Source organism: Streptomyces sp. ATexAB-D23, from assembly GCF_000373645.1.
In the GTDB taxonomy this organism is placed as follows: Bacteria; Actinomycetota; Actinomycetes; order Streptomycetales; family Streptomycetaceae; genus Streptomyces; species Streptomyces castrisilvae.
Genome location: NZ_KB892030.1, coordinates 1 through 41,960 on the forward strand (window position 1 = coordinate 1; position 41,960 = coordinate 41,960).

Genomic DNA, 41,960 nt, shown 5'->3' on the forward strand with positions numbered 1-41,960 from the left:
GGTTGATAGGCCAGATGTGGAAGCCCGGTAACGGGTGGAGCTGACTGGTACTAATAGGCCGAGGGCTTGTCCTCAGTTGCTCGCGTCCACTGTGTTGGTTCTGAAATAACGAACTGCCGTGTTTTTGCCCGGTTATTGTTTATTTCATAGTGTTTCGGTGGTCATTGCGTTAGGGAAACGCCCGGTTACATTCCGAACCCGGAAGCTAAGCCTTTCAGCGCCGATGGTACTGCAGGGGGGACCCTGTGGGAGAGTAGGACGCCGCCGAACAATCATTGTGGGAAAGCCCCGTGCCTCTGGCACGGGGCTTTTCTGCGTTTACGGGGGAATGCAGGAGGGGACTCACCCCGGGGTGACCAGGCGTGTGTCGTACGCCAGGATCACCGCCTGGACGCGGTCCCTGGCGCCCGTCTTCGCGAGAATACGGGAGACATGTGTCTTCACCGTCGACTGGGCGAGATGGAGACGCTCGGAGATCTCCGCATTCGTCCAGCCCTGGCCGATGACCGTAAGGATCTCCCGCTCGCGTCCGGTGAGGCCGGCGATACGCGGATCGTGTGGAGCGGGTTCACCGGGGGCGGGCGGCAAGTGCTCTACGTACGCGTCCAGGAGACGGCGGGTCAGGCTCGGGGCGACCACCGCGTCGCCGGCGGCCACGGCGCGGATGCCGGCGAGCAGCTCCTCGGGGAGCGCGTCCTTGATCAGGAAACCGCTGGCGCCTGCCCGCAGCCCGTCGTACGCGTACCGGTCGAGGTCGAACGTCGTGACGATCAGGACGCGTGTGCGTGAGCCGGCCCTGATGACGCGGCGGGTTGTCTCGATGCCGTCCAGGATCGGCATGCGGATGTCCATCAGGGCTACGTCCGGCTGGTGCCGGGCGATGAGCTGGAGCGCTTCGTGGCCGTTGGCGGCCTCGCCGACGACCGTCATGTCGTCCTGGCTCTCCAGCAGCATGCGGAAACCGAAGCGCTGCATCGGCTGGTCGTCCGCGATGAGCACGGTCGTCACGAGGGGGAGTCCTCCAGGGGGAGTCGGAGCCGTACCCGCCAACCGGTCGTGGTGGTCGGGCCGGCTTCGAGTGTGCCGTCGTAGAGGGAGGCGCGGGCGCGCATCCCGGTGATGCCCTGACCGGTGCCGGCGGTGGCCCGGTCGGAAGGGCGCGGGGAGCCATTGTCCGTGATCACGGCCTCCAGCTCACGCGGGTGGTAAGTCAGGGAGACGTCAGCCGTGAGGGCGGAGGAACGGGCCGTGTGCTTCAGGGTGTTGGTCAGGGACTCCTGTACCACCCGGTAGACCGTCAGCTGGCGCCCCGCGGTGGGCGGGACCGCCGGTGGCGTACCGGCCACCCGTAGACGTACGGCGAGGCCGGCCCGGCGTACGCCCTCCAGCAGCGCGTCCATGTCGTCCAGTGTGGGCTGCGGAGTGCGCTCGGCGTCCTCCGGCCGGTCGCGCAACACACCGAGCAGGCGACGGAGTTCCGCGAGGGCCTGGCGGCTGGTGGTGCCGATGGCGTCCAGGGCCTGGGCCGCGCGTTCCGGGTTCCTGGCCGCCGCGTACGAGCCGCCGTCCGACAGGCCCGTGATGACGGAGAGGTTGTGACCGATGATGTCGTGCATCTCCCTGGCGATCCGAGCCCGTTCGGCGGCGGCCGCGAGGCGGGCCTGCTGGTCGCGCTCGCGCTCCAGCCTATCGGCCCGGTCGACGAGGGCCTCCGTGTACTCCTTGCGCGTACGCACCACGATGCCGGCCAGGGCCGCGAACGCGAACGCCCACACGTGCGGGAGGAACAGCCGGTCCCAGCCGTCCGGGAAGCGGAAGGAGGCGAACACCAGCGGGCCGGCCACCAGCGCGCCCGACCGGGCCAGGGCGCGCATCGGCAGGCGTACCGCGATGTTGAAGACCACGATCTCCTGAAGGAACGAGGCCTGGATCATCGCCCCCGTCCAGACGTTGACCAGCGAGAACGGTGCCATGAACGCCAGCACCGCCTGTGGGCGGGCCCGGCGCCACAGCAGTGGGGCGGAGAACGCCACACTCATCGCGAGCACCAGCGGCGCGGGCACGTGCGGGTCGACGGCGACCGTGCGCCAGCCGCCGGAGGAGATGTCGAGCGCGGCGAACAGAACCCAGAATGTGGCGAGGACGCCGTCCCAGACGGCCGGACGGCGGCGGTCGAACGCGCGGACGTGCTGAAGGGCGCGCTATATGTGCCCGGTGAGCGCGGTGGGATCCGGCTCGGGCCCCGGTGAACGGGGCGGTGCCGGGGCCCGGTCGGTGTCCTCGTGCGTCACCCGTACATCCTCGCGTCCGGCGCCGTCCGGCTCATGCGTCGCGACGGCGCAGGAGCACCGCTGCCGCGACCAGTGTGGCCGAGGCCCACAAGGTGAGGGCGAGCAGGGCGGCGCCCGGGGACGCGGCGTCGGGGAGCGGGGTCGCGGAGCCCAGGACGCCCGAGGCCTGGGTGGGGAAGTAGCGGACTGCCGTCTCCACCGCGTCGTACGGGAGCATGGTGAGCACCTCGGGGAGGATCATCACGCCTCCGATGAACGCGCCGATCGCTCCCGGGACCGAGCGCAGGAGGGCGCCGAGACCCAGGGCGATGAGGCTGAGCAGGGTGGTTCCGGCGGCGTTCCCCGCCACGGCACGCAGTACACCCGGGTCGTTGAGGGACGCGGCCTGGTCCGTGTCGCCGAGGAAGACCTGGGCGACGAGGAACGTGATGAGTGTGGTGGCGAGCATGGCGGTGAAGACGGTGGCGGTGAAGACGGCGGCCTTCGCCCACAGGACCGGGAGCCGGCGCGGGACGGCGGTCAGGGAGGCGCGGATCATCCCCGATGAGTACTCGCCCGCGGTGACGAGGATGCCCAGGACGACCGTGCAGAGCGTGCCGAGGACGGAGCCGTAGAGGACGAGGACGACGGTGTCGACGTCCGAGTCACCGCCGTCGGACGTGTACGTCGTGCCCATGACGATGCCGATGCCGAGGACCAGTGCGGCGGCCGTGCCCAGGGTGATCCAGCTGGAGCGCAGTGACCGCAGCTTGTGCCACTCGGAGCGCAGTACCCGGGCGGGAGTAACGCGGTAGGGGCGGGGAAGGGCCGTGGTGGTCATGCGGGGGCTCCGGTCGGTTCGGGGGCGGTGATCCGGTAGTCGACGGATTCCTGGGTGAGGTCCATGAAGGCCTGTTCCAGGGACGCGGTGTGCGGGGTGAGTTCGTACAGGGGGATGGCGTGGGCGGCGGCGGTGCGGCCGATGTGTTCGGCGTCCGTGCCGCGGACCTCCAGCCGGTCGGAGCCGGGCGTGGCGGTGATCTCGATGCCGGGGCCGCGCAGGAGGTCGCGGAGGGCGGTCGCCCGCGGGGTGAGGACGGTGACCGATCCGCCGCCGGCCGCGGCCGTGAACGCGCTGACCGTGGTGTCGGCGAGCAGACGGCCGCGTCCGATGACGACCAGGTGGTCGGCGGTGAGGGCCATCTCGCTCATCAGGTGCGAGGAGACCAGCACCGTGCGGCCTTCGGCGGCGAGGGACCTGAGGAGGTTGCGGATCCAGAGCACGCCCTCCGGGTCGAGGCCGTTGACCGGTTCGTCCAGGATCAGGGCCGCCGGGTCGCCGAGGAGGGCGGCGGCGATGCCGAGGCGCTGGCCCATGCCGAGCGAGAACCCCTTGACCCGTTTCCCGGCGACGGAGGTCAGCCCGGCGAGGCCCAGGACGTGTTCGACGCGGCTGCGCGGGATGCCGTGGGTGTGTGCGAGCGTCATCAGGTGGTGGAAGGCGGTGCGGCCCGGGTGGATGGACCGGGCCTCCAGGAGGGCGCCGACCTCGGTGAGGGGCGCGCTGTGGGTGGCGTAGGCGCGGCCGCCGACCGTGGAGCGGCCCCGGGTGGGGGTGTCCAGGCCGAGCAGCATGCGCATGGTCGTGGACTTCCCGGCGCCGTTCGGCCCGAGGAAGCCGGTGACCGTGCCGGGGCGGACGGTGAAGTCGAGGTCCTGGACGACGGTGGCGTCCCCGTAGCGTTTGGTGAGTGCGTAGGCCCTGATCATGCGGGTGACGCTACGGAGACGGGAGGGTGTTGGGCGTCGGACCGGGGACGGGATGTGCGGGCCCGCGTAGTACCGGGGTACGACGCGGCGGCCGGGGGCGAATGCGTTTGCGCGGTCACCGGAGCGCGGGTCAGGATCACTGCATGGACTACGTGATACGGCCGGTGCGTGCCGACGAGTGGCAGTCGGTGAGGGAACTCCGGCTGGCCGCCTTGCAGGACCCGGTCGCCCCGGTGGCGTTCCTGGAGACGTACGAGCAGGGTTTGAAGCGGTCCGACGACGCCTGGCGGGAGCGGACGGTCGATGCGTCCGAGGACGGTGCGGGTGCGGTGCGGCAGTTCATCGCCGAGGGCCCGGACGGCCGCTGGGCGGGCACGGTGAGCGTGCTCGTCGAACGCCCCGACGACGAGGCGCGGTTCGGTGACGCGGCCCCGGTCGACCAGGGCCACGCGGTCGGTGTGTTCGTACGGCCCGAGGCGCGGGGCACGGGTGTGGCCGAAGCGCTGTTCCGGGCCGCTCTGGAGTGGTCGTGGTCGCTGGACGAGCCGCGCCTGGAGCGCGTACGGCTGTACGTCCACGAGGACAATCCGCGCGCCGCGGCCTTCTACCGCCGGATCGGCTTCGCGCCGACCGGGGAGACGGTGCCCATGCCGGGCGACCCGACGGCCCGTGAGCTGGAGTACGCGGTGGCGCGGCCGTAGGGGTGTACGGCCAGTCGGAGGGCCTGTCCTTCAGGGCCTGTCCTTCACAGGGGCGTGGGTGTCGTGAGCTGCTGCGACCACTGGGAGCGGGCCTGTTCGGGGGAGCGGAGCAGCGCGATGGTCGACAGGCCCTGGGTCTGGCCGGTCGCCAGCAGCTCCGGCAGCCGGGGCAGGGGCGCGACGGCCGCGACGTCATCGAGGACGAGCGTCATTGGTGGGTCGAGCCGGCCGTCGGATGACCGTGCGGCCATGCGGCGGCCGTGCTCGACCACGTCTGAGGCGAGCGCGGTGAGCAGGGGCATGGCCCCCGGGCCGGATCGCGGGGTCTCGATGGGTTCGCCCACCACATAGAGGCTGCCCCCTTCGTTCGCAAAAGAATCCAGTGCGAGCGCATCTGCTCGATTTGGTGTGCAGGCGTCCCGGACGTGGACGGAGGAGAGGGCGCCGAAGGCCCGTACGTTCAGTTCCTGTGCCATCTCGCGGCGTTCGGGGTGGCCGGTGAGCGCGGACTCCAGCAGTCCGGCGAGTCCGGGCGCTGCCTTGGGGTGGGTGCGGAGCAGGCGGACCGGCTCGTGGGCGCTGCCGCCGAGGGCCCAGCGGTGGACCTGGCGGAAGGGGCGGCCGTCGATGGCGGCGGCGTGCAGCCAGCAGCGCAGCAGGGTCTCCGCGGTGTCGGCCGTCGCCGCGTCGATACGGGCCTGCGGCCGTACGGGGGCGAGCAGCGCGGTGGCGCGGGCGGCTGCCCGGTCGGGCTGTTCGCATCCGGCGGTGGGCGCCCAGTGCAGCCGGGCGGGGGTGTCGCAGAAGTGGCCGGGGTCGTAGACGAGGACCGGGCCCAGCTTGGCGCGCGCGTCCTTCGTCTCGGCCCAGACGCTGGGGTCGGAGGTCACGACGAGCACGGGTCCGTCGGCTTCGCGGATGGCCTGGACGGCGGCCGACCGGCGGGTGGCGGCGGGGCCGTAGACGACGAGCGGGGTGCGCGGGGAGGGGACGGCGACCGGCGTGGGGGCGGCGGTCGGCACGTGGGCGGCGAGGCTGTCGGGCCGCGGATATGGAGCAGCTGATTCCGTTTCTGTCTCTGTCTCTGTCTCCGTCTCCGTGTCCGCCTCCGTCTCTGCTGCGGGGGCGTACTCCGTCGGGGAGGGTGGCACGGTGGGGCCGGGGACTGTGGGCGCGGGCTTCCGGGAGGTGGCGGGCGCGGGCTCCTGGGCCGGTCCCGGCTCGGGGAGGGCCGCCTCGTGCGCGTACTCCTCCCGCCGGCCCCGCCGGACGCGCGCCGTCCCCTTCGGCTGCCGTTCCCGGCGCTGGGACCGCTCCGCCCGGCGCAGCTGCTCCTGCTGTTCCAGCCGTTCGTCCCGCTGGCGGGCGCGTACGGCGCGCCAGCGGGTGACCACTCCCAGCACGAACACCACCAGGACCACCAGCACCATCAGTTCGCCGATGAGCAGGCCCCAGAACAGCCCGTACCCGGAGAGCTCGCTCGGTGGTGTGTTCGGCCAGGCGGCGGGCAGATCGTGCGGGGCGGCCATGAGCCGGCGCAGCGCCAGCGGGGTCTCGGTCAGCGTGACGCCGTCGGGCCATGCCCCGTGTGCGAGGAGTCCGGCGAGTCCGGCGGCCGCCCAGACCAGCAGGGTGAACCCGAGGAGGAAGGCGAGCAGCCCGAGGAGCAGGCCGTCTGGGATGCCGCCCCCTCGGCTGCTACCGGACCGTGCCCTGCCGTCGCTCCCCGCCATGTCATGCCACCGTTGACTCGGACGACTCGTTCAGTCGTTGCTGGTTCTCGATTCTGGCCGCGCGCTGTTCCGCTTCGAGGTCGGCGGCCCGTACGTCGTCCGGGAGCAGGTCGACCGCGGACGACTCGGTCATGGCGCGGTCGGTGAAGACGAGCGGGCGTTCGGCCTCGGTGATCAGGTGTTTGACGACCTGTACGTTGCCGTTGACGTCCCAGACCGCGATGCCGGGGGTGAGCGTGGGGATGATCTCGACCGCCCAGCGGGGCAGCCCGAGCACCCGGCCGGTGGCTCTCGCCTCGTCGGCCTTCTGGGCGTAGATCGTGCGCGTCGACGCCATCTTCAGGATGGCTGCCGCTTCTCGTGCCGCGGCGCCGTCGACCACGTCGCTGAGGTGGTGGACGACGGCGACGAACGAGAGGCCGAGCCGGCGTCCGAACTTCAGCAGGCGCTGGAAGAGCTGGGCGACGAAGGGCGAGTTGATGATGTGCCAGGCCTCTTCGACCAGGAAGATGCGCTTCTTGCGGTCGGGCCTGATCCAGGTGTGTTCCAGCCAGACGCCGACGATCGCCATCAGGATCGGCATGGCGATCGAGTTGCGGTCGATGTGCGAGAGGTCGAAGACGATCAGCGGGGCGTCCAGATCGATGCCGAAGGACGTCGGGCCGTCGAACATGCCGCGCAGGTCGCCGTCGACGAGCCGGTCCAGGACGAGCGCGACGTCCAGGCCCCAGGCGCGTACGTCGTCTATGTCGACGTTCATCGCTCGGGCGGATTCCGGTTCGGGGTGGCGGAGCTGATCGACGATGTCCATCAGCACGGGCTGGCGGTCGGTCGTCGTCTCGTTCACATAGGCGTGTGCGACCTTGAGCGCGAAGCCGGAGCGCTCGTCGAGGCCGTGGCCCATGGCGACTTCGATGATGGTGCGCAGCAGAGCGAGCTGGCCGGTCGTGGTGATCGCCGGGTCGAGCGGGTTGAGCCGGATGCCGCCGTTGAGGGCGGAGGTGGGGTCGAGGCGGATGGGGGTGAGGCCCAGCTCCTGCGCGATGAGGTTCCATTCACCGACGCCGTCCTCGCCCTGGGCGTCCAGGACGACGACCTGGCGGTCGCGGAAGCGGAGCTGGCGCAGCACGTACGTCTTCTCCAGCGCGGACTTGCCGTTCCCGGACTCGCCGAGGACCAGCCAGTGCGGGGCGGGGAGCTGCTGGCCGTAGAGCTGGAAGGGGTCGTAGATGTAGCCCTTGCCGGAGTACACCTCGCGGCCGATGATCACGCCGGAGTCGCCGAGGCCGGGAGCGGCGGTGGGCAGGTAGACGGCCTGGGCCTGCCCGGTCGAGGTGCGTACGGGCAGCCGGGTCGTCTCCACCTTCCCGAAGAGGAAGGCGGTAAAGGCGTCCGACAACGCGGACAGCGGATCTCGCATGGCGTGACCGACCTCCCTTTCGTCTCTCGGTGCTCGGTGCTCGGTGCTCGGTGCTCGATGCTTGGTGCTCGGCGTTTGGTGTGCTGGTGCGGGGTTGCGGGGTTGCGGGGTTGCGGGCTCGTGGGGCTAGCGGCGGATGCCGGTGGCGAACGGCAGGGTGTTCACGAAGGCGCGGTGGTGCTCGCGGTCGCACCACTCCAGCTTCAGATACGACTTTCCGGCGGAGGCCCGGATCGTCCGCTTGTCGCGGGCGAGGGCTTCGGGGGAACGTGACGACACGGTGATGTACCCCACCAGGTTGATCCCGGCGGCGCCGCTGGCGAGATCTTCACCCCGCTGGTCGAGTCGGCCGTGGGCGGCGATGTCGCGGGGGTCGACGGTCCGGTTCATCTTGGCCTGGCGGCTGGCCTCGGCGTCGTCGTTGGTCTTCTCGGTGAGCATCCGCTCGATGGCGATCTCGGTGGGTTCGAGGTCCATGCAGACGGCGACCGTGCGGATGACGTCGGGGGTGTGGACGAGGAGCGGGGCGAGGAAGTTGACGCCGACGGGCGTCATCGGCCACTCCTTCACCCAGGCCGTGGAGTGGCACCAGGGGGCACGGGTCGACGACTCGCGGGTCTTGGCCTGGAGGAACGTCGGCTCGACCGCGTCCAGCTCGGCCGGCCAGGCGTTGCGCTTGGTCATGGCCTGGATGTGGTCGATGGGGTGGTCGGGGTCGTACATGGAGTGCACGAGGGAGGCCAGCCGGCTCTGGCCGAGGGGCTGGCGGACCCGGATGTCGGCCTCGGCGAGGCGGGCGCAGATGTCGGTGAGCTCGCGTGCCATGACGACGGCGAGGCCGGCGTCCCGGTCGAGCTTGCGGCCTCCGTGCGGGCGGGCGGCGCGGGCCATGGCGTTGGCCTCGGCGGCGAGCTCGCGGTTGAAGTGCATGCAGGCGACGAGGTACGCGCGGTGCTGCTCGCTGGAGGTGGAGACCATGGACTGGAGCTGGTCGTAGGAGTCCTGGAGCCAGCGGGGTGAGGCGTGGTCGCCGCGCTGGGCGACGTCCTTGGCGTGGGCGTCGGGGTCGGCGGGGAGCGTACGGGCCAGCATCTGGAGGCGCGTGACGAAGCCGTCCCCGTTGGCGACGTGCTTGAGCAGGGTGCCGAACCGGTCGACGAGCGCTTCCTGGTCCTCGCTGTCGCGCAGGCCGACGCCGGGGCCCTCGATCTCGATGGCCGCGGTGACGGTGCGCCGGTCGGCGTGCAGCAGGACCGCGATCTCGTCCGGGCCGAAGGGGGCGGCCATCCAGTTGATCCGCCCGATGCCGGGGGGAGGGCCGATCTCGACCTCTAGCCCGTCGGCGCTGGTGCCCGCCTCCATGGCGACGGAGCGGTAGGTGGTGCCGCGGCGCAGGGAGCGCTTGTAGCTGCGGTTGATCTCGAACCACTTGTAGAACGTCCGGTGCTTGTACGGGACGTAGACCATGGCCAGGGCGAGCAGGGGGAAGCCGGTGAGCAGCACGATGCGCAGGGAGAGGACCGGGACGAGCAGGCCGCTCATCATGCCGAGGAACGCGCCGGCGATGATCAGGGCGATCTCGCCCGTCTCGCGGTTCTTGCCGACGATCGCGTTCGGCCTGGCGCGGCCGATGAGATACGTACGGCGGGGCGTGATCGGATGGGACTGAGTGCTCAACGCCCGCCACCTCCTGTGCGGTTGTTACCTGTGCTGCCTGAACTGCCCGGTCCGCCGCGTGAGCCGCGGCTGCTGTGCGGGGTGCCGGAGGTGGGGCCCGAACCGCTGCGGGGCGGAGGTGCGGCGGAGGGGACAGATCCGCCGCCGACTCCGCTCCCGGAGTTGCGGGAGCTGTGGGCGGCGACTCCGCCGCTGACCGGGTTGGCGGGCCGGCCGCCGCCGCTGCTGGTGTCGCCGCCGTTCTGGCCGCCGCGGCTGCTGTGGGTCTTGATGCCCTGGGAGACGAGGGCGGCGGGGGAGCTGATCATCGCGGCGGCCTGGGAGCCGTCGGTGGCCTGCTTGCGGTTGGTACGGGCGCCCTGGATCTCGTCGCCGAAGCCGGGGACGAAGCGGTAGATCATCCCGGAGGCGAAGATGGCCAGGAGGATGATGGCGAGGCCGGACACGACGGCGGAGAAGGCGTCGGGGCCGTCGTCGGAGGACAGCGCGCCGGCCAGGCCGAGGACGACGACGATGACGGGCTTGACCATGATCACCGCGACCATGATGCCCGCCCAGCGGCGTACGTGGCCCCACATGTTCTTGTCGACGAGCCCGGCGTACACGGCGGTTCCCAGGAGGGCGCCGACGTAGAGGAGGGCGGCGCGGATGACGAGCTCCAGCCAGAGGATGCCGGCGGCGAGGATCGACACGAGTGAGACGACGATCAGCATGATCGGGCCGCCGCCGATGTCGGCGTCCTTCTTGAGTGCCTCGGCGAAGGAGCCGAAGAAAACATCGGTCTGCCCGCCGGACGACGAGGCGATGACGTCGGTGACGCCGTCCGTCGCGGAGACGATCGTGTAGAGGATCAGGGGGGTGAACGCGGAGGCGAGGACGGTGAGCCAGAGGAAGCCGATGGCCTCGGAGATCGCGGTGGTGAGCGGCACGCCGCGGATCGCGCGCTTGGCGACGGCGAGGAGCCACAGGACGAGCGTCAGGACGGTGGAGGCGGCGAAGACGATGGCGTACTGCTGGAGGAAGCGGGTGTTCGTGAAGTCGACGTTGGCGGTGCTTTTGACTGCATCGCTGAGCTTGCCCACGATCCAGGCCGCGGCATCGGCGCAGCCCCGGCCGAGCGAGGTGAGCGGATCGAGAGCGGGGTCGGTGCTGGCGGGCGGGGTGGACTTGGGGGAACTGGAGCTGCCGCCTTCGCAGTAGTCCTTGGCGGGGCCGCGAATGAGATCGCAGGCGTTGCTACTCTCGCTGGGCGTGGGTGTCGGTGATGGCGCGGCAAAGGCGTGACTGGCTGTCAGTACCAGAAAGATCTGGACGGTGCTCGTGAGCGCTGTCAGCGAGAGGGCACGTGTACGGCGACTACCGGGCATATGTGAACCCTCCGTACTGCTCGACGGCGTCGGCCATCTCATCGGCAGAGGAGGCAGCCTGGTCCCGGCCTACGGGGGCTGGTCCGTCCTTCTGGGTGAAGTCGGTGACCTTCCAGTCTCCGTCGGTCCACTTGAGGTCGAAGGTGTTGGTGAACCAGCTTTCGGAGACCGGGTTCTTCGAGCCGTCGCCGGCCAGACCGAACAGGGCCGAGTACCAGACTGCGATGCTGGCTGTGTCACCGCTGAACTTCACGATCTTGGTGCCGACAGGATTGGACCGTGAGATGAACGTCTGCCCGGCTGGTGCGGTTCCATCAGGGGTCAGGCCAATGTTCGCGAGGAAGTCGGGGTCGGAGTAGACCTTGTCCAGAGCATCTTGACGGGCAGTGGCGACTGCTGGGGCGTAGACCGCAGTTGCGATGGCGCGCCGCTGGACTCTGTCGAACATCCCGGCGGACCCCAGCGCCACCGAATAGTTCGCCGCCGCGCTCTCCGCCCCCTGTTCGTCATGGGCGAAGCCCGAAGGGATGGTGCCGTTCTTTCCCGTTACCGGCTTCGTTCCCGTGGCCGCGGTCGGGGCGGCGCCGGTCCTGTTGTTGCCGTTGTCCTTGGACGTGCCGCCGTTGCCGTTGTCGCCTCCGCCCATGTTGGCGAAGGCGATGGCGCCCAGCAGCAGGACCACGACGCCGATGACCGTGATGAGGGAGCGGGAGCTGCGGGGTGGGCGGCGGGGGCCGTAGGCGTCGCCGGCCGGGCCGTCGGGGAGGCGGGTGCGGGTCTGGCGCGTGCCGCCGATGGTGCTGTAGGCGTCGGCGCGTCCCGCGTCGTTGCCGTAGCCGTCCTCGTCGCCGGGACTCATGCCGGGTACGCCCCCTCAACCGTTGCTCGAACCGCGTCGTAGTACGACGGTAGCCGTGCTGCTCTCCGCGCGGACGCGGTGTGGTGACTCGACATCAGGGAGACGCAACCTCTGCCGTTGGGCACGACGGACGGATGGGAGGGGTGGGGCGGGACGGCCCCGGGGCAGGGGATGACAGCCGGTCAGACGGCCATCCCGTAGACAATGGTGAACAGGGTCCCCAGTGATCCGATGATGAACACACCGGTCAGGCCTGCCACGATCAGCCCCTTGCCCTGTTCCGCGCTGAACGTGTCGCGCAGAGCCGTCGCGCCGATCCGCTGCTTGGCCGCTCCCCAGACCGCGATGCCGAGACACAGCAGGATGGCGATCGCCATCACCACCTCGATCATTACGCGGGCCTCGTTGCCCAGGGTCCCGAACGGGCCCCAGTTTGGGGCGATTCCGCCGATGATGGTGGTGATGTCGCCCTTTTCAGCTGCCAGGATCATGTAAGTCACCGCCCCTGTTGGGTAGTTCGGCGCCCGGACCGCATGGCACGGGTCACTCTCTATCTTCGCTGATGAAACTGCTTTCGCACGACGGCTTGACGGCTCTCTTTACCCGGATCTCGCACATTTGACCGGTCTGGCCGCCCTGACCTGCGGATCGAATCGGTGTGTGGGCGAAATACGTATGGTTACTCTGTGTATCACGGAGAGTGACGTCGAGCAATGATCGTCATCACGCCATCCTGGCCGGGATGGTTGGTGGGGGCCGGGTCGTGCTGTTCCGGGCTCAGGGCGCCGGGTGCGAGGTCGGCTCGTCCAGCGGGCGCAGGAGTGGGTGGCGGGGATGCGGCGGTCGGGACGGGGTCTTCCACCACGAAGGTGGCCGGAAGTCGCACCAGGAGCCGTCGAAGGGAAAGGTTCCGGCCTCGGCGAGCTGTGCGACCGTTGCTCCTTCGGACCGGATTGCGACGGCTTCCTCGGCGGTCCAGTACGCGGGGTGGCCGGTCTTCTCCGCGAAGGACTGCTCGTCCTTCCATCTCCAGGACCGGTCCGGCGCCACGTTGATGTCCAGTTCGTGGTCCGTGATGTCGATGTCGGCGCCGTGGTGCACCCGGCGTTCGAGGTTCACGTACCAGCCGCGGAACTTGTGTCTGCGGCCGAAGAGCCACAGCACCGAGTGTGCGGCCCCCGTCGGCTGGTAGAAGAGGGCGTCGCCCATCGGCCAGCGGCCCGCGACGACGGGGAAGCCCCCGGCCGGGCGCTCGTGCGGGTCGATGTCCCGCAAGTGGGTGACGCCGCGTGGAAGAGCGGCGTGCCACATAGGGGTGCCCGACTCCATCCATACCAACTGGCCGGCGTCCGTGCGTTCGACGAGACGTACGGGAACGGAGGCGCTCAGGTGGCCGCCTATGAAGAAGTTCCAGTGCAGGATCTGGCCCTGACTGTCGTTTACGCTGCCCCTCTTGTCCTTTTTCATGCAATTGATCATGCCCGCCGGTCGGTCTCCGGACACGTCTGCGGACACGTCTGCGGCCACTTATGCGGCAGCGTCTGCGGCAACGTCCACGGAATCGGCGCCGAGCGGTACGGGCGCTCCCGACGGTCCGGGCGTACCTGCGAAGGCGGAGCCCCCGGGCGGACCGTGGTGGTCCGTCCGAGGGCTCCATCGTGGCCCGGTTGCGGTTCAGGGCTTGGTGTTCGCCTGCTTCATGGAGCTCACCGCGTCCGCGATCGAGCTCTCGTACAGGCCAAGCTTCGGGTCGTGGACCTTGACGTTCGGGCCGAGCGCGAAGTTGAGCTGGTCGGCGTTGGGCATGTGGTCGCCGTCGGCCAGGACGTTCAGCTCGTTGATCCAGGTCAGGGCGTTGCCGCTGCCGCTCGGGTTCAGGTCGATCACCGCGATCGCGGCGGTCTTCGGCTTGACCGGGTACGCCGGGGCCCCACCCAGACCGCCCGGGACCAGCGGCCTGATGTCGCCGCTGTGGTCCGAGGCGTTCGCGGCGCCGAGGCTGACGCGTGGGAAGTAGCTCAGGCCGCAGGAGTTCGCGCCGACGTTGTTGACCTCGATGACGTGCTGGGTGGACGAACCCTCACGGGCGTACACGCGCACCGACAGATCGCCGCTCTCGCAGGGGTGCTTGTAGGCGTAGCTGTCGCTGGTGTCGCCGCCCGAGGTGGAGCCCGTGGAGCCGCCGGTCTTCGCGGCGCCGGTCTTGGAGGTGTTGGTGCCGGCCGTGTCCGTGGAGCCGCCGGCCGTTGTCGCGCCGTCGGTCGTCGCGGCGTCCTTGTCCTTGCCCTTGGCGTTGTCGGCGTTCGTGGTGGCGTCGGCCGACGCGGAGGTGTCCGCCGGGCCGGCCGACTTCGTACCCTCGTCGTCGCCGCCGCATGCGGTCAGGGCGAGAGCGAGCACGGCGGTGAGGGCGGCACCGAGGGCGGCGGTGTGCTTGCGGTTGCGGTTCGTGCGCATGTGGTTCCCCGAAGTCTGTGGCGGTGCGGTGGTCGGTTCGCTGCAGACGGGCCCGGAACTCGCGGCGAACCGCTCCCCCTCCGACCGTCTGGCACCGGAAGCCTCCCGCCCCGCGCTCATGTCCTGCTAACGCCTCCCTGACGTCCCGCTCACGCCCTCGGAACGTGGGCTAGGTCACGCGTGACTTCGGCGGTCTGATCACCGTTAGATGTGATGTGCCCAAGCCTGCCGTTTCCACAGTTCCCGCCGGCGCCGCCGAGGCCGTCGCCGCTCCGCCCGCGCCGCTGCCCTTCCTGCTGACGCACAGCCAGGGTGTAGCCGCCCGTACCCTCTTGTCGTATGTGGTCTCCCTGCCGCTGACCTCGGCCGACGCCCAGCTCCTCGCCGTCGTCGTGGCGATCCGGGCCGCGCGTACCGGGGCCGGCAACCTGACCGGGACCGATCTGCGGTCGTTGCGCCTGGACGACCCCGAGGGCGCCGTGGCCGACCTGATCGCCGCCGGCTGGGAGGTGCCGGGTCCGCTGATCGGCGGTGAGCCGGACAAGCCGGTCGGCATCCTCGTCCCTGCCATGGCCCCAGGACCCGGCCATGTGCTGCCCCTCGGCAAGGACGCGCGGTCGCGGGTCTCGGGCTGGTCCATGCGTACGCGGCTGGCCAAGCCCGTGCGGAAGGGCTCGTCGGCTGTCCGGCTCGCCGCCCTGTTCCTGGCGGCCCACTGCTCCTCCGAGCTGGTCGGGCATGCGCCCGCCGAGCTGCCCGTCGCCTGTTACGGGGCGGTGCCCACGCTCCTGGAGAAGGGGTTCCTCGCCGAGGTGTCCGGGCAGACCTACCGGCTCGGCGAGGTGGTGGGGCACCTCGCCGGCAGGTTCCGTACGCCGGAGGAGCTGGCCGCTATCGAGCAGGAGGAGGCGGAGCGGCGCGCGGCACGGGAGGCGGCTGAGGCCCTCCAGCCGGAAGAGGCGACTCCGGAACGCTGGGCGGAGTGGAAGTCGGGGACCAGCCCGGCGCTGCTGCGGCACGTGGAGGCGGTGGAGCAGTGCGCGCTGTGCCGCTTCCCCTTCGACCGGGTCGCAAACGCGTTCCTGTCCGCGCCCTCCTCCGTGCCCGCCCCCCGTACCGTCCTCGACGCCTACGGAACCTGGCGGGACGCGCACCCCGACTGCGGGCGCGAGGCCGCCCTGTTCACGGTGGCGTTCCGTACGGAGCACGGCCACGGCCCTTCGTACAGCCAGCTCTGCAAGGGCCTGGGCTGGAAGAAGCTCTCGCGGGCGCTGCGCGGGATCGTGGTCGGCAGCCTCCTCGCCGAGGGCTGGCTGACGGACACCTCCCCGGTGCCGTGGACCCTGCGGCCGGGGAAGACCGCCCACGCGCAGGGGATCGTCCTGCCCGGCCAGGCGGCGCGCGGCAGGCGCTGACGGATGGGGGCCTTGTGGTGCGGGGCTGCGGCGTACCCGCCCTGCCCCCCCACTACGAGCACGTGAAGCCACGCCACCGCCCCGGTTCAGCTCGCGGGCTCGCCGGAGCCATCGGACTCGCCGGACTCGCCGGACTCGCGTGCGGCGGCGCCGCGGGCGGTCAGGAGGAGGGTGGTGGCGATGAGGAGGGCTGTGATGATGCCCGTCGTCAGGATCGGTGACGGGGTGAACGTGGCCGCCAGGACGGCGAGGACCGCGGCCGGGTGGAGGACGTTCGCGGCGCGGCCCAGAGACGCGGAGCGGTGGTGCAGGAGCCGGACGAGGGTGATGAACACGGCGACCGGGACGGTGTAGGCCGCGGCCGCCGTACCGTCGGAGATGTGGCCGTGCCCGGCGGTGTGGGCGACGTTGAGCGCGAGCCCGGCGCCGACGGCGGCCGCCGAGGCGAAGACGAAGTAGTGCCCGTAGCCCCACAACAGCGCCGTGCGCAGGCTCGTGAGCAGTTGGGGCGCGTGCTGCGCGAAGTAGAGCCACCACAGGGCGAACACCGTCAGGATGCCTCCCACGACCAGGGCGGCGAGGTCACCGAGTTCCGCGTGGGTGTCCAGGGCGGTGCGTACGGCTCCGGTGGCGGCCGTGATCGATTCGCCCAGCACGATCAGCGTGAACAGTCCGTACCGCTCGGCGATGTGGTGCGGATGCCAGGTGGTGGTGGTTTTGCGTTCCGCTACGGCGGGAACGGCGATTTCGGCGAGTACGAGGACCGCGAACGTGACGAGCCCGAGGCTCCCGGGCAGGGCCAGCCGTACGACCCAGCCGATCTGCACCAGGAAGATTCCGGCGGCGTAGTTCAGGCAGGTACGGCGCCTCCCCGGGTCGGAGCGGGCGGCGCGCAGCCATTGTGTGACCATGGCGAGCCGCATGATCACGTAACCCCAGGTGATGACGGAGAAGTCCTCGTGTTCCAGCGCGTCCGCCGCCCCCGCCGCGAGGACGAGCGCGCCGGTGATCTGTACGAGCGTCAGCAGCCGGTACGGCACGTCGTCGGTGTCGTACGCCGAGGCGAACCACGTGAAGTTCATCCACGCCCACCAGATCGCGAAGAACACCATCGCGTACCCGAGAACACCGTGGCCGATGCGGCCCGCGGCGAGTTCGTGCTCGAACGCGGACGCGGCCTGGGCCACGGCTGCGACGAAGCACAGGTCGAAGAACAGCTCCAGCATCGTCGAGGCGCGGTGCTGTTCGTCGGCGTGGCGGGCCACCATGGGCCGGTGCCAGAAGCTGGGGACGGGGGATGAGGAACTCATGAGGGCGCATTCTTCCCGCTGAGCGGGGTAAGGCGAGGAGGCCGCGCCCGGCCGGGAAAACCGCTGGCACACGGGGATGAGGCCCTGCCACACTCCGGCCATGACCTATGGAATCGAGAACCACCCCGCCCGTTGAGCGCCCCGGAAGAGCGCGGAGCGCTCCCTCCCAGGCACTCGTCTTCGCCCTCGTCTTCCTCCTCGCCCTCGTTTTCGCCTTCGCCCTCGTCCTTGTACGACTGCGCGCTTCGCGTCCAGCACGCCGAGCCCGAGGGGTGGTGGTCGCGGGAGCACGCATCCCCTCCCGAACGCTGGCCCCGCCGGAGCGACAGGGCGAGCAGGAGCTGGGCGGAGACCAAGGACGAACTGACCCTTCTGCTCGGCCCGCTGCTGATCGCTCCGGATGCCGCCGAGGCGGCGGCGGAGGCCGGCCGGCGGCTGGACGCCATGGACCCGCCGGTCCGGCACCGGTACGTCCACGTGTTCGTACAGGTGCTGCCGTTGGACAACGAGGCACGGGCGCGCGCCCTCGCGCGGTGCTTGGTGCGTACGGGCGTCAGCTGTCTGTCCGTCAGCGTCGGCATCGCACTGCTGGCCCGGCTCGGTGAACCCCGGGACACCCCGGACCTCAAGACGCTCAGCCTGCTCCGGGCCCTCGTACGCCCTGTCATCCGCGCCCTCGACGTCCTCGACAGACCGGCCGGGGCCCTCCTCGCGCTCCGTAACCAGGAGGTGTCGCCCGAACTCGCCCCGCTGATCACGGCGCTGACGGCCCATGACGAGGCCGCTGTACGGGACCGGCTGATCGCGTTGCCGGGGGATGTGTCGCCCGATGTGGCGCGAAGGGTGGCCGAGGCCGCCCGTATGACGGAGCTGCTGTCGGCCGCGGTGCCGGAGCGTGGGACGCCTGCGCTGCGGGCCGTGCCGGAGGGCGGGGCTGCGGGGCTGCGGGCCGTGCCGGAAGGTGGTGCTCCTCCCGGCCCGCGGGCCGCCGAGCTGCTCGCCCAGGCGGCACGCTTGCTGTTCCGCATGACCAGCGTGCGGGACTACGTCGCCGAAATCCTCTCCTACCCGGACGCCGCGCCCGCGTACGAGGCGCTCGCGCGGGGTGCCGGTCTCCTCGCGCCCACGCTCGACCACTACGGCCTCCTGCTCTCGGCCGTCCAGGAACTCCGTACGGGCTCCGGGGCCCTGCACGGCTGGGGCCCCGGCCGCCGGGAGGCGGCGCTGGCGCAGCTGACGGCCGTTCTGAACAGGCCCGAGTGGCGGGCGGTGCCGGACGACCGGGACTCGGAAGACCCGGGCGCGCGGTGGCGGGCCGGGTGGGCACGGCGTGCGCGGGCGCAGGCGTTGCGCGACCCGCGCGTCCCCACCGAGCGGTTGCGGGTGGAGGTGTTCGAGCGCGACCCCGTCGACCGGGGCACGATCGAGACCCGCATCCTGGTCGACGGCCGTCCGCTGGTGCCGGAGCTCTTCGGGTGGGGCCCCGCGGACGCACCGGAAGACCTGCTGGACCGTGGCCTCCTGCGGGCCGGGTCCGAGCCCCGCGAAGTGCGGCTCGCGGAGGCGTACTGCACCGAGGGGTGCTGCGGTGCGCTGTACGTCACCATCCGGCGGGACGGCGACGAGGTGGTCTGGGCGGACTGGCGGTGTCCGCCACCGCCGGGGCTGCCATTCGATCCGCCGGTCGTACGGGAACTCCCCGAACTCCGGTTCGATGCTGGTGCGTACGACGCTGAGATCGCTCGGGCGGAGGGCGACACCGGCTGGGCCTGGCCGGCCCGCCGGGCGGCCCGGCTGATCGCCGCCGGGGTGCGCGCCCGTCCGGACCTCCTCACCCGCTGGGGCCTGCGCCTCGGCTGGTCCGGTACGGACTTCCGGAACCCCGACGAGACGCTGCTGAGCCTCATGTACGACACCGAGGACGGCTCTCCCGGGCAGTTCCTGTGGCGCATGCCGGATGACGGCACCCCACCGGAGGACCGGGCGGCGGCCGCGCTGCACCGGCTGGCCACGGTTGATCCGAGGACCGTCTGGCCGATCCCGGCACCGGTCCACCGTTCGGGTGATCCGTGGGCGGGGGCGAGGCATTGGGAACGCCGGGGAACGGGGTAACGCCCGCTCCCCGGCGCCTTGGCGTGCGGCGTGTCGCGGTTGCCGCTTTTGGCACAGTGCCGCTCCACGATCAAGGAACGGGGTGAGCGGTGTGAGCGGCGTGCGCGGTACGCGGCTGAGGCTGAGCGATTCGGCCGGCGACGGGGCTGCCGACGTGGCCGGTGGCGGGGCCGGTGGCGGATTCTCCGCGGGGGACCAGTTGCGCCACAGCGACGGGGCGTGGCTGCGGGCCGCCGGGGGCGCGGAGGGTATGGGCGCGCACCTCGGCCCGGTGCGTACGGAACTGGCGACGGCGCACGAGGGCGTCCTCGCCGGCACCGTCGGCCTGAGCGCGCTGGCCGAGCTGGGAGCGGTACGGGAGTCCTGGGTACGCCGTATCGAGTGCGCGCGCTACGAGTGCGGGGCACTGGCGGGGAACCTGCGGGCCGTGGCGCGGGCGCAGGGCGAGACGAACGAGTCCGTGCGGTCGTCCTTCGCCCCCGTGGCCCGGGTGACACATGGGGTCGAGCGATGACGGCGCCGTCCTCCACGCTGACGTGGGCGCAGCTGCGTGACCTGAAGTGCGCCGAGCTGGAGGAGGCGGCAGACGGCTGGGGCAAGGCGAGCAATCGCGCCGACGCCGGGCGGGACCGCATCGAGAAGCAGCTCCTGACGGGCCTGCGCGAGACCCAGCAGGGTGCGGCGGCGGATGCGGCGGTGAGCAGGCTGCGGCAGATGGGGCGGAACCTGCAGTACGTCTATACGGAGTGCGGCCTCGTCCGTACCGCGCTGAACAGCCTCGCGCACGAGATGCGGGCCCAGCAGAAGGTTCTGCGGAACGCGCTGGACGACGCGGAGTCGCTGAAGTTCACCGTCCACGCGGATGGCTCGGTGACGTACCCGGAGGGGGGCGAGGGCCTGATCGACGGCAAGCCGTTGCCGGGCGGGACGGCGCGGGTGAACACCATGCCCGGCCTGCTCCCTCCGTCGGGGCTGGTCGCCCCGAACCCGAACGCCGCGAAGGCGCAGGACATCGCGGACCGGGTGACGAAGGCGGTGCGCACGGCCGCCGAGATCGACTGGCGGTTCACCCGCGTTCTGCGGCGCCTGAAGGCGGAGGAGGGCCTGAAGGTCCCCGACCGCACGTGGACCGACGCGGCGGGCGACGCGGCAGCGGTACGGGATGCGGCGCGCGGCTACCTGAAGTCCCGCATCCCCCACGACGCGCCGCCCGCGGCCCGCGGCGAGTGGTGGGCCCACCTGACGGACGAACAGCGCGAGGAGTACCTCGCGGTGTACCCGGACCAGATCGGCAATCTGGACGGCATCCCGGCGACCGTCCGCGACACGGCGAACCGCGACAACCTCCAACTCCTGATCGGCAAGCTGGAGGGCCGGGACGACGAGACGTCACACGCGCGGCTGGCGGGACTGCGGGAGATCGACCGCCAGCTGACGAGCGACGGCCGGCCGCCGATGTACCTGCTCGGCATCGGCGATGAGGGGAACGGGCGAGCGATCGTGTCGTTCGGGAACCCGGATACGGCGCGGAATGTTGCGGCTTATGTGCCGGGGTTGAATACGGCGCTGGATGAGGAGTTTGCTACGGGGGATCTCAAGCGGGCGCGAGATACCGCCATCGGTGCGAAAGAGATGGATCCCGACGCGACTGTCGCTTCAATCGTCTGGCTCGGCTACGATGCGCCGCAAGCGTCACTTGATGACCTGGCAGGTGATTTGGAGGTAGCTGGAGAATCGAGTGCAAGGAAGGGAGCTGCGGCCTACAGCGAATTCATGGCCGGCATTTCTGCTACGAATGAGAATGCCGATCCGCATGTAACCGCGATCGGTCATTCGTACGGTTCGTTGACGGTTGGGATCGCTGCTCGGCAGGAAGGCGGAATCCCAGGGGCTGACGACGTGGTTCTGGTGGGCAGCCCCGGGGTGGGGGCTCACTCGGCAGAGGAGCTTGGGGTTGGAAGGGATCACGTCTTTGTGGGAGCTGCCGAGAATGACCCCGTGACCAAGTTGCCCAACAGCCGTGAAGCGAGTGGCTTGGGTACGGGAATCGTGGGCGGTGCGTCGGTGGGGTTTTCGCTGGGGATGGCTGGAGGGCCTGTTGGGGCCGTGCTTGGCGGTGCGGTGGGTGGTATTGCAGGTGGCTCGATGGGGTACGCGGCTCAAGATGCTCAAACCGAGGAGAGCGACGTTTGGTTTGGTACCGACCCGGCGCACCGGGACTTCGGTGCGAATCGATTTGCTGTAGATGATGGGCCTCGACTGTTGGAGCGAGGGCACCGACCCGCTGAGGCGCACTCAAATTATTTTGACCCGGCGAAAGATCAAGTGTCCGCAGATAATATCGCGAGAATTGTCGCTGACAGATCGGGGGAAATCGAAAGAGAGCGGCCCAGGTGAAGATCAAGTTGACCGCTGTATCTGTCGTCCCTCTGCTGATTTCGGGATGTACTTCGATGGGTGTCGTGGCAGGTTCGGCCAATGAGGACGAGGGAGTCGGAATGAATATGCAAGAGGCTGCCGACCGTGCGGACGGGATCCTTGATGAAACATTTTCCGGGATTGATCCGTCGGTGGAGTGGGTGCATGGCGAATCGACGGAGGGGGGCTGCGATGTCTCGCGTAGGAGGGCGGTCGTCACTGTGATCTCTGATAAGCGCAGAGGGAGTTTTCTGGGTGTTGTTGAACGCGGTTGGCAAAAGGCTGGGTATCGCCAGATCGGAGTGAATGCCAGCGAGGAAAGCCCGGCAACCTACTTCGAGACGCCGGATGGATTTCGGGTGAGACTGCTCATCGGGGGCCGCGGGCAGGCCTTCTTTGAGGTGGCTACTCCCTGTGTGGAAAGGTCCTCGGTCTCGAAGCCCGCCCCACCCCCGGGCGGGGCGCAGCACGTGGGGGAGCCAGTGCCTGCTCCCAACATCCACTCCGACTTCTGGTCCGCCGGCGCCTCCTGAGCGCCGGTTCGTGCGCCCCCGTGACTCGTACACACCGTCGAAAACGCCCGCGAACCCGCCCCCGATGGGGGATGGTTGAAGGGTGCGTAAATTCTGGTTGGCGGCAGGGATCGGCGTCGGTGCCGCCATGTGCTTCGTGGCGTTGCTCGTCGTCGGTACCTACTCCGCCGCCGCCGGTCTCGGGGGTGGCGGCGGGGGTGCCGTTGCGCTGGCCAAGGGGGCGGTGCCCGCCAAGTATCAGGGGCTCGTGCAGAAGTGGGGTGATCTCTGCCCGGCCATCAACCCCGCCCTCCTCGCCGCCCAGCTCTACCAGGAGAGCGGCTGGAACCCGCGCGCCGAGAGTCCCGCCGCCGCGCAGGGCATCGCGCAGTTCATCCCCGGGACCTGGGCCGGGCACGGTATCGACGGGGACGGGGACGGGGACCGGGACGTGTGGGACCCCGCCGACGCCATCCCCTCCGCCGCCTCCTACGACTGTGAGCTCGCCGGGTACGTGAAGAAGGTCCCGGGCGACGCCACCGACAACATGCTCGCCGCCTACAACGCCGGCGCCTACCGCGTGATCAAGGCAGGCGGCGTACCGGACATCTCCGAGACGCGGAACTACGTCAAGATCATCCGCTCCCTGGAGAAGAGCTTCGCCAAGCCCGTCGGCCGCGTCCAGCCCTCCCAGCAGGCGGCCGGTGCCATCTACTTCGCGCAGAAGAAACTCGGCACGAAGTACCTGTGGGGCGGCAACGGCACGCCCGAGCAGGGCGGGCGATTCGACTGTTCCGGGCTGACCCAGGCCGCGTACCGCACCGTGGACATCGAGCTGCCCCGCGTGGCGAACGACCAGTACAACGCCGGGCCGCACCCGGCCCGTGACGAACTGCTCCCCGGCGACCTCGTGTTCTTCTCCGACGATCTGACCAATTCGCGCGCCATTCACCATGTCGGCCTGTACGTCGGGGGCGGATACATGATCAACGCTCCGTACACTGGGGCGGTCATCCGGTTCGACAAGATCGACACACCCGACTACTTCGGCGCCACCCGCGTGACCAAGGACGGCGCCGCGGCCCTGCCGAGCACGGAGCCCGCGGCCTGACCACCGCGGGCCGGTGGCCGGAACTCTCCGTGAAGCCCAGCCCCTGAGCAGCGACGATGTGTCACTCTTCGATAACGTCATGGTGATCATTCGGTGGAGAGTGGAACGTACGCGCGGAACGCGTCGTTCTCTGGCTGGGCGTGTGATCGACCGATGTGGACGAACCGAATACGGGGGTTCGTAAGCGCGGCGCACAGGGACGTGCGCAGCAGCAGCAGACAAGGCAAGGGGCCGCGGCAGATGGCTGGACTCGCACTGGATGGGTCGAACCCCGACGTCAGCCTGCTCTACGACATCAACGGGCTCGCCAAGGCCGCTCCCACCTGGTTCGACCGGGTCATGGAGTTCGTCGGTGAGTACGGGATCATGCTCGGCATGGTCCTCGTGGTCCTGTGGTGCTGGTGGAGCGTCCGCCGGCGCGGCACGGCCGAGGAATCGGTGTCCGCGGTGGCCGGGCTCGTCTGGGCGCCGCTCGCCGCCGGGATCGCGTTGCTCATCAACATCCCGATCCGTGGATTCGTCGAACGCCCCCGGCCCTTCAAGGACCATCAGGGGCTCGACGTCCTGGTCGACGGCAAGAACGACTTCTCCTTCGTCAGCGACCACGCCACCATGGCGATGGCCCTCGGCGTCGGCCTCTTCGTCGCGCACCGCAAGTTCGGCATCGCCGCCATCGGGCTCGCCCTGCTGGAAGGCTTCTGCCGGATCTACATGGGCGTCCACTACCCCACCGACGTCATCGGCGGATTCGCCCTCGGTACGGCCGTCGCGCTGCTCCTCGCGCCCCTCGCCATGATGCTGTTGACGCCCCTGGTGGCTGCCGTCTCCCGGTCCGCCCGCCTCGGCCCGCTCGTCCGGTCGCGCCGGCCCCGGGCGGCGGAGTCCGACGGCCGGGACGACGAGTCGCTCGGGATCCCCGAGCCCCGGCCCGGATCGGGCGGCGGCTCCGAGGGAGAGAAGGGCCTCGCCGCCTGAAGCGGGGTGGGGCGGGGTGAGACGGGGCGGGGATCAGTGGAACCCGCCACCGCCACCCCCGGAACCCCGTCGTCGGACTCCCTCAGACCCTCTGCGGGTACGAGATCGGACCCCCTGCGGGTACGAGATCAGATCCCCTGCGGGTACGAGAACAGCCCCTCCGGGTCGTACTGCTTCTTCACCTCTGCCAGACGCTTCGTCGCCGTCCCGTAGTACGCCTGTCGCCAGTCCGTCAGGGCCGGGTCCGAGTAGTTCTGGTACGCCGCGCCCGAGGCGTACGGGCGCATCGCCGTGTGGGTGTCTTTCAGCCAGTTCTGCTGGGCGGTGCCCGCCGTGCCGGGGCGCCAGGCGCCGATGTACTGGGCGAGCATCCGGGAGCGGCGGTGGACGAACGCCGTGGCCTGGGGGTCGACGCGGTTCACCGCTCCGCCCAGCGCGGTCAGCGCGACCGAACCGCCGCCGCCCTGGCCCGCGTCGAGCCGGGTGAACGCCTCGACCGCGGTGAGCAGGGCCGATACGCCCGCCGGGGACAGCGAGCTGTCGTAGAAGTCGGAGGCCGCGGCGTACGTCTCGCGCTGGAGGGTGCCCTGCGTGGTGCGGCCGGGTGTGGTGCCCGGCAGGTGGCACTGCGCGTCCGTGATGCCCGAGCAGCCCGCGTACACGAGCATCGCTTCCTGGTAGCTGCGGCGGCGCAGCGATACGGAGGTGGCGGAGGCGCCGATGCGGTCGGCGAGGCGGTCGACGGCGTTCTGCAGGTCCCCGTACGTACCGAGGCTGAAGGCCGAGACCGTGACCGTCGGGTTGATGCCGCCGGGGCCGGCCGCGAGGTGGGCGGCGGACCAGATCTCGTCCGGCTGGTCGGGGCCCCACTCCTGCCAGGCCGTGACGACGGCGCGGGCGCGTGACCAGGGCCAGGACATGTACGCGGTGACGGTCTGCGGGGCCGGCCGGGTGCGGAAGCGGAGTTCGGTGACGACGCCGAAGTTGCCGTTGCCCGCGCCGCGCAGCGCCCAGAAGAGGTCCGGGTTGCGTTTGGCGTCGGCGGTGACCGTGGTGCCGTCGGCGGTGACGAGTGTCGCGGCGGTGAGGTTGTCGCAGGTCAGGCCGTAGGCGCGGGCGGCGACGCCGTGGCCGCCGCCGAGGGTCAGGCCGGAGATGCCGACCGTGGGGCAGGACCCGCCGGGGATCGTCAGGCCGTGCGCGGCGAGGCCCTGGTAGACGTCGAGGAGTTTGGCGCCCGCGCCGATCGTGCCGTCCCGGCCGACGCGGGAGAGTGACGAGACGTCAACGACGAGTCGCCCGTTGCCGCTCGACCAGCCCGCGTACGAGTGGCCGCCGCTGCGGATCGCGACGGGCACGGAGGTATGGCGGGCGAAGGCCAGGCACTCGCGGATGTCGTCCTCGTGGGAGACGTACGCGACGGCCGCCGGTTTCTGGTCGTCGAAGCGGGTGTTGTAGAGCTGACGGGCGGTCGGGTACGCCGTGTCACCGGGCCGGATCAGCGCTCCCTCCAGGCTCTTGGCCAGCGCGGACCAGTCCGCCGGTACGGAGGAGGGGGAGGCGGACTTCGTGGGGGAGGGGGCGCCCGACGAGGCCGGGGTGGGGCCGGCGGCGGGGGCGGCGGGCTCCGTGCCCTCGCACGCGGTGGCGGTGGCGCCGGTGAGGACGGCGGCGGCGCCCGCGGCGAGGACGGTGCGCCGGTTCGGCTGGGTCATCGGACCTCCGGAGTGGGGGGAGAGGTGGGGAGGGCCGGTACTCAGGCCGTGGTGCGGTGTTCCTCGGCGTCCGTGCGGGCCCGGTCGCGGGACCGGCGGGCCGGCCCCGACCAGCCGCAGGCGCAGCGGGCGGTGCAGAAGGAGCCGCGTTCGACGGTGGTGGGCTCATGGACGGGCCGGTCCCGGGGGACCTCGGCGGCGTGTTGGTCGTACACGCGACCACGGTACTGGGCGGGGTGGCCCGGTCGGGAGGGGTGTGCCGGCGGGGGTACGGGCCGCCAGGCCCACCATGTGGCGCCAATCGGGGCCGAAGACGTTACATGCGACAGGGGCTGTCGTTATGCGAGGCGGGCAGAGCCTCGGGCAAGCGGTATGTCGTTGAGGGTTGGCGGGCGATGGTGGTGCAGCGGCACAGGTCCGGAGGCGGGGTGCGCGGTGTGCGTGCCCTTGCCGTGGCGGTCGTGATGGCGGCGGCCGCCGGGTGCGCCGGTGACGGCGGCGGGGACCGGGCCACGGCCGCCGATGCCCGGGACGGGGCGGTCGAGGTGGTGCGGCGGGCGGCCGTGGTCCTCGCCGGGGAAGGCGTCGCGAGCGCCGAGGTGAGTACGTCGATGGAGACGGCCTCCGGCGGTACCCGGGTCACGATCAGGGGCAAGGGGGCGTACGACTTCCGCGCCGGGTCCGGCCGGCTCACGGTCGTGCTGCCGCCGGACGCCGCGGGCGAGGAGGAGCACCGCCCCATCACGGAGCTGCTGGCCCCGGGCGCCCTCTACATGATGAACCGGGGCGCCGGGGTGCCCGCGGACAAATGGGTGCGGATCGACACGACGGCGCTGGAGGACGGCAACCTGGTCACCGGCGGGGTCACCGACCCGATGGCCGCCGCCGAACTGCTGCGCGGCGCGGGGGCCGTGACGTACGTCGGCGAGACGGACCTGGCCGGGGTGACCGTACGGCACTACCGCGGGACCGCCGACATCGGCCGGGCCGCACGGCTGGCGGCGGCCCCGTCGAGGGCGTCGCTGGTGGCGGCGGCGAAAGGGTTCCGCACGGTCGAGGTTCCGTTCGACGCGTATCTCGACGGACAGGGGCGGCTGCGCAAGGTGCGCCACCGCTTCAGCCTGACCGGCGGGGGCCCGGCGGCGGAGGTCGTGTCGACCACGCTGCTGTACGGGTTCGGCGTGCCGGTCACCGTGACGCTGCCGGACGAGCGGGACATCTACACCGGCGAGATCGAGCCGGGGCGGGCGCGGCCTGATCCGGACGAGAGCCCCTAGCCATGCGGTCGCATCGAAATGGTCCGTCCGTGCCATGCGCGGCGCGTATCGGGCTCTCTACCCTAGGAAGCCGGTGACGGCAGTGAGAGGTGAGTGACGTGGTGACGCTCAGCGCCCCGACCGTATCCGACCATGTGGCGCTCGCCGAGATCGAGCTGTGCGGGGAACTGATGATCGCGGCCTCGGCGGCGATCGGGGAGCGGCTCAGCGCGGACCGTATCGATGAGGTGCTCGACGTGAAGGTGAGCACCGACCGCACCACCGTCCCCCGGCAGGGCGAGCACCGGGGCTGACGGGGCTGACGAGGCTGACGGGGCTCTCGCGGAGCGGGTGGCGGCCCCGGGATCAGGCGCGGCAGCCCCGGAAATCAGGCGACGCAGCCCCGGAAATCAGGAGCGGCGGCCCCAGGAACTGGCGCGGTGGCCCCGGGGATGACGAGCGGCGGCCCCCGGGATCAGGCGCGGCCCCCCCCGGGATCAGGTGCGCAGCAGGCGGGCGATGGCCTTGGTGGCCTCCTCGACCTTCGCGTCGATCTCCTCGCCGCCCTTGACCGCCGCGTCGGCGACGCAGTGGCGCAGGTGCTCTTCGAGCAGCTGGAGCGCGAAGGACTGGAGCGCCTTGGTGGACGCCGAGACCTGGGTGAGTATGTCGATGCAGTAGACGTCCTCGTCGACCATGCGCTGGAGGCCGCGGATCTGGCCCTCGATGCGGCGCAGGCGTTTGAGGTGTTCGGTCTTCTGGTGGTGGTAGCCGTGTATCCCGCGGTCGTGGTCGGTCACGATCGCTTCCACGGGGGCCGTGGTGTCCGCCGGGTCGGTGCCGGACGCCGCGTCCTGTGAGGGGTGTGTCCCCGTGGCCTCGGTGGTCGTCATTGCTGCCTCCCGTTTCCCTTTACCCTGCCGTTTATATACCCCTGGTGGGTATATCTTAACGAATTCAGCTGAAACGTGACCGGGGCCCCGTGCTGATCACTGTGCCCGATGCGCGACACTGAAGAATGCCGGTTAGCCGTGGCCGGATGATGCGCCTAGCATCAGCCTGACCGAATCCAAAGCACCCCGAGGACCCCACGTGCGCTTTCGTCTGACCCCCAGGGAGACGAGCTTCTACGACATGTTCTCCGCATCCGCGGACAACATCGTCACGGGCTCGAAACTCCTGATGGAACTGCTCGGGGCGGATTCAGCCTCCCGAGTCGAGATCGCGGAGCGTATGCGGGCAGCGGAGCACGCGGGGGACGACGCGACCCACGCGATCTTCCACCAGCTGAACTCCTCCTTCATTACGCCCTTCGACCGTGAGGACATTTACAACCTCGCGTCGTCGCTCGACGACATCATGGACTTCATGGAGGAGGCCGTCGATCTGGTTGTGCTCTACCAGATCGATGAGCTTCCCAAGGGTGTGGAGCAGCAGATCGAGGTGCTGGCGCGGGCGGCCGAACTGACCGCCGAGGCCATGCCGGGTCTGCGCACGATGGACAACCTCACCGAGTACTGGATCGAGGTCAACCGTCTGGAGAACCAGGCCGACCAGATCCACCGCAAGCTGCTCGCCCACCTCTTCAACGGCAAGTACGACGCCATAGAGGTGCTGAAGCTGAAGCAGATCGTGGATGTGCTGGAAGAGGCTGCCGACGCGTTCGAGCACGTCGCGAACACGGTGGAGACCATCGCGGTCAAGGAGTCCTGAACCACGTGGACACCTTTGTACTGATCGTGACCATCGGCGTCGCGCTCGGCTTCACGTACACCAACGGCTTCCACGACTCCGCGAACGCCATCGCGACCTCGGTCTCCACCCGGGCCCTGACCCCGCGTGCGGCCCTGGCGATGGCGGCCGTGATGAACCTCGCGGGCGCGTTCCTGGGCAGCGGGGTCGCCAAGACCGTCAGTGAGGGCCTGATCGCGACGCCCGAGGGCCACAAGGGGATGGGCATCCTCTTCGCCGCGCTCGTCGGCGCCGTCATCTGGAACCTCATCACCTGGTACTTCGGGCTGCCCTCGTCGTCCTCGCACGCCCTGTTCGGCGGCATGGTCGGCGCGGCGCTGGCCGGCGGGACGATGGTGCACTGGGACGGGGTGCTCGACAAGGTCGTCATCCCCATGTTCGTGTCCCCGGTGATCGGCCTGGTGGTCGGTTATCTGGTGATGGTCGCCATCATGTGGATGTTCCGGAAGTCCAACCCGCACAAGGCCAAGCGCGGTTTCCGTATCGCGCAGACGGTCTCGGCGGCCGGCATGGCGCTCGGGCACGGTCTCCAGGACGCGCAGAAGACGATGGGCATCGTGGTGATGGCCCTGGTCATCGCCGATGTGGAGTCCCCGAGCGACCCGATCCCGGTCTGGGTGAAGCTCGTCTGCGCGCTGATGCTGTCGCTCGGTACGTACGCCGGCGGCTGGCGCATCATGCGTACGCTCGGCCGGAAGATCATCGAGCTGGACCCGCCGCAGGGCTTCGCCGCCGAGACGACGGGCGCGTCGATCATGTTCGGTTCGGCGTTCCTCTTCCACGCCCCGATCTCGACCACCCATGTGATCACCTCGGCGATCATGGGTGTGGGTGCCACGAAGCGGGTGAACGCGGTGCGGTGGGGCGTCGCGAAGAACATCATCCTCGGGTGGTTCATCACGATGCCGGCGGCCGCGCTGGTCGCCGCGGCGAGCTACGGGGTCGTCTTCCTGCTGTTCGGCTGAGCCGGACTCGTGCCTGATCGTGTGGGTCCGCCCCGCGCTCCTCACGGAGGGCGGGGCGGACCCTTCGCCTTGTGGTGACACCGCCATGCAGCACCTCAAGGCCGTCCATGGGAGGCGGTCCGGGCTCAGCCGAAGCGGCCGGAGATGTAGTCCTCCGTGGCCTGGACCGACGGGTTGGAGAAGATGCGTTCCGTCTCGTCGATCTCGATGAGCTTGCCGGGCTTGCCGACCGCCGCGAGGTTGAAGAACGCCGTGCGGTCCGACACCCGGGCCGCCTGCTGCATGTTGTGCGTCACGATGACGATCGTGAACCGTTCCTTCAACTCCCCGACCAGGTCCTCGATGGCGAGGGTGGAGATCGGGTCGAGCGCGGAGCACGGCTCGTCCATCAGCAGGACGTCCGGCTCGACCGCGATGGCGCGGGCGATGCACAGGCGCTGCTGCTGACCGCCGGAGAGACCGGAGCCGGGCTTGTTCAGCCGGTCCTTGACCTCGTTCCACAGGTTCGCGCCGCGCAGCGACTTCTCCACGATGTCGTTGAGGGCGCTCTTGCGGTACGAGCCGTTGAGCCGCAGGCCCGCCGCGACGTTGTCGAAGATCGACATGGTGGGGAACGGGTTCGGGCGCTGGAAGACCATGCCGACCGTGCGGCGCACGGTGACCGGGTCGACGTTCGTCCCGTACAGGTTCTCGTCGTCCAGCATCACCTTGCCCTCGACGCGGCCGCCGGGGGTGACCTCGTGCATCCGGTTCAGGGTGCGTAGGAAGGTGGACTTGCCGCAGCCGGAGGGGCCGATGAAGGCGGTCACCGAGCGGGGTTCCACGGTCATGGAGATGTCGTCGATCGCCTTGTGGCTGCCGTAGTAGGCCGACAGTCCGCTGACGTCTATGCGCTTGGCCATCTGAATCACTGCTGCTTTCCGCCGGGCCTAGCGGCCGGTCTGCGGGGCCTTCCAGCGGGCTATGCCGCGGGCCACCAGATTGAGGATCATGACGAAGGCGATCAGGACCAGGGCCGCTGCCCAGGCGCGGTCGTAGGACGCGGCCTCACCGATCTTGTACTGCTCGTAGATGTAGAACGGCAGGGACGACTGGGCGCCTTCGAAGGGGTTGGTGTTGATCAGCTGACTGCCGAAGACCAGCAGGATGATCGGGGCGGTCTCGCCGGCGATACGGGCGACGGCGAGCATGACGCCCGTCGCGATGCCGCCGATCGCGGTCGGCAGGACCACCTTCAGGATCGTGCGCCACTTCGGGATGCCGAGGGCGAGGGACGCCTCGCGGAGCTCGTTCGGTACGAGCTTGAGCATCTCCTCGGTGGAGCGGACCACGACCGGGATCATCAGGATCGTCAGGGCGAGCGCGCCCATCAGGCCGGACGGCTCCAGGCCCGCGATCAGCATGATCGACAGGATGAACAGGCCGGCCACGATGGACGGGATGCCGGTCATCACGTCCACGAAGAAGGTGACGGCGCGGGCCAGCGCGCCCTTGCCGTACTCCACCAGGTACACCGCGGTGAGCAGGCCGAGCGGGGCGGAGATCAGGGTGGCGATGCCGACCTGCTCCAGGGTGCCGATCAGGGCGTGGTAGACACCGCCGCTGGCCTCGGGGCCGAGGACACCGGCCATGGAGTGGGTCAGGAAGTAGAGGTCCAGGCGCTCCGAGCCGCGGCTGATGGTGGTCCAGAGCAGCGAGGCGAGCGGGACGACGGCGAGCAGGAAGCACACCCAGACCAGGCTGGTGGCGAGGCGGTCCCTGGCCTGGCGCTGGTTCTCGACGACGCTGGTGGTGACGTACGAGATCACCAGGAAGAGCAGCGCGGAGATCAGGCCCCACTGCACGCGGCTCTGCCAGCCGGCGGCGAGGCCGGCGCCGACGCCCAGGGCGATGGCGACGGCGGCGAAGCCGAGCGGGGCGAGGCGGGGCAGGGTCCGGCTGCTGAGGGTGCCGGCCGGCGCGGGCGGTGCGGGCGTCGGGCGTTCCTGGACGCCGGTGGTGGTGGCGTGGCTCATGCGTTGGCCCCCGAGTACTCCTTGCGGCGGGCGATGATGAGCCGCGCGGCGCCGTTGACCAGCAGGGTGAGGACGAAGAGGACCAGGCCGGAGGCGATCAGGGCGTCCCGCCCGAACGCGTCGGCCTCGCCGAACTTCGCGGCGATGTTCTGGGCGAACGTCCCGCCGCCCGGGTTGAGCACGTGCAGCGAGATGAGGAAGCTCGGCGACAGGACCGTGGCGACGGCCATCGTCTCGCCGAGTGCGCGGCCCAGGCCCAGCATCGAGGCGGAGATCACGCCGGAGCGGCCGAACGGCAGCACCGAGAGGCGGATGACCTCCCAGCGCGTCGCGCCGAGGGCGAGCGCGGCCTCCTCGTTCATGCGTGGGACCTGGAGGAAGACCTCGCGGCTGACGCTGGTCACGATCGGCAGGATCATGACCGCGAGCAGGATGCCGACGGTGAACAGCGAGCGGGCGACGCCGATCTCGGTCTTCTCGAAGACGTACGTCCAGCCGAAGAACTGGTCGAGCCAGAGGTTCAGCCCCTCCAGGTACGGCACGAGGACGAGGGCGCCCCAGATGCCGTAGACGATGCTGGGCACCGCGGCGAGCAGGTCGATGACGTACGCGATCACGCCGGCCAGCTTGCGCGGGGCGTAGTGCGAGATGAACAGGGCGATGCCGACGGCGACCGGGACCGCGATGAGCATCGCGATGACGGAGCTGACGACGGTCCCGAAGAGCAGGACGGCGATGCCGAAGACGGGCGGGTCACCGGCCGGGTTCCAGTCGAAGGTGGTGAGGAAGTTGCCCTCGTCCTTGGAGATGGCGACCGCGGCGCGGTAGCTGAGGAACACGGCGATCGACGCCATGATCACCAGGAGCAGGATGCCGGAGCCGCGGGAGAGGCCGAGGAAGATCCGGTCCCCGGCGCGGCCCGTGGACCGGGGGCGGGACCGCCCGGCCGGCGGGGCCGGTGGGGTTTCTGTCTGTGTGGTGGAAGCCATGGTCTTTCCGGTCTGTGTGGGGGAGCGGGGGCTCCCCTGGCGGCGGTGCACCGGATGGGTGGGTCTTTCGTCCGGACCGGGCCGGAGCCCGCGAGCCCGGTCCGGTCCGAACGGAAGTCCCTTGGTGGCGGGCCGGTCCGGAGGGGTGTCCCGGACCGGCCGCCGGTCGCTTCGTACGGGTGGCGCGGGTGTTCTCGTTACGAGAGGCCGGCGACGGTCTCGCGGACCTTGGCGTTGATCTCCTCGGGGATCGGGGCGTAGCCGGCCTCGGTGAGGAGCTTCTGGCCGTCCGCGGAGGCGGTGTAGGTCAGGAAGGACTTGACCGTGCCGAGGGTGTCGGCCTTGTTGCCGGTGTCGCAGACGACCTCGTAGGTGACCAGGACCAGCGGGTAGGCGCCCTCGGCCTTGGTGGTGTAGTCGAGGTCGAGTGCCAGGTCCTTGCCGGTGCCCTTGACCTTGGCGGCGGCGATGGCCTTCGAGGCGTTCTCGGAGGAGGCCTTGACCGGGGCGGAGCCGCCGGTCTCGATGTCGACCGTGCTGATCTGCTGCGAGGTGGCGTAGGACAGTTCGAAGTAGCCGATCGAGCCGTCGACCTGCTTGACCTGGGTGGCGACACCGGAGGAGCCGGACGCGGCCTGGCCACCGGGGGCCGGCCACTTCTTCTCGGCCTCGTACTTCCAGTCGGACGGGGCCGCGGCGCCCAGGTACTTGCCGAGGTTCTGCGTGGTGCCGGAGTCCTCGGAGCGGTGGAAGGGCTGGATCGCCTTGTCCGGCAGCTTGGCGTCGGGGTTGAGCTTGGCGATCGCCTCGTCGTTCCACTTCTTGATCTTCGTGTCGAAGATCTTGGCGAGGGTGGGGGCGTCCAGCGTCAGGCTGTCGACGCCTTCGAGGTGGAAGCCGACCGCGATCGGGCCGCCGACCATCGGCAGGTTGATGCCCTGGCCGGACTTGCAGATCTTCTTGGAGTCGGCGACCTCCTCGGGCTTCAGCGCCGAGTCGGAGCCGGCGAAGCCGACGGTGCCCTGGTTGAAGGCGACGATGCCCTCGCCGGACGAGGAGGAGTTGTAGTTGATCTCCACGCCGGAGCAGGCCGCCATGTACTCCTTGACCCAGAGGTCCATGGCGTTCTTCTGCGCGCTGGAGCCGGAGGCGCGCAGCTGGCCCTTGGCGCCGTCGCACGAGACGTTGGACGCGGCCTTCGTCCGGGCGCCGCCGGTGGCGGAGGTGTCGCCGCTGTTGTCGTCCGAACCGCACGCCGTGAGGACCAGGGCGCCGGAGACGGCGAGGGCACCGAGCGCGGTGGCACGAAGCCGGTTCATGCGCTGAAGCTTCACTTTCGGGTGTTCCTTCCAGGAGCCGCCGAGGTGTTCTCTCGTCCGACGACGGCGTGCGATGTGGTGGATGGGTGTACTGCGGAAGTCGGGGCCGGTGCGGTGTGTGCCTCGCACCGTGCACTGCCGAAATTAGGCAGAACAGGTGAAGCGGTCTGCGGGGGTGGGTGAACGGAGGGTGAACCGTGGCGGGCGGCCTGGTTCCGGCCCCGTCCGGCCCGTACGCAGGGGCCGGACGGGACCGCGCGGCGGCGCTACGCGCCCGGCAGCGCCCTCAGCGCCGCGTCCAGCACCTCGCGGTCGCGGGGCTGCGTCAGGCGGGTGCGGGCGGCGGCGGGCGGGAGCCACAGCACGCCGTCCACCTCGCGGTTCGGGACGAAGGAGCCCGCCGTGGCCTCGGCGGACCAGTACGTGACCTCCTTCGGGCGGCCGTTGGCGACGTACCGGACCATGGGCAGCACGGCCCCCGGCACACAGTGGTGGCCCGTCTCCTCCAGGACCTCGCGGACCGCCGCATCCCGCAGGGACTCGCCGCGCTTCAGCTTGCCCTTGGGGAACGACCAGTCGTCGTAACGCGGCCGGTGCACGAGGCACAGCTCCACGCCCGTAGCGGGTGCGGGCGGGCGGCGCCACAGCACGCAGCCCGCCGCCCGCACCGTGCCGTTCACGACCGGGCCGCGCCCGTCGCCGCGTACGGCCAGCTCGCGCGGAACACCGTGCGCGCCGCCTCCACCTCGTGGCGCTGGTCGGCGTGCAGGACACCGAGGGCGTACGCGGTCGCGGGTGCGATCCTCGGCGTACGGGCTGCCGTGGCGGCCGCTCCGGCCGCCTCCACCGCGTCCCGGTGCAGATCGAGCGCGTGCCCGGCGGCGGCCAGGACCGGATCGGGGGCGCCGCTCACCACCTCGTGGGCGTACCGGTGCAGCCGCAGCAGCAGCCGGGTCTGGTGCCAGGGCGCGTCGTGCGCCTCGTTGTACGGCTTCGCCGGCTCGTCCGGGGGCAGCGCCGCCACCGCGCCGAGCAGCCGCTGCTCCGCCAGGTCCGCGGGGCCGCTCAGCAGCTCGCCGGCGGGGCCGGCCGCGGCCGCGGAGAACGGGACGTCGGAGGCGAGCAGGGCGACCGCGTCGGCCACCGCGTGGAAGCGGGAGGAGCCGAGGGCCTGGAGGGCGGCGGAGTGGGCGCGGGTCCGGGCGAGGGTCAGCTGCCGTTCCAGGAGTGCGCCGGCGCGCGCCGCTCCGACGCCGAGGACGGGGCGCCCCTTGTCGGCGGGCTCCCCCGAGGTGCGGGCGGCGGGGAGGGCCGGGGCGCCGGACAGCCCGTGCAGCGCTTCGAGGAGCCGGGTCAGCCGGTCCGCGTAGGCGTGCTCGCGGGCCAGCGTGCCGGACAGCCAGGCCAGTTCGGTACGGAGCTGCTCGGCCCAGAGGGGGTCGAGCGCCGCGCGGAAGGTGCGCAGGGCGGAGCCGATCCGGCGGGAGGAGTGGCGCAGCGCCGCCGCGGCTTGCTCGGCGGAGCGCGAACCGGTGTCCGCGGGGGCGGTGTTCTCGCGGTGCAGGCGCAGGCTGCGCAGGAAGTCCGCGGCCTGGGTGCGCAGATACGGGCCGAGCACCGCGCCGGCGCTCACGCCGGTGGCACCGGTCGCGCCGGTCGGGCCGGCCTGGGTCTGGTGGTCAGGGCGTCGCACGCCGGCGCCTCCGGGCGTCAATGAGCATTTCCTGTACGTGCCGCAGGGGCCGGCCGTCCGCGTCCACGGAGTGCCGGGTCCAGTTCCCGTCGGGGCCCAGGTGCCAGGACGAGGTGGTGTCGGCCATGCCGGTCTCCAGGAGGCGGCTGAGCGCGGCCCGGTGGGCGGGGTCGGTGACCCGGACCAGGGCCTCGATGCGGCGGTCGAGGTTGCGGTGCATCATGTCGGCGCTGCCGAACCAGACTTCGGGCTCGCCGCCGTTGCCGAACGAGAAGACCCGGGAGTGTTCGAGGAAGCGGCCGAGGACCGAGCGGACCCGGATGTTCTCGGACAGGCCGGCGACGCCGGGGCGGATGGCGCAGATGCCGCGCACCCAGATGTCGACCGGGACACCGGCCTGCGCGGCCCGGTAGCAGGCGTCTATGACCGCCTCGTCGACCATTGAGTTGACCTTGATCCGTACGTAGGCGGGCAGTCCGGCCCGATGGTGCGTCACCTCCTTGGCGATCCGGGCGATCAGGCCGTCGCGCAGCGACTTGGGGGCGACGAGGAGGCGGCGGTAGGTCTCGCGGCGTGAGTAGCCGGAGAGCCGGTTGAAGAGGTCGGAGAGGTCCGCGCCGACCTGCGGGTCGGCGGTGAGCAGGCCGAGGTCCTCGTACAGCCGGGCCGTCTTGGGGTGGTAGTTGCCGGTGCCGACGTGCGAGTAGCGGCGCAGGGTGTCGCCCTCCTGCCGGACGACGAGGGACAGCTTGCAGTGGGTCTTGAGGCCGACGAGCCCGTAGACGACATGGCAGCCCGCCTCCTCCAGCTTGCGCGCCCACTTGATGTTGGCCTGCTCGTCGAAGCGGGCCTTGATCTCGACGAGGACGAGGACCTGCTTGCCGGACTCGGCGGCGTCGATGAGGGCGTCCACTATCGGGGAGTCGCCCGAGGTCCGGTACAGGGTCTGCTTGATCGCGAGGACGTCCGGGTCGCCCGCCGCCTGTTCCAGGAAGGCCTGGACGGAGGTGGAGAAGGAGTCGTACGGGTGGTGCAGCAGGACGTCGCGCTCGCGCAGGGCGGCGAAGATGTCGGGCGCGGACGCGGACTCCACCTCGGCGAGGTCGCGGTGGGTGCCGGCGATGAACTTGGGGAACTTCAGCTCGGGCCGGTCCAGCGACGCTATGCCGAACAGTCCGGTCAGGTCGAGGGGTCCGGGCAGCGGGTAGACCTCGGCGTCGGACACCTTCAGCTCGCGGACCAGCAGGTCCAGCACGTACGGGTCGATGGACTCCTCGACCTCCAGGCGGACCGGCGGGCCGAAGCGGCGCCGCATCAGCTCCTTCTCCAGGGCCTTGAGGAGGTTCTCCGCGTCGTCCTCCTCGACCTCCAGGTCCTCGTTCCTGGTGACCCGGAACATGTGGTGCGCCAGCACCTCCATGCCCGGGAACAGCTCCTCCAGATGGGCCGCGATGACGTCCTCTATGGGCACGTAGCGCTGCGGCGACGCCTCCAGGAAGCGGGTCAGCAGCGGCGGCACCTTGACCCGGGCGAAGTGGCGGTGGCCGCTGACCGGGTTGCGTACGACGACGGCGAGGTTGAGCGAGAGGCCGGAGATGTACGGGAAGGGGTGTGCCGGGTCCACGGCGAGGGGGGTGAGGACGGGGAAGACGCGCTGGCGGAAGAAGGTGAACAGGCGGGCCTGCTCCTTCTCGGTCAGCTCCGGCCAGCGGATCAGCTGGATGCCCTCGTCGGTCAGGGCGGGGGCGACGTCCTGCTGGTAGCAGGCGGCGTGCCGGGCCATGAGTTCGCGCGAGCGGGTCCAGATCAGGTCCAGGACCTCGCGGGGCTGGAGGCCGGACGCGGAGCGCGTGGCGACCCCGGTCGCGATGCGGCGCTTGAGGCCGGCCACCCGGACCATGAAGAACTCGTCCAGGTTCGACGCGAAGATGGCGAGGAAATTAGCCCGTTCGAGTAGCGGTGTGGCGGGGTCCTCGGCGAGTTCCAGAACACGTTCGTTGAATGCGAGCCAACTGCGTTCGCGGTCCAGGAACCGCCCCTGGGGCAGCTCGTCCCCGTCCGCGTCGGGCTCGTACGCGTCGGCGTCCGCGTCGATGTCGGGATCGAGATCCGCAGCGGTGGACAGGCTCTCCCGGGACGACGAGGAGGCGACGGCATGCGGCCGGTGCGCGGCGAGCGAGCCGACGGAGGGTTGGGCGGCGGGCTGGACCGGAACCTCGGAGCTGGGCTGCTGGCTCATGAGCCCATTGTTCCGCGCGGAGCGCTCCGGGGGCGCGTCGGAGGAGGACGAGATCGCGGAGGAGGCGCGGGCGGGGCGCGTTCCGCCGGGATTCCGCCCGCTGCGGGGGGTCGGCAGGGCTGGCTGCATCCTGAGAGGGTCGCAAGGGCGTCTGAATGCCCGGTAACGACGACATGACATGCAGGAAGCGGTGGGTGGCCGTGTGTGGCGGTCCGCCCGGGGCGGGAGGCCCCGGGCGGGTCCGGGCGCGCCTCAGGCGTGGTGGCGGCGCAGGATGCGGAAGGCGAGCGCGACGGCTCCGGCCGCGAGGGCGAGCAGGATGCCGGTCTCCACGAGCTGGAGGGGCCAGAAATGGGAGGGGGGATGGTGGTCGACGAAGTTGGTGACCCCGCCCTGGTCCCTCAGGCAGTCCGGGCCGGGGTTGCCCCGGGTGAAGCAGTCCTTCCAGTGGAGCTCCTTGCCGGACGGGGTGAGCATGCCCGATTCGATGGGCCAGGAACTGTCGCTCCAGGCGTTTTCACCGAGGTCGCGGACCGTGGGCCAGAGTTCGTAGCGGCGCTTGCCGAAGCCGTACATGACCACGGTCAGGACTACCGCGGTGAGGCCCATGGCCGGCAGGGTGCGGCGTACGAGCACGGCGCACAGGGCGCCCACGGCCACGGCGAACAGGGCGTAGGCGACGACGACCGGGCCGAGGGCGGGGAAGACCCCGCTCTGGGACCAGTGCAGCTCGTAGGGCGAGTCGCCCTGGACACCCGTCCGGCCCCACCGGTAGACGAGCAGCAGCACGGTCATGGCAGCGGTCGCCAGGACAGCGGGCAGGGCGAGCCGGGCCGCCAGCCACCGGGCGGGCGGGACCGACTGGGCCCAGGCGAAGCGGAACGTTCCGTTCTCCAGCTCGCGGGCGATCAGCGGGCCCGCGACGAAGACCCCGATCAGTACGGAGAGCACCAGGAGGGCGGTGCCACCGCCCGCCAGGTAGGTCTGGGACGCGCTGCGGGCGTAGGTGGGCAGGTAGGTGCTGTCACCGCAGCGCGTGGTGTCGCCGTCGGCGCAGTTCTCGGGCGTGGTGGCGACCCAGGTCCGGAGCCCGATCACGAAGGCGATGCCCAGGACCACCAGCGCGCAGGCCGCCCACAGGGCGCCGCGCTGCTGCCGTGCCACGACGCGTGCCGGGCCGCGCAGTTGGAGCGTGCTCACGCGGCCACCGCCTGACGGGCCGTCGCGCTCGGGGTGAGCAGTGCGGGGGCTTCGGGGGAGCGCAGGTGGGCCAGGAGCAGTTCCTCCAGGGACGGTTCGGCCGTCTGCCAGACGGCGGTGTCCACGGGGCCCTCCCTCCGGACCAGCGCGGTCAGCGCGCGGCCCGTGGTGCGGGACTCGACCACCGTGTGCGGCGCGAGGTCCTGTACGGGGCCGGTGAGCAGGGCGTGTGCGTTGATCAGGTCGTCCGTCTCGCCGCCGAGGCGGATGCGGCCGCCGTCGACCAGGAGCAGGTAGTCGCAGGCGCCCTCCAGTTCGCTGAGGATGTGCGACGACATCACGATGGTGGTGCCGTACTCGGCGGCCTCCGCCATCAGGGCCCCCATCAGCTGGTGCCGGGCGAGGGGGTCGAGGTCGGCCATCGGCTCGTCCAGCAGCAGGATCTCGGGCCGTTTGCCCAGCACCAGGGCCAGGGCGAGCCGGGTGCGCTGCCCGCCGGACAGGGTGCGGACCTTCGCGTCGGCCGGGAGCGGTTCGGCGATGCGCTGTGCGGTGGCCTGGTCCCAGGTCGCGGGGTTCAGCTCGGCGCCCGCCCACAGCGTCTCGGCGACCGTCAACTGCGGGTACAGCGGCTTGTCCTGGGCCACGTAGCCCATCCGTCCCCGGGCCTCGCCGGGCGCCGAGCCCAGCACCCGTACCGTTCCCTCGGCCGGCCGCAGGAAGCCCGCCGCGAGGGCGAGCAGGGTCGACTTTCCGGCACCGTTGGGCCCGACGAGCGCGCAGACGGAACCGGCCGGGAGCCGGAACGCGCAGTTCCGCAGCGCCCAGCCGCCTCCCCTGCCGCGATACCTCATGCCGAGGCCGTCGGCCTCCAGCGCTGTACCTGTCATCGGTCCTGGTCCCCCTCGAATGTGCTGTCCAGTACGGCGGTGAAGAGCGCGCTCACGTCGTCCCGGTCGAGACCGGCGGCCCGCGCGCGGCCGGCCCAGCCGGCGAGTTCGGCGCGCAGCGGGGAGTCGTCGTCGGCCGCCGCCGCGCTGCCGAGCGTGCGGGTGACGAAGGTGCCGAGGCCGCGGCGGGCCTCGACGAGCCCCTCGCGTTCCAGCTCCCGGTACGCCTTCAGCACGGTGTTCGGGTTGATCGCGGTCGCCTCGACCACCTCCCGCGCGGTCGGCAGCCGGTCGCCAGGCTCCAGCAGTCCCAGGCGCAGGGCCTGCTTGGTCTGCTGGACGATCTGGAGGTACGTGGCGACGCCGCTGCGCCGGTCGATGCGGAACTCGACTGCTGCGGACCCGGGCATCTTCACCCTTTCACTAATTAAGTAGTGAAAGGGTGGCGTAAGGAGGGGGCGGCGTCAAGCGACGCCGCCCCCGGGGAAGTCGTGGACCTCAGGACTCCGTGCGGTACATCAGGTCGACCTCGTGCGTGACGAAGCCCATCCGCTCGTACACGGCGAGGGCCGCCGGGTTGTCCGCGTCCACGTAGAGCATCGCCGTCGGCAGCCCCTCGGCGGCCAGGTGGCGCAGCCCGATCGCGGTGAGCGCCTTGCCGAGGCCGCCGCCCTGGGCGTCGGGCCGGATGCCGACCACGTACACCTCGCCGAGCCGCTCGTCGGCGTGCACCTTCGTCCAGTGGAAGCCGATCAGCTCGGTGCCGCCGGCGCCGTCCTCGCGCTCGGCCAGGAAGAAGCCCTTCGGGTCGAACCAGGGCTCGGCCTTGCGGTCGTCCAGATCGCGCTGGGTCAGGGAGCCCTGCTCGGGGTGGTGGGCGAACGCCGCGCTGTTCACGGCGAGCCAGGCGGCGTCGTCCTCGCCCGGGACGAAGGTGCGGACGGTGACGCCCGGGGGCAGGGCCGGCTCGGCGAGGTTCAGCGGGCTCAACGGGCGGCGCAGCTGGCGCAGTTCCCGGAACAGGGAGAGGCCGAGGACCTGGGCGAGGTGGCGGGCCGAGGCCTTGCCGCCGTGTGCCCACACCCGCAGCCGCTTTCCGGTGGCGGCGAGCAGTGCGGCTCCGAGGGCCCGCCCGTGCCCGTGTCCCCGGTGCGAGGGGTGGACGACGAGTTCGGCGGCGGGCGCCTCGACGGGGTCGGTGTCCTCCAGCTGCGCGTACCCGGCGAGCACGCCCCCGGCGGACAGCAGGAAGTGCCGTACGCCTTCGCGCTCCCCGCCGCGCAGTTGCAGCCGCCCCTGCTCGGAGACGGCCTGCCTGCCGTCGGCCCGCGCGGCCTCGGCGAGCAGGTCCAGGACGGCTGAGGACTGGTCGGGGGAGAGGGTGTCGAGCGTCTGGATCTCACGGCCGGGGGCGGGGAGGGGTACGTCAGTCGTCATGCGTACGAGCGTAAGGGCCTCCGGCCCGGGGGTGGGGGTGTCGGTTGCCCCGTCCCGGGGCGGAGGGTTCCGTCCTCAATCGCCGGACGGGCTCAAAAGCACGCCCGCACTCCCCGGGTGGGGTCCGGGGTCCCTCCGGGGCGTCTCCTCAAACGACGAACGTTCCGCCGGTACGCAGTCGTACCCGGGTATCCGTTCGTCGTCCTGCGGGGACTCCCCTGCACGCCCCCGGACCGGCCGCCACGCGTCTGCACGCCGGTGGGACGACTGTCGCAGACGCATACGCGTCCGGGTGGGGGCGTGCAGGGCAGTCCCCGCAGAAAATGGCGTACGACCCGGGTACCTGTTCGTCGTCGGGTGAACACGCCATTTTTGAGGAGTCT

General features: G+C 70.8%; 38 protein-coding genes, 2 rRNA genes and 1 pseudogene. 14 read left to right on the top strand and 27 right to left on the bottom strand.

The window, feature by feature from the left end; all coding sequences use genetic code 11:
- A 23S ribosomal RNA gene (locus B082_RS0124330) occupies positions 1-74 on the top strand; the annotation flags it as partial.
- Between the two features lie 79 nt (positions 75-153).
- Positions 154-270: ribosomal RNA gene (gene rrf, locus B082_RS0124335) — 5S ribosomal RNA — on the top strand.
- Positions 271-342: 72 nt separating this feature from the next.
- Here the strand turns inward: rrf and B082_RS0124340 are convergent.
- The 4 genes and pseudogenes from B082_RS0124340 to B082_RS0124355 all read right to left on the bottom strand — a co-directional run bounded on the left by B082_RS0124340 (position 343) and on the right by B082_RS0124355 (position 4,040).
- Positions 343-1,008: a response regulator gene (locus B082_RS0124340; RefSeq protein WP_018554408.1), complete on the bottom strand. Its 666-nt coding sequence runs from the start codon at positions 1,006-1,008 to the stop codon at positions 343-345.
- A pseudogene (locus B082_RS0124345) lies at positions 1,005-2,291 on the bottom strand (sensor histidine kinase). The gene B082_RS0124340 and the pseudogene B082_RS0124345 overlap by 4 nt, the downstream one beginning before the upstream one ends.
- Positions 2,292-2,322: 31 nt before the next feature.
- Entirely contained in the window at positions 2,323-3,111 is a 789-nt protein-coding gene (locus B082_RS0124350) for an ABC transporter permease (RefSeq protein WP_018554410.1), read from the bottom strand.
- Positions 3,108-4,040, bottom strand: a complete 933-nt coding sequence (locus B082_RS0124355; RefSeq protein ID WP_018554411.1) for an ATP-binding cassette domain-containing protein — start codon at positions 4,038-4,040, stop codon at positions 3,108-3,110. Before B082_RS0124355 ends, B082_RS0124350 begins: the two co-directional genes overlap by 4 nt.
- Positions 4,041-4,183: 143 nt before the next feature.
- On the opposite strand from B082_RS0124355, the gene B082_RS0124360 reads away from it, so the two are divergent.
- Positions 4,184-4,741, top strand: coding sequence for a GNAT family N-acetyltransferase (locus tag B082_RS0124360; RefSeq protein ID WP_018554412.1), 558 nt, complete (start codon positions 4,184-4,186; stop codon positions 4,739-4,741).
- A gap of 44 nt (positions 4,742-4,785) precedes the next feature.
- Here the strand turns inward: B082_RS0124360 and B082_RS0124365 are convergent, their stop codons facing one another.
- From B082_RS0124365 to B082_RS0124400, 8 genes are all read right to left on the bottom strand, one after another.
- Positions 4,786-6,474 (bottom strand): hypothetical protein, encoded by a 1,689-nt coding sequence (locus B082_RS0124365; RefSeq protein WP_018554413.1) that lies wholly within the window; start codon positions 6,472-6,474, stop codon positions 4,786-4,788.
- A 1-nt stretch (position 6,475) separates the two neighbouring features.
- Entirely contained in the window at positions 6,476-7,894 is a 1,419-nt protein-coding gene (locus B082_RS0124370) for an ATP-binding protein (RefSeq protein ID WP_026250152.1), read from the bottom strand.
- 126 nt (positions 7,895-8,020) lie between these two features.
- On the bottom strand, positions 8,021-9,571 hold the full coding sequence (locus B082_RS0124375; RefSeq protein WP_018554415.1) for an SCO6880 family protein: 1,551 nt from the start codon (positions 9,569-9,571) through the stop codon (positions 8,021-8,023).
- Complete coding sequence (locus tag B082_RS0124380; RefSeq protein ID WP_026250153.1) at positions 9,568-10,938, bottom strand: hypothetical protein; 1,371 nt, start codon at positions 10,936-10,938, stop codon at positions 9,568-9,570. Before B082_RS0124380 ends, B082_RS0124375 begins: the two co-directional genes overlap by 4 nt.
- A complete protein-coding gene (locus B082_RS0124385; RefSeq protein WP_018554417.1) occupies positions 10,928-11,797 on the bottom strand; it encodes a hypothetical protein in 870 nt (289 codons plus the stop codon). The genes B082_RS0124380 and B082_RS0124385 overlap by 11 nt, the downstream gene beginning before the upstream one ends.
- Positions 11,798-11,979: 182 nt before the next feature.
- Complete coding sequence (locus B082_RS0124390) at positions 11,980-12,288, bottom strand: hypothetical protein (protein WP_018101695.1); 309 nt, start codon at positions 12,286-12,288, stop codon at positions 11,980-11,982.
- Positions 12,289-12,574: 286 nt separating this feature from the next.
- Positions 12,575-13,264 carry a DUF402 domain-containing protein gene (locus B082_RS0124395; RefSeq protein WP_026250154.1) on the bottom strand — a complete coding sequence of 230 codons (690 nt, stop codon included), beginning with the start codon at positions 13,262-13,264 and terminating at the stop codon, positions 12,575-12,577.
- A 207-nt stretch (positions 13,265-13,471) separates the two neighbouring features.
- Complete coding sequence (locus tag B082_RS0124400; protein ID WP_018554419.1) at positions 13,472-14,254, bottom strand: DUF4232 domain-containing protein; 783 nt, start codon at positions 14,252-14,254, stop codon at positions 13,472-13,474.
- 215 nt (positions 14,255-14,469) lie between these two features.
- On the opposite strand from B082_RS0124400, the gene B082_RS0124410 reads away from it, so the two are divergent.
- A complete protein-coding gene (locus B082_RS0124410) occupies positions 14,470-15,669 on the top strand; it encodes a hypothetical protein (protein ID WP_018554421.1) in 1,200 nt (399 codons plus the stop codon).
- An 86-nt stretch (positions 15,670-15,755) separates the two neighbouring features.
- Here the strand turns inward: B082_RS0124410 and B082_RS0124415 are convergent, their stop codons facing one another.
- Positions 15,756-16,979 carry a low temperature requirement protein A gene (locus B082_RS0124415; protein ID WP_018554422.1) on the bottom strand — a complete coding sequence of 408 codons (1,224 nt, stop codon included), beginning with the start codon at positions 16,977-16,979 and terminating at the stop codon, positions 15,756-15,758.
- 228 nt (positions 16,980-17,207) lie between these two features.
- Between B082_RS0124415 and B082_RS0124420 the strand changes: the two genes are divergently transcribed.
- The 6 genes from B082_RS0124420 (at position 17,208) to B082_RS0124440 (ending at position 24,107) form a co-directional block, all read left to right on the top strand.
- Positions 17,208-19,091 (top strand): hypothetical protein, encoded by a 1,884-nt coding sequence (locus B082_RS0124420; protein WP_018554423.1) that lies wholly within the window; start codon positions 17,208-17,210, stop codon positions 19,089-19,091.
- 82 nt (positions 19,092-19,173) lie between these two features.
- Positions 19,174-19,605 (top strand): hypothetical protein, encoded by a 432-nt coding sequence (locus B082_RS40030; protein ID WP_234018220.1) that lies wholly within the window; start codon positions 19,174-19,176, stop codon positions 19,603-19,605.
- Positions 19,602-21,488 (top strand): alpha/beta hydrolase, encoded by a 1,887-nt coding sequence (locus B082_RS0124430; RefSeq protein WP_018554425.1) that lies wholly within the window; start codon positions 19,602-19,604, stop codon positions 21,486-21,488. Before B082_RS40030 ends, B082_RS0124430 begins: the two co-directional genes overlap by 4 nt.
- Entirely contained in the window at positions 21,485-22,042 is a 558-nt protein-coding gene (locus B082_RS38220; RefSeq protein ID WP_234018221.1) for a hypothetical protein, read from the top strand. The genes B082_RS0124430 and B082_RS38220 overlap by 4 nt, the downstream gene beginning before the upstream one ends.
- An 82-nt stretch (positions 22,043-22,124) precedes the next feature.
- Positions 22,125-23,132, top strand: coding sequence for an NlpC/P60 family protein (locus tag B082_RS0124435; protein ID WP_026250156.1), 1,008 nt, complete (start codon positions 22,125-22,127; stop codon positions 23,130-23,132).
- A 240-nt stretch (positions 23,133-23,372) separates the two neighbouring features.
- Positions 23,373-24,107, top strand: coding sequence for a phosphatase PAP2 family protein (locus tag B082_RS0124440; protein WP_018554427.1), 735 nt, complete (start codon positions 23,373-23,375; stop codon positions 24,105-24,107).
- A 128-nt stretch (positions 24,108-24,235) separates the two neighbouring features.
- On the opposite strand, the gene B082_RS0124445 is transcribed toward B082_RS0124440, so the two are convergent.
- Both B082_RS0124445 and B082_RS39550 read right to left on the bottom strand, forming a co-directional pair.
- Positions 24,236-25,822: an FAD-binding oxidoreductase gene (locus B082_RS0124445; protein ID WP_018554428.1), complete on the bottom strand. Its 1,587-nt coding sequence runs from the start codon at positions 25,820-25,822 to the stop codon at positions 24,236-24,238.
- 41 nt (positions 25,823-25,863) lie between these two features.
- The gene (locus B082_RS39550) at positions 25,864-26,037 is read right to left on the bottom strand and encodes a hypothetical protein (protein WP_018554429.1); all 174 of its coding nucleotides are present in this window, start codon (positions 26,035-26,037) and stop codon (positions 25,864-25,866) included.
- Between the two features lie 180 nt (positions 26,038-26,217).
- Between B082_RS39550 and B082_RS0124455 the strand changes: the two genes are divergently transcribed.
- Together B082_RS0124455 and B082_RS0124460 are read left to right on the top strand one after the other, a co-directional pair.
- Complete coding sequence (locus B082_RS0124455; protein WP_026250157.1) at positions 26,218-27,099, top strand: hypothetical protein; 882 nt, start codon at positions 26,218-26,220, stop codon at positions 27,097-27,099.
- 98 nt (positions 27,100-27,197) lie between these two features.
- Positions 27,198-27,392, top strand: a complete 195-nt coding sequence (locus tag B082_RS0124460) for a hypothetical protein (protein WP_018554431.1) — start codon at positions 27,198-27,200, stop codon at positions 27,390-27,392.
- Between the two features lie 183 nt (positions 27,393-27,575).
- On the opposite strand, the gene B082_RS0124465 is transcribed toward B082_RS0124460, so the two are convergent.
- Positions 27,576-27,971: a metal-sensitive transcriptional regulator gene (locus B082_RS0124465; protein WP_018554432.1), complete on the bottom strand. Its 396-nt coding sequence runs from the start codon at positions 27,969-27,971 to the stop codon at positions 27,576-27,578.
- 199 nt (positions 27,972-28,170) lie between these two features.
- Here B082_RS0124465 and B082_RS0124470 point away from each other — a divergent pair, with 199 nt between their 5' ends.
- Both B082_RS0124470 and B082_RS0124475 read left to right on the top strand, forming a co-directional pair.
- Entirely contained in the window at positions 28,171-28,791 is a 621-nt protein-coding gene (locus B082_RS0124470) for a DUF47 domain-containing protein (protein WP_026250158.1), read from the top strand.
- Between the two features lie 5 nt (positions 28,792-28,796).
- Positions 28,797-29,795 (top strand): inorganic phosphate transporter, encoded by a 999-nt coding sequence (locus B082_RS0124475; protein WP_018554434.1) that lies wholly within the window; start codon positions 28,797-28,799, stop codon positions 29,793-29,795.
- Positions 29,796-29,920: 125 nt separating this feature from the next.
- Here the strand turns inward: B082_RS0124475 and pstB are convergent, their stop codons facing one another.
- From pstB to mshD, 11 genes are all read right to left on the bottom strand, one after another.
- A complete protein-coding gene (gene pstB / locus B082_RS0124480; protein ID WP_018554435.1) occupies positions 29,921-30,697 on the bottom strand; it encodes a phosphate ABC transporter ATP-binding protein PstB in 777 nt (258 codons plus the stop codon).
- A gap of 27 nt (positions 30,698-30,724) precedes the next feature.
- Positions 30,725-31,810, bottom strand: coding sequence for a phosphate ABC transporter permease PstA (pstA, locus tag B082_RS0124485; RefSeq protein WP_018554436.1), 1,086 nt, complete (start codon positions 31,808-31,810; stop codon positions 30,725-30,727).
- Entirely contained in the window at positions 31,807-32,799 is a 993-nt protein-coding gene (gene pstC, locus B082_RS0124490; protein ID WP_018554437.1) for a phosphate ABC transporter permease subunit PstC, read from the bottom strand. Before pstC ends, pstA begins: the two co-directional genes overlap by 4 nt.
- Positions 32,800-32,996: 197 nt before the next feature.
- Positions 32,997-34,133, bottom strand: coding sequence for a phosphate ABC transporter substrate-binding protein PstS (gene pstS, locus B082_RS0124495; protein WP_018554438.1), 1,137 nt, complete (start codon positions 34,131-34,133; stop codon positions 32,997-32,999).
- Positions 34,134-34,384: 251 nt separating this feature from the next.
- Positions 34,385-34,798, bottom strand: a complete 414-nt coding sequence (locus tag B082_RS0124500) for an NUDIX hydrolase (protein ID WP_018554439.1) — start codon at positions 34,796-34,798, stop codon at positions 34,385-34,387.
- On the bottom strand, positions 34,795-35,832 hold the full coding sequence (locus B082_RS0124505) for a CHAD domain-containing protein (RefSeq protein WP_018554440.1): 1,038 nt from the start codon (positions 35,830-35,832) through the stop codon (positions 34,795-34,797). Before B082_RS0124505 ends, B082_RS0124500 begins: the two co-directional genes overlap by 4 nt.
- Positions 35,798-38,050, bottom strand: a complete 2,253-nt coding sequence (locus B082_RS0124510; RefSeq protein WP_018554441.1) for an RNA degradosome polyphosphate kinase — start codon at positions 38,048-38,050, stop codon at positions 35,798-35,800. Before B082_RS0124510 ends, B082_RS0124505 begins: the two co-directional genes overlap by 35 nt.
- 252 nt (positions 38,051-38,302) lie before the next feature.
- The gene (locus B082_RS0124520; RefSeq protein WP_018554443.1) at positions 38,303-39,250 is read right to left on the bottom strand and encodes an ABC transporter permease; all 948 of its coding nucleotides are present in this window, start codon (positions 39,248-39,250) and stop codon (positions 38,303-38,305) included.
- Positions 39,247-40,140, bottom strand: coding sequence for an ABC transporter ATP-binding protein (locus B082_RS0124525; RefSeq protein WP_018554444.1), 894 nt, complete (start codon positions 40,138-40,140; stop codon positions 39,247-39,249). The genes B082_RS0124520 and B082_RS0124525 overlap by 4 nt, the downstream gene beginning before the upstream one ends.
- Positions 40,137-40,550, bottom strand: coding sequence for a GntR family transcriptional regulator (locus B082_RS0124530; RefSeq protein ID WP_026250159.1), 414 nt, complete (start codon positions 40,548-40,550; stop codon positions 40,137-40,139). The genes B082_RS0124525 and B082_RS0124530 overlap by 4 nt, the downstream gene beginning before the upstream one ends.
- 88 nt (positions 40,551-40,638) lie before the next feature.
- Entirely contained in the window at positions 40,639-41,577 is a 939-nt protein-coding gene (gene mshD, locus B082_RS0124535) for a mycothiol synthase (RefSeq protein WP_018554446.1), read from the bottom strand.
- Between the last annotated feature and the right edge of the window lie 383 nt (positions 41,578-41,960).

Bases quoted from the DNA above. Each gene is read 5' to 3' on its own strand.
- B082_RS0124350 (WP_018554410.1), bottom strand. From the start codon at position 3,111: ATGACCACCACGGCCCTTCCCCGCCCCTACCGCGTTACTCCCGCCCGG.
- B082_RS0124355 (WP_018554411.1), bottom strand. From the start codon at position 4,040: ATGATCAGGGCCTACGCACTCACCAAACGCTACGGGGACGCCACCGTC.
- B082_RS0124360 (WP_018554412.1), top strand. From the start codon at position 4,184: ATGGACTACGTGATACGGCCGGTGCGTGCCGACGAGTGGCAGTCGGTG.
- B082_RS0124365 (WP_018554413.1), bottom strand. From the start codon at position 6,474: ATGGCGGGGAGCGACGGCAGGGCACGGTCCGGTAGCAGCCGAGGGGGC.
- B082_RS0124370 (WP_026250152.1), bottom strand. From the start codon at position 7,894: ATGCGAGATCCGCTGTCCGCGTTGTCGGACGCCTTTACCGCCTTCCTC.
- B082_RS0124380 (WP_026250153.1), bottom strand. From the start codon at position 10,938: ATGCCCGGTAGTCGCCGTACACGTGCCCTCTCGCTGACAGCGCTCACG.
- B082_RS0124385 (WP_018554417.1), bottom strand. From the start codon at position 11,797: ATGAGTCCCGGCGACGAGGACGGCTACGGCAACGACGCGGGACGCGCC.
- B082_RS0124390 (WP_018101695.1), bottom strand. From the start codon at position 12,288: ATGATCCTGGCAGCTGAAAAGGGCGACATCACCACCATCATCGGCGGA.
- B082_RS0124395 (WP_026250154.1), bottom strand. From the start codon at position 13,264: ATGAAAAAGGACAAGAGGGGCAGCGTAAACGACAGTCAGGGCCAGATC.
- B082_RS0124400 (WP_018554419.1), bottom strand. From the start codon at position 14,254: ATGCGCACGAACCGCAACCGCAAGCACACCGCCGCCCTCGGTGCCGCC.
- B082_RS0124415 (WP_018554422.1), bottom strand. From the start codon at position 16,979: ATGAGTTCCTCATCCCCCGTCCCCAGCTTCTGGCACCGGCCCATGGTG.
- B082_RS0124430 (WP_018554425.1), top strand. From the start codon at position 19,602: ATGACGGCGCCGTCCTCCACGCTGACGTGGGCGCAGCTGCGTGACCTG.
- B082_RS0124440 (WP_018554427.1), top strand. From the start codon at position 23,373: ATGGCTGGACTCGCACTGGATGGGTCGAACCCCGACGTCAGCCTGCTC.
- B082_RS0124445 (WP_018554428.1), bottom strand. From the start codon at position 25,822: ATGACCCAGCCGAACCGGCGCACCGTCCTCGCCGCGGGCGCCGCCGCC.
- B082_RS0124455 (WP_026250157.1), top strand. From the start codon at position 26,218: ATGGTGGTGCAGCGGCACAGGTCCGGAGGCGGGGTGCGCGGTGTGCGT.
- B082_RS0124465 (WP_018554432.1), bottom strand. From the start codon at position 27,971: ATGACGACCACCGAGGCCACGGGGACACACCCCTCACAGGACGCGGCG.
- pstB (WP_018554435.1), bottom strand. From the start codon at position 30,697: ATGGCCAAGCGCATAGACGTCAGCGGACTGTCGGCCTACTACGGCAGC.
- pstA (WP_018554436.1), bottom strand. From the start codon at position 31,810: ATGAGCCACGCCACCACCACCGGCGTCCAGGAACGCCCGACGCCCGCA.
- pstC (WP_018554437.1), bottom strand. From the start codon at position 32,799: ATGGCTTCCACCACACAGACAGAAACCCCACCGGCCCCGCCGGCCGGG.
- B082_RS0124510 (WP_018554441.1), bottom strand. From the start codon at position 38,050: ATGAGCCAGCAGCCCAGCTCCGAGGTTCCGGTCCAGCCCGCCGCCCAA.
- B082_RS0124525 (WP_018554444.1), bottom strand. From the start codon at position 40,140: ATGACAGGTACAGCGCTGGAGGCCGACGGCCTCGGCATGAGGTATCGC.
- B082_RS0124530 (WP_026250159.1), bottom strand. From the start codon at position 40,550: ATGCCCGGGTCCGCAGCAGTCGAGTTCCGCATCGACCGGCGCAGCGGC.
- mshD (WP_018554446.1), bottom strand. From the start codon at position 41,577: ATGACGACTGACGTACCCCTCCCCGCCCCCGGCCGTGAGATCCAGACG.